Below are 55,007 nucleotides of genomic sequence, written 5' to 3'. Positions count from 1 at the left end.
CGCGCTGGATGTGGGCGCGTTCATGCAGGTCGACCATCCGCCGCGCCTCGGCGTCGAAGCGCTCCGCGAAGTCGCATGGCAAGACAATGCGCGGCCACAGCACGCCCATCACGGCGGGGCCGGCCTGACCGGCGCGCGCCTGACGCCGGAAGGCGACCTCCTGCTGGACGATGATCCCGGCGGCGACCAGAGCGCCGACCATCCAGGCGGCCAAGACGGTGATGGCGTGGGTCTCGCCCATCGGGGCCGCGGGCGCGCCGGCCTCCAAGGCCTCGGACAGACTGGGGAACAGGCTGGCGAGGACGGCCGCCGGGACCAGGATCCATAGCCGGTAAGCCAGGCGGGCGCCGATCCAGCTGCGGGCGGGGCCGCGCAGCAACAGCACCAGCAGCACCGCCGCCATGGCGGCGACCTGGGCGCGCAGCAGCATCAGGGCGAGGAGTTCAGCCACCATCTTCAAGACCCGCGATCAGCGTCTTCAATTGCTTGATCTCGTCGGCCGACAGCGCGCGATGCTGGGCGAAATGCGCCACCAGCGGCGTCAGCTGGCCGTCGAACAGCCGGTTCAGCAGGCCCTGGCTCTCGGCCTGCACATAGTCAGCGCGCTGGACGACGGGGGCGTAGCGGGCCCGGCCCTCGATGCGGTCGGAGCGGATCGCCTTGCGCTTCAGCAGGCGGTTGATCAGCGTCTTGACCGTCGCCTCGCCCCAACCCTGCGGCTCGGCGACCTCCGCCATGATCTCGTCCACCGTCAGCGGATGGCGGGACCACAGCGCGTCCATGATGCGGCTCTCGGCCTGGGTGATGTTCATGGCGCCTCGCATCTCAAGCGCTAACGATTACGCCTGTAACCTGGGCTGTCAAGCGGCGAACCTCGACCTGAGCGCCGCCTCACGCCACAGTGCGCGGCATGACCCGCCTGCTCGAACGCCTCACCCCCTGCGGCCCCATCCTCGATCCGAAGGCCGCCGAACGGGGGCACGAGGCGATTGGCAAGAAGGCCGGCGAGGCCATGCGCCTGGTCGAGGCCGCCTGGCCGGCCCTGGCGCCGGTGTTTTCCGCCTCGCCCTATCTGGCTGGCCTGGCGCGGCGGGACGGCCAGCGGCTGCCGGCGATCCTCGACAGCGATCCCGACGCGCGGCTCGCTCAGATCCTGGCCGCCGCCGAGACCGTGGCCGCCGAACCAGACTTCGAGACCGCCCGGCGGGTGTTGCGCGAACTGAAGGCCGAGCTTCACCTGCTGACGGCCCTGTGCGACCTGGGCGGGGTCTGGGACCTGGACGCGGTGACCGCCGCCCTGACCCGCTTCGCCGACGCGTCGCTGCACGCCAGCCTGGCCCAGGCCGCGCGGCTGGAGGTGGCGCGCGGCGCGTTGACCCATGTCGGTGAAGGCAAGGATGGCCCCATCCCCGGCCTGTTTTGCATCGCCATGGGCAAGCACGGGGCCTTCGAGCTCAACTATTCCAGCGATATCGACTTCTCGATCTTCTACGACCCCGACGCCCTGCCGGTCGCGCAGGGCGTCGAGCCGCAGGGCGTGGCCGTGCGCCTGACGCATCACCTGGGCCGGATGCTGGCCGAGCGCACCGCTGATGGCTACGTGTTCCGCATCGACCTGCGCCTGCGCCCCGACCCCTCCTCGACCCCGCCCGCCATGCCGATCGACGCGGCGCTGGAGTACTACGAGAGCGTCGGCCAGAACTGGGAGCGGGCGGCCCATATCAAGGCGCGGATCGCGGCCGGCGACATCGCCCGCGGCGAGGCGTTCCTGGCCGAACTTCAGCCGTTCATCTGGCGCAAGAACCTCGACTTCGCAGCCATCGCCGACATCCATTCGATCAAGCGTCAGATCCATGCCTACAAGGTCGACGACCGCCTGACCGCCAAGGGCGCGGACCTCAAGCTGGGGCGCGGCGGCATCCGCGAGATCGAGTTCTTCGTCCAGACCCAGCAGTTGATCCTCGGCGGTCGGCACGCGAACCTACGCAGCCCCCGCACCCTCGACGCCCTGGCCGCCCTGTCGGACGCGGGCCACGTGACGCGCCAGGACCGCGACTATCTCACCAAGGCCTATCGCGACCTGCGCGCCCTGGAGCACCGGGCGCAGATGCTGGCCGACGACCAGACCCACAAGCTTCCGGAGTCCGACACCGATCGCAAGCGGGTCGCGGCCCTATGGGGCCATGGCAATCTACGTAGCTTCGACGCCGTGGTCGGGCACCTGCTGAAGGGCGTCAACCGCCGCTACGGCGCGCTGTTCAAGGGCGAGGAAGAGCTGTCGTCGCGGTTCGGCAGCCTGGTGTTCACTGGCGTCGAGGATGACCCCGAGACCCTGGCCACCCTCAAGCGCATGGGGTTCGCCCGTCCCGAGCGCGTGGCCGCCACCATTCGTGGCTGGCATCACGGCCGCATCGCCGCCACCCGCACCGAACGGGGCCGCGAGCTGTTCACCCGCCTGGCGCCGCGCCTGCTGGACGCGGCCAACGCGACCGGCGCACCGGAAGACGCCTTCAACCGCTTCGCCGACTTCTTCGCGTCGCTGAGCTCCGGCGTGCAGATCCAGTCGCTGTTTCTGGCCCAACCACGGCTGTTCGAGCTGATTGTCGAGGTCATGGCCTTCGCCCCCCGCCTGGCCTCGACACTGGCGCGACGACCGACGGCTCTCGACGCCCTGCTCGACCCAGCCTTCTTCGGTCCCATGGAAATGCCGCGCGACCCGCCGTGGGATCCCGTCGATTTCGAAGGCGCGATGAACGCCGCGCGGCGCTTTTTCCGCGACCAGACCTTCCGCATCGGGGTGCGGGTGATCAGCGGCACGGCGGGCGCCCGCGACGCCGGCGCGGCCTTCGCCGACCTCGCCGACCTGATCGTGGGCGGCTTGGCCCCGGCGGCTCTCTGCGAAGTCGAGCGGTTGGGCGGGGCCTTCCTAGGCCAGGTGGCGGTGGTGGCCTTGGGCAAGGCGGGGTCGCGCGAGATGACCGCCAAGTCGGATCTCGACCTGATGACGCTCTACGCGGCCGACGGTTCCGCCGAGATGTCGGCGATCAAGGGCTGGGGCGCGGAAAGCTTCTACGCACGCTTCACCCAGCGCCTGGCCTCGGCCTTGTCGGCGCCGACCGGCGAGGGCACGCTCTACGAGGTGGATCTCAAGCTACGACCGTCAGGGACCAAGGGGCCTGTGGCGGTCAGCTTCGCGGCCTTCGAGGACTATTACGACCGCGAGGCCGAGACCTGGGAGCTGCTGGCCCTGACGCGGGCGCGGGTGGTCTGGGCCTCGTCGCCGGGCTTCCAGGCGCGGGCCGAGGGCGCGATCGCGGGGGCTCTGCGCCGCGCCCGCGATCGCAGGAACACCGCCGTCGATGTGCTGGAGATGCGCCAGTTGATGGAGGACGAGCGGCCCGGCAAGGGCGACTGGGACCTCAAGCTGACGCCCGGCGGCCTTGTCGATATCGAGTTCGCCGCCCAGTTCCTGCAACTCGTGCATGCGGCGGATGGAGGTCCGCTGGCGCAGAACACCGGCGAGGCGCTGGTGGCGCTGCAGGCGGCTGGACTTGGCGACAAGACCGCGATGGCGTCGCTGGAGGCGGCCTGGCGGCTGGAGCAGGACCTGTCGCAACTGCTGAAGGTGGCGTTGGAGGATGGGCACGATCCCGACACCGAACCCAAGGCGTTTCGGGCGCTTATGGCGCGGGCGGGCGGTGTTCGGGCGTTCGGGTCGCTGAAGGGCAAGCTGGCCAAGGCCAAGGCGGCGGCGCGGGCGGGGTTTGAAGCGGTGGTGAGATAGGTCCTCCCCCTCTGGGGGAGGGAGCTATATACGTGCTTGACCCAGTCATCGGATTGAGGGATAACGGTTGCAGCAGGAGCCGCCGCCGTGATCCAGAAATTCGACAACCTGATCCAGCTCTTCCGGGCCTTCCCGACTGAGCAATCGGCTATCGACCACCTGACGGCCTCGCGTTGGAAGAACGGCAAGTTCTGCCCGCTGTGCGGCAACGCGGACGAGACCAAGATCGGCACCCTGACTGGCACGAACACCCACAAGTGCTACACCTGCCGCAAGCGCTTCTCGATCAAGGTCGGCACGATCTTTCAAGATACCAAGCTGCCGCTCCGCACTTGGTACACGGCGATCTGGATGATCACGAACCACCCCAAGGGCATCGCCTCGACCACGCTGGCGACCGATCTTGGCATCACGCAGAAGTCGGCTTGGTTCGTTCTGCACCGCCTGCGTCACGCAGCTCGCACCGACAGCTTCAACGCCCCGCTGTCGGGCGATGTGGAAGTCGATGAGACCTATGTGGGCGGCAAGGAAAGCAACAAGCCCAAGAGCAAGCGCAAGGGCATCAACGGGACCGCAGGGAAGACTGCCGTCATCGGCGCTGTGGGCCGGGACGGCGATGTGGTCGCCCGCGTCGTCACCTCGACCAACACCGCCACGCTGGACGGCTTCGTCCATGAGGTCGTTTCGCCGGGAGCCACTTCGGTCTCGACCGACGAGCACGCGGGCTATCGCCACCTTGGCCGCACCTTCAACCATGGCGTTGTCCGTCACAGCGCTGGCCAGTACCGCAAGGGCGACTTCCACACGAACTCGATTGAAGGCGTCTGGTCGCAACTTAAGCGCCAGATCATCGGCGTTCATCACTGGGTGTCGCCAAAGCATCTGGACCGCTACGTTGGCGAAATGACCTTCCGCTATAACCGCCGCGACATCGCCAAGGGCCAACGCTTCGGCGCGTTGCTGGACGGCATCGAATGCCGCCTGACCTACAAGGCGCTGATCGCATGACCAGCAAGAAGACGGAACCGGCGCTATTTCTAGACATGGACTTTGGGGAGGCCTTGGCGCGCTACGCCCAGACCAAACCCGAAGAGGTCACGCCACCTCCGGGAGCGAAGAAGAAAGCGGCCCGGCCCGCTCCGAAGAACAAGCCGGGCCAGCCCGATTAGCAGCGGCGATGCGGCTTCGGGCGGCAATGTTCGCGGACGCGCTCGATACGCCCACGCTTGCTGATGCGGCGGTGTTCTTTCACCCGCACACGGTCGATCAGGCCCATGGGTTCCTCCATATTGGGCTTGTGAAAGGAACCGCGTCGTGAGATTCTTCGGGCTCTAACGAGAGGCCTTGGATCCCCGCAACGCGGTGATACTCGGACAGCGGCTCGCCCCCTGGCAGGGGTGAGCCGTTTCCGTTTCTGGGCCTCATCAATCCGTCATGTCGTCTCCTTCTCGCCGATCGAAGCGGCTGCACCAATTTTACCCCGAAGCGGGGCGGTGCAACGCACAACGAGAAGATCGCGGCGGCAAAAACCGCCGTCCACGGGTTTCTAATTCGCCGGTTAATTCGCCGGCTTGTTTCTATTTTTGGAGGGTTTTCCGACCCTTACCGGGTAATTCGCCAGTTTGATTGCGCTTCTGAGGGGGCGGCGAGTAACCGTGCGCGGGTGGAAGTGTTTGGAAGCAGCCTCGGCGATTTCGTCGTGCACCATGCCGGGGCGCGATGCGAGGTAGGTTTTTGCCCAGGCCTTAAGCTGGCCCTCGCTTACGCTCCTCTCGAGCGCGATGCTTGGGGTCTCCCGCCGCGACCCCGCCTCTGGCTCGGAGGGCGCTGCGATCAGCGCCTGAATTGTGCTGGCGCTCCGCACAATCAGACCACCCGACATAGCGTGAATACCAAAGGGCTCGAATCGCACGTCGAACAAGTTCACGACCAGCGAACCCATCCGGTCCCGAATGTGAACGTCCATGTCGCCAACATGCCAAAACTTAGACCACGTTTCGTCGATATGGCCGCCGGCCTTATCCCACCAGTTCGGATCGATCGTCACAATCTTTGCGGTCTTTTGTTCGCCCTGGCTTGACCAAGTCATTGCTGATGCTGCGGCGACCACAAGCCCACTTTTCGCCCGTCCCAGTATCGTTCTAACGGCCATCTCAGGCGCTAAATCAGGAAGCGCAACCAAGGCGGCGGCTGGAATGAGCCACGCTGAGAACTCTTCGACTGTGGGATTTTCGACATTCTCTTCCGCCATAGACGCCAAGCTCAGGCGCCGATGGATGAGAGTCAAGCTTTGTGGTCAAGCACGTATATAGATACCTCTGGGGGAGGTGTCGGCGAAGCCGACGGTGGGGGGAATGATCGGCCGACGGCCACGACCCGGACAGGGCGACCCAAAGCTCCCCCCACCGGCCTTCGGCCGCCTCCCCCACAGGGGGAGGAGCTTTTCGATGTAACCAAACCCCCTCCCAGCACGTATCTTCCTATGAAGACCCCGCCCGGAACCCCGCCATGCTGATCCGCAACGCCCCCGACCTGACCGACAACGACGTCACCGATCAGGGCCTCTACCTGCGCCGGCGGCAGTTCATCGCAGGCGCGGCGGGATTGGGTCTGGCGGGGGCGGGCGGCGCGGCGAACGCCCGGGGTCTGGCCTACAAGCCGGGCTTCTCGACCACCGAGGCGCGGACCCCCAAGAAAGACATCACCACCTACAACAACTTCTACGAATTTGGGGTCAACAAGGAGGACCCCGGCGAGAACGCCGGGTCCTTGAAGACCCGGCCGTGGACCGTGCGGGTCGACGGCGCCTGCGAGGCCCCGACGACCTTCGCCATCGACGACCTGATCAAGGGCCAGAAGCTCGAGGAGCGCATCTATCGCATGCGCTGCGTCGAGGGCTGGTCGATGGTCATCCCCTGGGTCGGCTTCCCGCTGAAGGACCTGATCGCGGCGGTCAAGCCGACCTCAAAGGCCAAGTTCGTGGCCTTCGAAACCCTGATGCGTCCCTCTGAAATGCCGGGCCAGAAATGGGACACCCTGCAGTGGCCCTATCGCGAGGGCCTGCGCATCGACGAGGCGACGCACCCGCTGGCCATCTTGGCCGTGGGCCTCTATGGCGACGTGTTGCCCAACCAGAACGGCGCGCCGCTGCGGCTGGTCGTCCCGTGGAAATATGGCTTCAAGGGCATCAAGTCGATCGTCAAGATCAGCCTGGTCGAGCGTATGCCGGCCACCGCCTGGAACGTGCTGGCCCCGCGCGAATACGGCTTCTATTCGAACGTCAATCCCGCTGTCGACCACCCTCGCTGGTCCCAGGCCACCGAGCGCCGGATCGGCGAGTTTCGCCGCCGCGAGACCTTGCCATTTAACGGTTATGGCCAGTACGTCGCCGACCTCTATCGCGGCATGGACCTGCGGAAGACCTTCTGATGGACGCGACGTTGAAGCGGGTCGCGGCCAAGAAGCGGCCCTCCAAGACCCGGGACAACCTCGTCTACGCCGCCGTCTGGCTGGCCTGTCTCGCGCCGCTGGTCTGGCTGGCCTGGCGGGGGTTCAGCGGCGACCTGGGGGCCAATCCGATCGAGACCCTGATCCGCCAGATCGGCGTCTGGGGCCTGCGCCTGTTGCTGGTCGGCCTGGCGGTGACGCCCGCCGCCCGGATACTGAAGAAGCCGCGCCTCGTACGCTTCCGGCGGACCATCGGCCTGTTCGCCTTCAGCTATATCTGCCTGCACCTGCTGACCTATATCGGCGTCGATCTCTATTTCGACTGGGGCCAGCTGTGGAAGGACATCCTCAAGCGGCCCTTCATCACCCTGGGCATGGGGGCTTTCACGCTGCTGATCCCGCTGGCGGTGACCTCGACCAACGGCATGATCCGCCGGCTGGGCCGGGCGACCTGGCAGAGGATCCACTGGCTGATCTACCTGATCGTGCCGCTGGGCGTGGCCCACTATTATCTGCTGGTGAAGGCCGACCATCGCCCGCCCCTGGCCTATGCGGCGATCCTGGCGGTGTTGATGGGGTGGCGGTTCTGGGATGCGTGGGGCAGGGGAAGACCTAGACTTGCCCCCACCTGACCGCTGCGCGGTCTGTCCGCCCCCATAGGGGGCGGAGCCTCGCGCTATTGGCGGCGGCTAAGCTCTTCCCCCTCTGGGGGAAGACGACCGCGAAGCGGTCCGTAGGGGGCAAGTGTCCGCCCCTACTTCGCCGCCGTCTTGGCATAGTCCTGCGCCTGCTTCATCACGCGCAGCACGTTGCCGCCCCAGATCGCCGCCAGGTCGGCGTCGGTATAGCCGGCCGCCTTCAGCCGGGCGGTGACCTTGGGCAGGTCAGCGACGTCCTCGAAGCCGACCACGCCGCCGCCGCCGTCCCAGTCGGCGCCGATGCCGACATACTCGGGACCGACCAGCTTGAGGGTGTGCAGCAGACTGCCCATGAAGTCCTCGAAGCTGGCGCGGATCGGCGGATACCTGGCGTCGATAACGGCCTTCTTCTTCAGAAACGCGACGATCTCGGCCTCGCTGGCCGTTTCGCTGTCGGGCGCCTTGCCGATCGCTTCGAACGCGGCCTTGCGCTCGGGGCTGGTGGGCGTGGCTTTCAGATAGACCGAGTTGATGCAGATCACCCCGCCGGCCTCAGCGATCTTCTTCAGGCGTACATCGTCCAGATTGCGCGGGTGGTCGAAGACCGCCTTGGCGCCCGAGTGCGAGGCGATGATCGGGACCTTTGACAGCAGCACCGCCTGATCGACCACGTCGTCCGAGGCGTGGCTGACGTCGATGACGATGCCCAGCCGGTTGGCCTCGGCCAGCCAGCGCAGGCCCAGCGGCGAGAAGCCATGCCAGATCGGCTTGTCGGTCGAGCTGTCGGCGAACTGGTTGTTCTTGAAGTGCACCGGCCCGGCCAGGCGCACGCCGGTGGCGTGGAAGGTTTGCATCAGGGTGAGGTCCTCACCCATCGGCCAGCTGTTCTCGATGCTCTGGAAGACGAATTTCTTGCCGGACTTGTTGATCCGCGCGGCGTCGTCGGCGGTGTAGGCCAGCTCGAACTTGTCGGCGTGGGCCGCGACCATCTCGCGGATCTCGGTGGCGCGGTTCAGGGCGAAGTCGCGAGCGCCGCGATAGCCCTCGGCGGTCAGGGCGCCTTGCGTGGTGTAGATCACGAAGAACCCGCCATCCAGGCCGCCCTCGTTCATGCGCGGCAGGTCCACCTCGGTGCCATCCATCGTCACCGCATGGCGATCGACCATGCTCCAGCCCTGGCGGGCGAAGTGCTCAGGGGTGTCGAGGTGGGTGTCGAGGATCAGGTAGCCCTCGTGGGCGGCGCGATCGGCCTTGGAAATGGGCGCGTCGGCGGCGTCGGCGGCGGGGGCGAGAAGGGCTACGGAGCCGAGCAGGGCGAGAAGCAGGCGGGACATTGGGGCTCCGAAACAGGTTGCTCGGCCACGCTCCGGGATTGGGGGGATGCGGTCAAGGTGTTCCTCCCCCTGTGGGGGAGGTGATCGCGCAGCGATCGGCGGGGGGAGTTTTGGGATTGGTCCAGGATGCGACCATCCGATCACTCCCCCCACCGTCGGCTGCGCCGACACCTCCCCCACAGGGGGAGGATTTTTAAAACAGCCCCAACGCCTTGAAGCTGGCCACGCCATCACGCCCGACGACCAGGTGGTCGTGGACATTGATCTTCAGTGCTCGCCCGGCCTCGACGATCTGCTTGGTCATCTCGATGTCAGGCCGCGACGGCGTGGGGTCGCCCGAGGGGTGGTTGTGCAGCAGGATGATGTTGGAGCTGGAAAGCTCCAGCGCCCGGCGCATCACCTCGCGCGGATAGACGGGGGCGTGATCGACCGTGCCATGGTTGAGAATCTCGTCGGCGATCAGTTGGTTCTTGTTGTCCAGGAACAGCACCCGAAACTGTTCGCGCGGCTCATTGGCCAGGGCGACGCGGACATAGCTTAGCAGCGCCGTCCAGGACGAGATCACCGGCCGCTTGGCGATCTTGTCGCGTCCGGCTCGCAAGGCGGCCTCATGCAAGAGCTTGATGTCGATCGCCGCGTTCTCGGCGATCCCCGGCACGGTCTTCAAGTCCTCGATCGAGGCGCTGATTGTCGCCCCGAACGAGCCGAACCGGGCCAATAGCGCCTTGGCCATCGGCTTGACGTCGCCGCGCGCAAGGGTGCGGAAGAGGTAGAGTTCCAGCAGTTCGTAGTCGGGCAGGGCGCCAAGGCCGCCGGCCTTGGCGCGTTCGCGCAGGCGCTCGCGGTGGCCAAGGGCGTGGCTGGGCTCCGGCCTGGTGGGCGCGGTGTCTTCGACCCCGGTCGCCTTCAGTGATCTGCCACTGACCATCTCGCCCTCGTCATGCGAGCAGCGAGTAGGGCAGATCAATTATCGGTTGTCGAGTGGCTAGGGGCTTACCCGCCCAGGATCGGCGGCTGGAACAGCCCGGTCGGCGAGCCGGTGAACACCTCGTAGCCATCCTTGGTCACGCCGATCGAGTGCTCGCATTGGGCCGACAGCGACTTGTCGCGGGTCACGGCCGTCCAGCCGTCGCCCAGCACCTTGACTGCGCTCTTGCCCAGATTGACCATCGGCTCGACGGTGAAGAACATGCCCGGCTTCAGCACCGCGCCCTGGCCGGGGCGGCCAAAGTGCAGGATGTTGGGCGAGTCGTGGAACACCTTGCCCAGGCCATGGCCGCAGAAGTCGCGCACCACCGAGCAGCGCTGCGCCTCGACATAGGACTGGATGGCGTAGCCGATGTCGCCCAAGGTCGCGCCCGGCTTCACGGCGGCCAGGCCACGGGCCATGCCCTCATAGGTGATCTCGACCAGGCGGCGGGCGCGCGGGCCCACTTCGCCCACCCCGTACATCCGCGAGGTGTCGCCGTGCCAGCCATCGACGATGACCGTAACGTCGATATTGACGATGTCGCCTTCGCGCAGCGCCCATTCGCCGGGGATGCCGTGGCAGACCACATGGTTGCGCGAGATGCAGACCGTCTTGGGATAGCCGCGATAGAACAGGCAGGCGGGCAGGGCGCCCTGGTCGAGGATGAATTCCCGGGCCAAGGTGTCCAGATAGTCCGACGGCACGCCTGGCGCGACGTGCGGGATCAGCATGTCCAGGCACTCGGCCGCCAGCTTGCCGGCCTTGCGCATGCCCTCGAAGTCGGAAGGCTTGTGCAGCTTGATGGCGCCGGTGCGGGTCTCGGCTTCGATCTCGGCCGTGTCGTCTAGGGTCATGGCGGCTTCGTCTCAAACGGCCGGTGCGTCCCGCCAGGGGATGCGCCGGGAAATGCGGATCTGCGTCGGGCTTATGTCGCAACCATAGCACAGAACTTCAACGCCCGCTGCCGCCGCGTCGTTCAGACCCTTGGCATAGACCGGATCCAGGTCCGCGCAAGCGGCGAAGCTGTCGCAGTCGGTGCGCTGGATGACGAACAGCTGCACGGCCCGCCCGCCCTTGGCGACCTCGGCGGCCAGGTCCTTCAGGTGCCTGGCGCTGCGGGCCGCCACGCAGTCGGGGAACTCGGCCAGGGTCCCACCACGACGGAAGTGGCAGTTCTTGACCTCCAGCCAGCACGACGGGCGATCCGGATGGGTCAGCAGGAAATCAACGCGGCTGGCCTCGCTGTATTTGACTTCTGGGCGGATCACGGCGTAGCCGGCCATCTCCGGGATGGTGTCGGCCGCCAGGGCTTCGGCGACCAGCTTGTTGGGGTTCATGGTGTTGACGCCCACCAGGCCGCGATCGGCCTCGACCAGCTGCAGCGTCCAGGCCAGCTTGCGCTTTGGGTCGCCTGACCACGACACCCAGCCGGCCAGGCCGGGATCCTTCAGTCCCAGCATCGCGCCCGGGTTGGGCACGTGCGCGGTGATCTCGCGGCCGTCGTCCAGCACCAAGTCGACGAAGAAGCGCTTGTAGCGCTCGACGATCACGCCGCGCGCCATCGGTTGCGGGAGAAGCATGGGAGCCTTAAGTCGGTCGGTGAAACATTCGAATGTAAGGGATCGAGACCATGACCACCACCCAAGCCAAGACTGGCGAGCGCGTGACGGCGGCGGTTCTGATCATCGGCGATGAGATCCTGTCGGGTCGAACGCAAGACGTGAACCTCAACGCCATCGCCAAGTACCTGGCCACCTATGGCGTCGATGTCTGCGAGGTGCGGGTGGTGCCCGATGTCGAGCAGGAGATCGTCGATGCGGTCAACGCCCTGCGCCATCGCTACGACTATGTGGTCACCACCGGCGGCATCGGCCCCACTCATGACGACATCACCGCCGATTCGGTGGCCAAGGCGTTCGGTGTCACCGCGCCCGAGCATCCCGAGATCATGGCCCTGCTGCGCGAGCGCTGGGGCGAGCCCAACGCCGCCCGCCGGCGCATGGCCCATGTGCCCGAGGGCGGGACCCTGGTGAAGAACCCCGTGCAGGGTCCGCCGGGCTTCCAGATCGGCAATGTCTTCGTGCTGGCCGGTGTGCCGGCCATCATGCGCGGCATGCTGAACGACGTTGGGCCGCGTCTGCGCACCGGGGCGGTGGTGATCAGCAAGACCGTCCGGGTCACCGGCACCGGCGAGGGCGCGATCGCCGCGCCGCTGGAGGCGGTGGCCAAGGCCCATCCGGACCTGTCGATCGGCAGTTATCCGTTTTTCGCGCCGCCCGATGTCTATGGCGCCAACCTGGTGATCCGGGGGCGCGACGAAGCGCTGGTTGATGCGGCGGTGGAAGACCTGGTTGCCGCGCTGGAGGGCGTGGGCGCGACGGGGATCGAACGTGTCGCGGGTTCGTAAGGGCGCTCGGGAGGCCTATTCCCACTCCGGCTCCACGACGGCCTTGTCCTCGCCCAGCAGGCTGGCGACCGTTGTCTGCAATCGCGGCGGCGGTCCGCACCAGCATCGAGGGGCTGACCCCGATTGGTTCCGCGCTCGTATTTCTGAACCTGCTGGAAGGTGAGGCCCAGGGTCTGGGCCAGGTCGTCCCGGCTGATCCTCAGGTGGCGGCGCTGAACCCGGATCCGGGTTGCGACAGCGACATCGATGGGGTCGGGACCAGGGGACCTATTCAAGGCCGTGTCCGATACGGGAACGTGAGGCTCAACCATCGGCGTGGCCCTCGGGGGCCGCAATGCATTCTTGCACCGTTCGGGATGGGGCGGGCGTTCGAGGCGGCCAGGGAAGACGGCGCGCGGCGCTGACTGGTGCGGGCGGCCGGGGTCGAACCGGCATGGGATTGCTCCCGACGGATTTTAAGTCCGGCGCGTCTACCAGTTTCGCCACGCCCGCACGGTCTCGCCTGAGCCCGTATAGGGGGAGGGGGCCGCGCCGCCAAGGGGGCGACCCTATCGCGGCGCCGCCGCCGTCATCACGTTGGAAAGGCGCCTGCGGCGGCACAGGGGAGCGTGGCGGCGCGGGGCAGTAGGGCCCGCCCCTCGCCAAGAGGAGCGTCAGCGCCTAAATGCTGCCGCTCCACAATCTTCGAGCCAGCCCGTGATCACCTTCGACAACGTTTCCAAAACCTATGCCGGCAACGGCCGCGCCGCGCTCAGCGGCGTGTCTCTGTCGGTCGCCCCTGGCGAGGTGTTCGGCGTGATCGGCGCTTCGGGGGCGGGCAAATCGACCCTGATCCGGCTGATCAATGGCCTGGAAACGCCGTCGAGTGGCCAGATCCTGGTCGATGGCGACGACGTGGCGGCCTTGGGCGTCGAGGGCCTGCGCGCCCTGCGTCGCCGGGTCGGCATGATCTTCCAGCATTTCAACCTGCTGTCGTCCAAGACCGTGGCCGGCAATGTCGCCTTTCCGCTGAAGCTGGCCGGACGGCCGGGCGCCGAGGTCAAGGCGCGCACCGCCGAATTGCTGGCGCGGGTGGGGCTGTCGGAGTTCGCCAACAAGTATCCCGCCCAGCTGTCGGGCGGCCAGAAGCAGCGGGTCGGCATCGCCAGGGCCCTGGCGACAGACCCGAAGGTGCTGCTGTGCGACGAGGCCACCAGCGCGCTGGATCCCGAAACCACCGAGCAGATCCTGGACCTGGTCTCCAACCTCAATCGCGAGCTCGGTCTCACCATCGTGCTGATCACCCACGAGATGGACGTCGTGCGCCGGGTCTGTGATCGGGTGGCGGTGCTTGAAGGCGGAGCGGTAGTGGAAAGCGGCCCCGTCGAGGCGGTGTTCCTGCATCCGGCCAGTCCCACGGCGCGGCGTTTCGTGAACGAGGCCGATGGAGTTGCGGCCCACGGCGCCCTGGTCGGTGGCCGCGTGGTGCGGCTGACCTTCCGCGGCGAGGCGACCTACAAGCCGATCCTGGGCCTGGTGGCCCGCGAGACCGGCGTCGACTATTCGATCCTTGGCGGCCGCATCCACCGCCTGCGCGACACGCCCTATGGTCAGCTGACCCTGGCCCTGACCGGGGGCGACGTCGAGGCGGCCATTGCCCGGTTCCAGGCCGACGGCGTCCGGGTTGATCTGCTGACGGAGGCCGGCCAATGAACGCCTTCCTCCAGAATATCGCCCTCTTCCAGAACGTGGATTGGTCCGAGATCGGCCAGGCCACGCTCGACACCCTGGCGATGCTGGGCGGGTCGATGGGGCTGACCGTGATCCTGGGTCTGCCCCTGGGGGTGATCCTGTTCCTGACGGGACCGGGCCAGATGCTGCGCAACCGCGCGGCTAACGGCGTGCTTTCGCTGGTGATCAACATCCTGCGCTCGGTGCCGTTCGTGATCCTGCTGATCGTGATGATCCCGCTGACCGTCGCCCTGGTCGGCACATCGCTGGGCGTGGCCGGGGCGATCCCGCCGCTGGTGGTCGGCGCCGCGCCGTTCTTCGCGCGCTTGGTCGAGACCGCCCTGCGCGAAGTGGACAAGGGCGTCATCGAGGCCAGCTTCGCCATGGGCGCCAAGCGTCGGCAGGTCGTGCTGGGGGCCTTGTTGCCCGAGGCCATGCCGGGCCTGATTGCCGCGGCGACGGTGACGGCCATCGCCCTGGTGTCCTACACCGCCATGGCCGGCGTGGTCGGGGCGGGCGGCTTGGGCGACCTGGCCATTCGCTTCGGCTATCAGCGTTTCCAGACCGACGTGATGGTGGTGACCGTGGTGCTGCTGCTGGTGCTGGTCCAGGCGCTGCAGATGGTCGGCGACGCGGTGGTGCGCCGGGTTTCGCACCGCTGATACGATTGGGGACAGGCCCACGGGCCTGTCCCCGTCCCGTGGATTGAAAGAGACGATGACCGAAGACGACATGCCCATCCTCACCGCCCCGCCGCCCGAGCACTGGGACGAGGCCTTCGCCCAGACCCTGGTCGGCAAGATCATGCTGGTGAATCTGACCCTCCTCGACGCCGAAGGCGAGCTTCAGGGCCGCGAGGCCTTCCATGGCGTGGTGATCACCGCCGACGCCGACGAGGGTCTGTTGCTCGACCTGCTGGGCCGGCAGGACGGCGACACCACGACCCTGCCGCCCCAGACCTCGAACATCACCGCCGCCGCGCCGGGGCTCTATCCGCTGGCCGACGGCGAGACGGTGGAAAACCCCGACTTCCTGTCAAGCTGGACGATCGCTGGGCCGGAAGAGCCGGCGAACGAGGAATAGGTCAGGCCTGGTCGAACGGGAACGGCAGCCGGCCCGCCTTGAAGATGATCACCGGGTTTTCATCGTAGTCCCCGAGTTCGACGTCGGCCGAGGCGGCGAAGGCCACCACGCCTTCGCGGATCGGAGCCAGGCGCTCGGCCTTGCGGCGGGCTTCCTCCGCGTCCTTGCAGCCCACCTGCTGCTCGGCTTTCAGGCCCTTGCCGCGGCCGGCCTTGTAGGCTTGGACGATGTAGACGGTTTCTTTGGCCATAGCTCTTCAGGCGCCCTGTTTGGCGGCGAGGTCAAGGCGGCGACCTCAACGATCCCCGACAATGATCCCCAACAAGAACCGAGACTCTAGGCCCTGGTTCAGGAAAACTGATTTCGCCATCCGCCTGCAACCGGGCAATAGCCTACCCGTCCAATCGCCTTAATGGAGCCGTTCATGGTCGCCCGCCGCGCCGCCCTTCTCAGCCTCGCCGCTCTTATGATCGCGGCCTGCTCGCGGCAGCCCGCGCCGAGCGCCGGCGATACTCTGACGGTGGCCGCCACGGCCGTGCCCCACGCCGAGGTGCTGGAATTCATCAAGCCCAAGCTGGCGGCCCAGGGCCTGAAGATCGAGATCAAGGTCTTCAACGACTATGTCCAGCCCAACACCCAGGTCGCCGAGAAGCGCATGGACGTCAGCTATTTCGAGACCCTGCCCTATCTGGAGACCTTCAACGCCGACAAGGGCACCAACCTCGTCCCGGTGATCGGCGTGCACATCGAGCCGATCGGCGCCTATTCGCGCAAGCACAAGACCATCGCCGACCTGCCGCAGGGCGCCACCGTGGCGATCCCCAATGACGCCAGCACCGAGGATCGGGCGCTGCGGCTGCTGGCCCGCAACAACGTCATCGGGCTGGACCTCGGCAAGAAGGGGCTGAGCCTGAAGGACATCGACAGCAATCCCAAGGGCCTGAAGTTCAAGGAACTGGAAGGCGCGACCCTGCCGCGCACGCTCAGCGAGGTCGATTTGGCGGTGATCAACACTAACTTCGCCCTCGACGCCAAGCTGGACCCGTCCAAGGACGCCCTGCTGATCGAGGACAAGAAAAGCCCCTATGTGAACTATCTGGTCGCCCGTCCGGACAACAAGGACGACCCGCGCGTCCAGAAGCTGGCCAAGGCCCTGACCACGCCCGAGGTCGCGGCGTTCATGGAGCAGCATTATCACGGCGCGGTGGTGCCAGCGTTCTAGGGCATTGTTCGAGCGAAGTGGTTTCGGTTCGCGTGAAGAAAAATGCGTCAAAACAGAAGATTAGAGCTCACGGCCTGACGCAGTCAGGTCGGGAAATGCTCTAGGCGCCGATGGCGGATGCGTATCCTCACGTCCTCGATTCAGCCGATCCTACGTCCCTAAGTAGATCGCTCGCTAGCGCCAGCTAAAATTTCACCGTACATATCAGGCTCACTCTTTGCGGAGCCGATCCCTTGCGACAACTGATGGCTCCCGACGATGCTCTGGCCGGCGGCGCCCGCGACCGGATCCTGGTGCTGGATGTCTGTTCATCCTCCGGCCTTGAGGACTGGTCGCCCGACCTGCAGAAGGCCAAGGTCTACGAACGCATCCTGCTGGACCTGATCCTGGGTCGTCTGGCGCCCGGCGGTCGGCTGGACGAGCAGTCGCTGGCCGCGCGCTACGATGCGGGCCTCGCCGGTGTGCGCGACGCCCTGGGCCGGCTGGCGCTGGAGGGGCTGGTGATCCGCCGGGCTCGCTCGGGCACCACGGTGGCGCCGCTTGACCTAGTTGAGCTGCGCCAGGGCTATGAGGCCAGGGCCCTGATCGAGCCGCACTGCGCTGGCCTGGCGGCCAAATACGCCAGCAAGGCCGAAGCCGCCGCCATCCGCGCGGCCTTCGACGGCGGCGAAGACGCGGCCCGCGCCCGCGACCTGCCGACCCTGGTGGCCATGGACCAACGCTTCCACGCCGCCGTCGCCCGGGCCGGCGGCAACATGGCCCTGGCCCGCATCCTGATCCCCTTGCAGCACAAGGCCGCGCGTTACTGGGTGTTTTCGTTCGGCGCGGCGACCGAGGCCGAGCTGATCGCCGACGTCCAGCAGCACCGCGACGTCGCCGACGTTATCGCCCTGGGCAATATCGACGGCGCCCGGTTGGCGATGATGCGCGTGCTCAACATCATGCCCGAGGCCGCTCGGCCGATGTTGGCGGGATAGCGGCGTCCAGGCGCGGACGCCTTTGCATTGGCCAATAGCGCCACCAGACAAGATCGTCTGAAATGTCAGATAATGTTTTGACGAACGTTGCGTAACCTCCCATCTCCTGGCCTTGCCGCCATTCCGGCGCCGTGGAGCCCACTCGATGCCAAGCCGCGTTCGCCTGTTCGTTACCGCCATGTCCATGGGCCTGATGACGGCGAGCCTGGGCAAGGCCCAGGACGCGAGCCCCCAGAACGCCGTCGATGAGGTGCTGGTCCTGGCCCGCGACAGGGCAGGCCTGCTGGAAAAGCAGCCCAGCACCACCGTTTTCGGCCTTGAAAAGCCGTTGCTGGAAACGCCTCGCTCGGCCAGCTTCGTCAGCGACACCATGCTCCAGCGGTTCGGCGTCGAGACGCTGGACGGCCTGACCGCCGTCTCGCCCGGGACCTACACCGCCAGCTTCTATGGCGTGCCCGGCGCGCTCAATATTCGCGGCACCTTGGCCGAGAACTATTTCCGCGGCTTCAAGCGGGTGGAGAACCGCGGGACCTATGCCACCCCGATCGGTGGCGCGGCGCAGATCGAGATCATGCGCGGCCCGCCCACGCCGCTCTACGGCGCGGGCAAGGTTGGCGGCATGCTGAACTTCATCCCCAAGTCGGCGCGTGACGAGGGCCGGTTCCTGACCGATCCCAGGGGCGAGCTCACGGCCACTGTTGGAGCCTACGACAAGAAGAACCTCACGGGCCAGATCGCCCTGCCGGTCAAGCTGGGCGCGGCCGATGGCGGGGTCTACGCCTATGGCGAGGTCGACGATTCAAAAAGCTTCTACCGGGGACTGCATCCCAAGCGGCAGTTGGCCGAGGTGTCGGCCGACTTCGACTTGGGCGGCGGGTGGAGCACGGCGTTCGGCGGCATGGTCTATCATTCGACCGGCGACGTGCAGACGCCCGGCTGGAACCGCCTGACCCAGGACCTGATCGACCACCAGACCTATGTCACCGGCCGCGACACCACCTTGGTCGACGCTGACGGCAACGGCCGGCTAACCCCGGGCGAGGTGGGCTTCTATCCGTTCGGCAGCGCGCTCTACATCGCTTATGGCGCCGTCCCCAAGAGTGACCCCAACCATACTCTGGACACAGGGGTGGGCACGACCAAGCTGTCGCCGCGCACCGTGCACATCAGCCCCGCAGACTTCTCCACGACCCGCACCAACACCCTCTATCTCGATCTGGCCAAGCGGTTCGACGACGGCGGCGTGCTGAAGCTGCAGCTGTTCTATGACGACCAGGAGAACAGGCGCTTTGTCTCGTACGGCTACCCGGCCTGGTTCGACAGCGCGGTGTGGGAGGCGCGGGCCAGCTACGCGTTCGAGCGCGACTTCGGAGCGGTGAGCACCCAGTCGATCGTCGGCGCCAGCTATCGCCGGTTCGAAGGACGGCGGCGCGAGAGCTTCAACAGCGGCATGATCGCCATCGACCGCCGCGACATCGCCTTCGGCGCGACGCCCACCGACATCATCGACAGCCCCTTCAGCACCGAACCGGCGGACGTCCAGGGCCTTCAATGGGAGAATGACAACAGCAGCACGTGGCGCCAGGCGGGCCTGTTCTTCACCAGCGACGTCAAGCTGGATCACCTGACCCTGACCCTGGGCGGCCGCTATGACGACTATGACGTCGCAGCCAACGATACCGGCTTCCTGCCCTTCACCGTGCCTGGCCGCCAGACCGACAGCCGAGGCAAGGCGACCTACAGCGCCAGCCTGACCTATCAGACTCCCATCGGCCTGATGCCCTATGTCAGCTACGCCAAGGCCTCGGCCCTGGAGGTCAGCCAGGCTGGAGACCTCGCCCCGGGCCTGGTCGCCGATGGGTCGTGGTTGTCGAGCGGCGACCTGGCCGAGGCTGGGGTGAAGGTCCAACTTCTGCACGGAACCCTGGTCGGTTCCCTGGCCGGCTATCGCCAAAACCGCACCCAGCTGTCGGGCCTGACGCCGATCGTCCAGAGCACACGGGCCAAGGGCGTCGAGGTGGAGGTGCGATGGCTGGCCTCAAACCATCTCAGCTTCACGGCGACCGGCAACGCCCAGCACACGACGGTCGAGGGACCCGACACCTCGTTCCAATATATTCCGGCCTATACGGCGGGCGTGCCCGGGGCGCAGGCCTATGGCGGCTCCTACGTGATCTGGTCGTTCGGCGGGCCAAGTGGCTTGCCGGGCCGGGCAGGGGACTATGACTACAGCCTGATCCCAAACTCGGTGGTCAGCCTCTACGCCGCCTATACCAGCGACGTTCACGACTGGGGCTCGGCAGGCGCCACCCTGGGCGTCACCCACGTGAGCAAGACCTCCGGCACGGTGCAGGACGCGGTGACCTATCCCGCCTACGCCGTTGTGAACGCCTCGGCCTATCTGTCGCATGGGCCCTACACGGCCGAACTCAATGTCGAGAACCTCTTCGACACGCTCTATTTCACCCCCGACGCCGACACCTATGCCAATCTTGGAGCCCTGCCCGGCAAGGGGCGGGAATGGCGCGTGACCTTGAAGCGGACGTTCTGATGACCGAGCTCACCTTCTCGCGGCTCTCCTCCCACTTCCGTCCCTGGCTGCTGGTCGCGGCGTTTAGCCTGCTGCTGTTCCTGATTACCGCGGCCACCTATTCGTCGCTGGGGATCGTCATCCCGGCCATGGTCCAGGAGCTGGGCTGGAGCTGGGAGCTGGCCTTCGCGGGCTTCTCGATCCTGGGCGTGTTCACGGGTCTGTCGTCCTGGCTGCCTGCCCTGCTGATCCGCAGGATCGGGGTGCGGGGAACGGTGCTGGCCGGCGTGGCGGTGATGGCCGGAGGCCTGGCCTGCCTGGCGAGGGTCCATGCCCTGCCGATCTATTTCCTCGGGACGGCGCTGTGTGGGATCGGCTTCCAGATGGCCGCCCTGATTCCCGGCACTCACGTGCTGTCGGCGATCTTCAAGCAGCGGGCCCTGCCGTTCGGGATCTACTTCACCTTCGGCGCCCTGGGCGGGGTGGCCGGGCCGCTGATGGTGGTCGCCATCCTGCGCGCGACCCATGACGACTGGCGGCTCTACTGGGCTCTGCAGGCGGCGCTGGTCGGGGTGGTCGGGCTGGTCTGCGCCGTCGCCGTGGGAGGGCCCCGCTGGCTGGAGCAAGCCGGCGCGGCGCTGGACACGGTGCTGGACGCCGAGGCCAGGGCCGGGACCCTTCCGGGCAAGGTCTACCACACCGGCCACGAATGGAGCGTCCGCGACGCCGTGCGCACGCCCCAGTTCCTGGTGCTGCTGGCGGCCTATTTCAGCCATTTGCTGGCCGGGATCACCGCCGCCAGCCTGACCCAGGCCCACCTCACAGGGCTGGGCGTGGCGGGGGGCGTGGCGGCGGGCATGCTGAGTCTTGAGGGCCTGATGCAGGTCGGCGCGCGGCTGGGCGGCGGGACCATTGGCGACCGGGTCGACCCGAAGTGGCTGCTGGTGTTCGCCCAGGGTCTGCTGGTGGTCGGCCTGCTCGCCCTGTCCCGAGCCGCGACGCCGCCGCTGCTGCTGCTCTATGCGGTGGGCGTCGGGGTGGGGTTTGGCCTGACCGTCCTGGCCGTCAGCCTGTTGCTGCTCAACTATTTTGGTCGGCGCAACAATGTCGAGCTGTTCTCCCTGACGTGCCTGGTGGGTGCGCTGTCGGCGGCAGGACCGGTGATCGGCGGCCATATGCGCGACCGTCTGGGAACCTTCGCCCCGACCTTCCAGCTATTCGCGGCGGTGACGGCGGTGGTGTTCGTGGCGGCGCTGTTCATGCGGCCGCCCAAGGGAATGCCCCAGGCCTGACGCATGAAAAAGGCCGCCTCGACTAGGTCGAGGCGGCCTCGTTCGTCAGGCTTGAAGCGTGGTTTAGAACGCGGCCTTCAAGGCGACGGTCAGGGCCGAGCCGTACAGGCTCTTGCCGAAGTCGTGGCTGTCGGTGTCCGAATAACGGATGTCGGCGGTCAGGTGATCGGTGATCGCGGCCGAGACGCCCAGGTTCCAGGTGACGTAGTTGTTGTCGACGCCCGAGAAGTATCCCTTGGCGTCAACCGTCTGGTAGCCCAGGGCGCCGCTGAGGGTCAGCTTTTCGCCGATCGGGGCGGAGCCGTTGGCTTCGACGTAGTAGGATTCGCCGCCCTTAGACGGGAATTCCGGCGAGTAGTAGAAGGCGGCGCCGAGGGTTGCGGGACCGGCGGCGATCGAGGCCGCGGCCTTGGTTTCGATGTAGCTGTACGAACCCGGGATGCCGTTCTTGTCCTTGCTATAGCCGTAGTAGATCACGCCGAGGTCCAGGCTGACTGGGCCGACCACCGGCTTCACGCCAGCATAGACATCGATTTCCGCGTCCGGGTTCGGCGTGCCGAAATCGACGTTCGAGGCCCAGACGCCAGCGTAGCCAATGCCGTAGGTGGCGTCGACGCCGCCAAAGACTTGGCCCTTGTTGTTGGTGTTGCTGATGCCGCGGAAGATGTAATCGCTGGCCACGCCGACGTTGGCGGACAGCTTCAGCTCTTCGGCCATGGCGGCGCCGCTCATGGCGACGGAGGCGGCGGCGGCGACCAGCGCGATTTTCAGAAATTTCATGTGTTCTATCCCCTTATCTGTTTTGCCGTACGAAGGGTTTTTTGGAGCCTTCGTCGTTCTTCGACGCCTGCAAGCGTATTTGAGCACAACGAGAGTTGTTGTCGGCAGCGCCCTTGTTGCAATCACGCTGTCTAAAGCGCCAGCACAAACGATGCGCATGGTGCAAAGTTTGGGCGCAGTGTGACGCTTTTGCTTCAGAAACGCCTTCGGGCGCCACAGTGTCGGGAATTTGTTTGTTTGCGCTTTACCTGCGGCATTAACGCATCGCTAGGCTCGCGCCGCCCAGGTGCAGGCCGGCGTCGACCAGCAGGGTTTCGCCGGTGACATGGCGCGAGGCGGGCGAGGCCAGGAACACCGCGGCGCCCGCGATGTCCTCGGCGGTCGACGCTACTTTCAAAGGCGTGGCGGCCGCAGATCGCTCTCGCAGCCGATCGACTCGGTCGTCGTCCATGACCTTTCCAAACCATGGCGTGTCGATGAAGCCAGGGCAGATCGCATTGACCCGGATGCGGGGCGCCAGCGCCCGAGCCAGCGACAGGGTCATGGTCGTCAGCGCGCCCTTGGAGGCGGCATAGGGCACCGAGGATCCGTTGCCGACCACGCCGGCGATCGAGGCCGTGTTGACCACCGCGCCCGGCTGCGGCGCGGCCTCCAGCAACGAGCGAGCCGCGCGCACCATCTGGAAGGCGCCCACCACGTTGACGGCGTAGAGATTCAGGAAGTCCTCGGCGTTCACCGCGTCGAGGTCGGCGTGGTTGGGCGCGAACTTGGTGATCCCGGCGTTGTTGAACAGGGCGTCGATGCGGCCCGTTCTGGCCGCCGCCTCGGCGATCTTGCGACAGTCGGTGTCCTGCGCCACGTCACCTTGAACCAGCACGGCCCTGCCGCCCTCAGCCGTGATCAGCCGCGCGGTCTCCTCGGCTTCCTGCGCACTACGGGCGAAATTGACGACGACCAAGGCCGCGCCGCGTCGCGCCGTTTCGACCGCGATGGCCCGGCCCAGGCCCGTGGAGGCGCCGGTCACCACCACCGTGAAACCGTCGAAATCGCGTCCGCTCATGGCTCGTCCTCTTCCCAACACCTGTTTGGCTCAGTGATAGCGACAGCGCGCGCGCTTGTCTCGCGCGGGCGTCGGGCCTAAATGCCGGCCATGACCGAACTTCATGTGACCCAGCTTGGCCAAGTGGTCGAGCCCGCCGCCAGCCCTGATCAGGCCGTCCTCGAGCGCGTACCCAATCCGCAGAACGACGTGACCTATCTGGCGCGTTTCGTGGTTCCGGAATTCACCTCACTATGTCCGGTGACCGGCCAGCCCGACTTCGCCCATCTGGTGATCGACTATGCGCCGGGTGACTGGTTGATCGAGAGCAAGTCGCTGAAGCTGTATCTGACCAGCTTCCGAAATCACGGGTCGTTCCACGAGGACTGTACGGTCAAGATCGGCCGCAAGATCGTCGAGATCGCCGCTCCGCGCTGGTTGCGCATCGGAGGCTACTGGTATCCGCGCGGCGGCATCCCCATCGACGTGTTCTGGCAGACGGGCCCGGCGCCGGAAGGCCTGTGGCTGCCCGACCAAGGCGTGGCGCCCTATCGCGGCCGGGGCTGATCGCACCGCCTGAATTGACGAAAGAGGGGCGCGTCCGGCTGGACGCGCCCCTCTTGTTGTTTCTGGCCTAACGCGCCGGCGGCGGGACGAGCGGCGGGCTCGACTGTCCCGGCTGCTGCGGCGGGCGCTGCGGTCCGAACAGCTTGCGGACGCTGATCCTGACCGTGCGGCCCAGTGGATCGCGGAAATCGTCCTGATAGGCCTGCGGCGTGAAGCCCAGGGCGTCGCGCACGCTCTGGCGGGTGTCGAACAGGTTCTGGGCCTGCAGTTGCACCCGCGTGCCCCGCAGCCACGGATGGGCCCGCAGCAGCTGGGGCTGCGACGACAGATCGGCGAACAGGTTGAGGCTGAAATTGGCCTGGTCGGAGAAGTATAGGTCCTGGTTGGCGGTCGCGCCGTTCAGGCGATAGCCGCTGCGCCAGCTGCCGTTCAGAAACGCGCCCATGCCGTTCTGGAAATAGCCGACCTGCAGCTGCACCTCGTGCTCGGGCCCTGAGCCCGACCCCCCGTTCAGGCGGTCGATGATCGGCAGGCCATCACGGATCTCGATCTCGTCCTTCAGTTTCCAGGTGTGGTAGAGCGAGACCTGCAGTCGGCCCTGGCCCGGACGCCCGCCGAAACGCCCGCTGCCGCCTCCGCCGCCGGGACCCCCAAAGGCGCCGCCCCCTGGGATGCGTCCGCCGCCGCCTTCCCCGCCGCCTGGAGGAGGCCCGCCGGCTCCGCCCAACGGCCCGCCGACGTTTGGCCGCGGCTTGCCGAAGGGCCGCGACAGGTTGAAGCCCCAGCGCAGGTCTCCGCGCTCGGAGCGGGCATAATTCACCGGCCGGGCATCGACCGCGATCAGCTTGCCGCTGGCGTCGCGGATCACGCGCTCAGGGAAGGCCGACCCTATGTCGGCGGTGATCGATGGGAAGTTGTTGATCGAGTCCTCGATCTTTGTGGCCGTGTAGTTGACGCTCACCGTCAGTTGGGTCTTGGCCGTCTTCTTCAGCGGCTTGAGGTTCACGCCCAGCTTCAACACCTGGCGGTTGTCGGCGTCGAGATTGGGATTGCCGCCTTCGATGCGGGTCGCCAGCACGGTCTGGCCGGTGCTGAAGTCGTAGATCGAGACGTTGGCGGTCGACAGGATCGGGTCGTTCAGCTGTGAGGCGGTCGGTGCGCCGTGCTCGTTGGTGTAGCTGACGATGAAGCTGATCGGATCGAACGGGGTCCAATTCGTGCCCGCGCCTAGCGTCGACAGGCCGCCGAAGTCCGACAACTGCTCATATTGAACATTGAGATTGGCCGACAGGCTGCCCAGCATGGGCAGGACGTCGCGCAGGCGATCGGCGATCGGCAGGGTCAGGCTGGCCTGCACATTGCCGGTGGTGCGCGAGATGTCGCGCTGCACCGCGACGCCGCCGAGGGTGCTGCGCGAATCCAGGGTCTGGGTGTCCGCCCCGACCTTGAAGGTGGTCTGCATGCCGCCCGCTGGAAGCTGCAGCAAATTGCCGATCAACACGCCTTCGGCATTGGCGGTGTTGGAGGTCGAGCGCGCCGTGTCGGGCGAGACCCGCGACAGCAGCTGATAGGGGATGTTGCCGAACGGATTGAGGTTGGGGTCGTTGGCCGCGACGCCGGCCGCGAACAGCGCCGCGTCCACGCCGCGGCCGTTCTGGGTCTCGCTGGTCGAATAGCCGTAGCCGGCGGTGGTGCTCCAGCGCCAGTCCTTGAGCCGGCCATTGGCCGCCGCGCCCAACGTCGCCTTCTGGGTGTCGACCTTGCGGGTCAGGGAGACGTAGTCGTCGACGAACCGGTAGAGCTGAACGGTCTCGGTGAAGGGCGAGTAGGGGTTGTCGCCCGGCGCCAGCACCCGGATGCCCGGCAGGCCCAGATAGCTGAGCGTGCTGGAATCGTCGAAGCCGCCCGTGAACGTCACCAGCGACGTCTTGCCCAGCGGCCGGGTCAGGGAGCCGCTCAGCGACGCCGTGGTGCTTCGGGGCGACAGGGTGCGCCAGGCGGTCAGGTCGTCGGTGGCGGGAAAGCCGGCCTTGGCGGCGAAATCGGCCACGCTGGGCGCGCCGGCGGCGGCCAAGGCAGGGACCTGGGCGACGGTGATCGGCCCGCCGACCAGGGCGGTCAAAGCCGGATCGATGGGCTGGCGCACGACGGTGACGGCGCCTGTCACCGGATCCACGACCTGGCGGTCGAGGCCGGTGATGTTGCCGGTTAAGTCATACGGCGAACCCGACGGCGCGCGTACGATGTCGCGCTCGGTCTCGAACAGCGGGGTGTCGTGGGTGAGCTTGCCGTTGAACAGCCAGCGCTGGTCGCCCTGAACGCGGAAGAACGTGCTCTGGACGTCGGTGCTGGTGCGGCCGCCCGCCGTCGGAAGCTTCACGCCGCCTTCGTTGGTAATGGCGCGGAAACGCCGGCGCAGCACAATGTTCACCACCCGCTGGTCGGCGCGGTAGCCATAGGTCAGCGACACTTCCTCGGGCAGGATCTCGAAGCGCTCGATGGCTTCGGGCGGAATGTCGCGGACCTCCTGGAAGCCCGAGATGCGCCGGCCGTTGATCAAAGTGATGGGTTGGCCGTCGCCGCGGCCCTGGCTGGTGCGCAGCTGAGGCTCCAGCGCCGCGAACAGTTCCGAGATGCTCCCCGCGCCATAGGCGCGGATCTGCGCCGGATTGAGCACCAGCTCCGGCTGGATCTTGCCCTCGACCTGGCCGCGCTTCTCGGCGGTGACCTGGACGGCCTCGACCTCGTACTCATCGGGATCGGCCGGCGCGGCGCGCGGGGGCGCGGTCTGCGCGGTGGGCGCGCCCTTGGGCGCGGGCGCGGGGTCTTGCGCGGCGTCCAGCGCGGCCGCCAGGCCCAGTATCATCAAGGAAAGTGTCATGAGCCCCGTCGGCCGGAATTGGAGGGTCGGCGATAAAACGCGCTGTCGTCTTCAAGCCTGGCCATAAGCCAAGGCTGTGTCGGACGGCAACTCAAGCGCGTTTAAAATCCCTTCAATGCAGAACTGTTACGCCAAAGTGTCTGAGTTGACGCATGGCCGCGCAGAGGGCCGCCCGTTGGGTGGGCCGTCGCCGGCTTTTCGCCTCAGTCGGCCGTCCAGTGGGTGGTGATCCTCGCGACGTCAGGTCGCGCGCGCTCCTGTGGCGGCTCGGTGACGGTGCCAAGATAAAGGTAGCCCGCCACCAACTCGCCCTGGCCAAGGCCGAGAATGTCGCGAGCCTCGGGATCGTAAGAGTACCAGTCGGTAATCCAGTTGGCGCCCCAGCCCAGGGCCTCGGCGGCCAACAGCATCTGATGACAGACGGCCGAGGCGCTCTGGCGCTGCTCCCATTCGGCGATGTCGCCAGGGATGTATCGCGAGACTACCGCCACGGCGACGGGCGGCCGGGTCAGCTTGCGCAGGGCGGCGTTGGCCTTGACCGGATTGGCCTGGCGGCCGGCCAAGGCGGTGATCTTGGCCGCGAAGGCGTCCTTGGCCTCGCCGCTCAGGATCACGAACCGCCAGGGCGCCAGCTTGCCGTGGTCGGGCACTCGCGCGGCCAGGCGCAGCAGGTCCATCAACTGGGCGCTATCGGGGCCGGGCGCGGCCAGGGTCATGGCCGAGGCCGAGCGGCGCTTGGCGAGGAAGCCCACCACGCCCGGATTGGCCTCGATCGGCAGCACGGCGCCAAATTGCGGCGCGGGGGGAACGGAACCAACCAAGACGGTCTCCACGATGCGTTATAGGTGGCACACCTATGGCCGAGCCCCGGCCACCACAAGTCGCGAGACCCCGATGGCCGACAAACCGTCCTGGCTGAAAACGCACGGCGAGCCGTGGGGCGTAAGCAGCCAGCAGATCGTCTATGACAATCCGTGGCTCACCCTGACCGAATATCAGGCCGTCGCCCCCACCGGGCGGCCGGCGCTGTACGGCAAGGTGTCGTTCAAGAACCGGGCGATCGGGATCGTGCCGCTGCACGCCGACGGCACAGTCACCCTGGTGGGCCAGAACCGCTTCCCGCGCGCCAACTACAGTTGGGAGATCCCCGAGGGCGGCGCGCCGCTGGACGAGAATCCGCTGGACGGCGCCAAGCGCGAACTGGCCGAGGAGGTGGGGCTGGTGGCGGCCGACTGGCGGCTCATCCTGTCGCTGGAACTGTCCAACTCGATCACCGACGAGCACGGCTTTGGCTATCTCGCCATGGATCTGAGTCTCACGGCCGCCGCGCCGGACGAGACCGAGGATCTGGCCGTCGCCCGCGTGCCTTTCCCCGAAGCCCTCGATGCTGCGGTCGCGGGACACATGCCGGACGCCTTGACGGTGGCTTTACTGCTTCGCGTGCACCATATGGCGGTGAAGGGCGAACTTCCCGCCAAGCTGACGCAGCTTGTCTTGGGCTAGCGACGTTCTTACAAGGACGGCGTGCGGACTAGAGCATTTCCTAAACAGATGCTCTAAAAGCCATGAGGCAAAAGGGAGATCCCGGTGGCCAAGCATCTTGAAGTCGTCGGGCACGACACGGCGCCCCCCGTCTGGGCGGCGTTGCGCAACCAAGCCGAACACGCCGCCAAGGCCGAGCCGGCCCTGGCCTCGCTGCTCAACGCGGTGATCCTCAGCCACGACAACCTGGCCGACGCCCTGACCTTCCAACTGGCGCGCAAGCTTGGCGATCAGGAGATGCGGGCCATGACCGCCCGCGAATTCGCCGCCGAGGCGTTCCACAGTGACCCGGCGCTGGTGACGGCCGCCGAGGCCGACCTCGTCGCCGTGTTCGAGCGCGACCCGGCCTGCAAGGGTTATGTCCAGCCTTTCCTGTTCTTCAAGGGCTTCCTGGCCCTCCAGACCCACCGCGTGTCGCACTGGCTGTGGAGCGAGGGGCGCGAGACCCTGGCCTTCTATCTGCAGAGCCGGGCCAGCGAGGTCTTTCAGGTCGATATCAATCCCGCCGCCCGCATCGGCCAGGGCGTGTTCATCGACCACGGCACTGGCATCGTCATCGGCGAGACCGCAGTGGTCGGCGACGACGTCTCGATGCTGCACGGGGTGACCCTGGGCGGCACCGGCGCCGACCGCGGCGACCGCCACCCCAAGATCGGCAAGGGCGTGCTGCTGGGCGCGGGAGCCAAGGTGCTGGGCAACATCACAATCGGCGACTACGCCAAGATCGCCTCGGGTTCGGTGGTGCTCAAGCCCGTGCCGCCGCACTGCACGGCCGCCGGCGTCCCGGCCCGCATCGTCAACTGCCCGACCTGCGAAGAGCCAGCCCGGACGATGGATCACACCCTGGCCGACATGGTCTACGACTACGTGATCTAGAGGTCGCGCCAAAGCCAAAGAGAAAGGGCCGCTCCTACGGGAGCGGCCCTTTTTGTTTTCCAATGTGCGCGGGCGAGCGCCTAGAGCATTTTTCGAGCGAAGTGGTTCCGGTTCGCGTGAAGAAAAATGCGTCAAAACAGAAAGATTAGAGCTCACGGCATGACGCAGTCAGGTCGGGAAATGCTCTAATAGACCACTCCGCCGACGCCGCCATCGAGGCTGAGGCTCAAGCCCTGGCTCGACTGTTCGCGCACGGTTTCTTCGCGGTAGGCGGTGTATTTCTCGGTGGTCAGGATGGTCAGCACCTTCACCCCGGCGCCGTAGCGGCGCAACAGCGAGCGCTCGTTGCAGTCGCGGGCCGGGCGTTGCGGACGGCAGCTCATGGCGCCCCCACGGCCATCGGGGCCGCCGGCCAGGCCGGAGCCGCCACCAGCGCCGCCGCCGCCGTAATAGAGCGCTTCGCTCTTGCCGCAGACAAAGGTCTCGCCGCCGAAATTGCTCTGGCTGAAGCCTTCATAGGCCCCGATCACGTACTGCATGCGCGAGCCGGCGATACAGCGGTAAAGCTCGCCCTCATAGCCGCTGTCGATGTCGCGATCAGGGGTGACCTGCGAGGCGGGGTGGGGGATGTCCTTGTCGTCCAGGCAGACGGCGCGGATGACCACGCGCTTGAACTTGGTGCGGGTGGCCTCATACGAGGCGCGACGACGGGCTTCGCCGCCTTCGACATTCAATCCCTGGATGTAGCCGGTGGAGACCGGGCCAGAATAGTAGCCGCCGTGCGTGCCGCCGCCGTAATAGACGGTCGAGCCGGCCGAGGCCCCGGCGCTAGCGCCGGCGCCAGAGCCGGCGTTCGAGGTGGACGTGGCGCTGCTGGTCGCCGAGGCGTTGGCGTTGACCACCACCGAGCCGCTGACGTGGATATTGACGCCCGGCACATATACATTGTGCCCGTTATTGCCGCAGGTGTTGCAGTTCGAGGGCGGGGTGGGCGGACGTGGCGGGGCCGGCGGCGGGGCGCAGCAAGGCGGCGGCGGCGGCGCACAGCCGCCGCACTGAGCGGAGGCGGGGCCGCTGAGCAAGAGCGCTCCCAAGCCGCCGGCAAGTCCAGCGGCCAGGCTGATCCACAGCTTGGGCAAGGTCATTTTCGGCGCCCGCATAGGCCTCTTCCCTTCACAACTCATCAGCGTCGTGCACGGCCATTAGCCATGCAAGAACCACGCCATGGTCGTCATTCCATCGGCAAACTGTCCCAGGACGATACGGTCCGGGGGCTGGCCCGATTTTCCTTGCAAGCCCGATGCGGTCGAAAAGGACCGCGAGCGAGCCGCGAGGGGAACGACGATGTTCCATCCAAGCACGGAACGATTGATAGACTATTGGCGTAGCAAGGCCGTTAACGAGGCCGTGCCGACCCGCGCCAGCGTACATCCCGGTGATTTCCTCGATCTGCTGCCACAGGTGTTTATCTTGGGCCGCGACGGCAAAGGTCGTTTTCCGGTGCGGCTGGCGGGGGGCTTCGTCACCGACCTGCACGCCCGCGACCTGCGCGGCGAGGACGCTCTGGGCTTCTGGGCTCTGTCACATCGGTTGGAAATCAAGTCAGCCTTGGAGGTCGCGCGCCGTCGGGGCGAGCCGATGGTGGTCACAGCGGACATCCGGGCTGTCGGGGTTCCGTCGGTCGGGATGGAGGTTCTGTTCGCGCCGATGACCGGGGTCGACGGCCAGGTCGACCGGTTTCTGGGACTTTACCAGCCCATCGCCATGATCCAGCGCTTGATGGGCCGGCCTGCCTCGGAGCTGGGCGTGCGCGAAATTCGCAGCCTCGGTCCAGCCAATGAGGAAGCGCCGCGTTTGCGGCTGGCGACGCTGCACGGGCGTCGGATCGCCTGACGACATTCAACAGAGCTTTTCCGTCCGGGGGGGCGGAAAGGACGACGCGAGACAGGGGACGCGTCGGACGGTGGGGAGGGGGCGCCAGGGGGCGACCTCTCCTCATCAGGGTTTCTAGGCCCCCGCCGGGTTCAACCCCTCAATCACCTCTGCCGGCAGCACCAGCCGCGCCGCGCCCATCAGTTCGGTCAGTTGCTCCACGCTGGTGGCGCTGGCGATCGGGGCGGTGATCGACGGGTGGGCCATGATCCAGGCCAGGGCGACCTGAGCCTGGGAGGCGCCCACCGTCTTGGCGGCCTGGTCGAGGGCGGCAAGCACGCGCTGGCCCTTGTCGTTGAGGTATTGCCTGACCGTCCGCCCCCGCGCCTTGCCTTCGAGATCGGCCTCGCTGCGGTATTTTCCAGTCAGGAATCCGGCGGCTAGGCCGTAATAGGGGATAACGCCAATCCCTTCCTGGCCAGTCAGAGCCTCCAGCGCGCCCTGGACCTCGCTGCGGTCATAGAGGTTGAACTTCGGCTGGATGGTCTCGTAGCGCGCCACGCCTTGGTCGGCCGAGACCTTCAACGACTGCGCCAGGCGCTCGGGCGTGAAGTTCGAGGCGCCGATGGCCCGGACCTTGCCGGCCTGGATCAGCCGGTCGTAGGCCTCCAACGTCTCGTCGATCGGCGTGGCCTGATCGTCCTGATGCGATTGGTAGAGGTCGATATGGTCGGTCTGCAGGCGCGTCAGCGAACCCTCGACTGCCGAGACGATATTGGCCGCAGACAGGCCCGGCTGGGCTGGCCACATGGCCACCTTGGTTAGGATCAGCACGTCGTCGCGCTTGCTCCGGCCCTTCAGCCAGCGACCGATCACGCTTTCGGACTCGCCGCCCGGGTGGCCGGGGACCCAGGCCGAATAGACATCGGCGGTGTCGACCGCGTTGAAGCCGCCGTCGATGAAGGCGTCCAGCAGGCGGTGCGAGGTCGCCTCGTCCGCCGTCCAACCGAAGACATTGCCGCCGAACACCAGCGGCGCGATGGACAGGCCGGAGCGGCCGAGGGGGCGGTGGTTCATGGGGCGGGGTCCTTCGCTTGGATTGGCTGAGAGAAGCAAAGAGCGCGGCCCGACGCGCCTAGGCCGCCACCGCCCGCCCATCCTCGAACACCGGCACGTCCACCGGCGCCGCCAGGGCCTTGCCGCGCAGCAAGTCCGACGCCCGCTCGGCGATCATGATGGTAGGGGCGTTGGTGTTGCCGCCGATCAGGGTCGGCATGACCGAGGCGTCGATGACCCGCAGGCCGGCGATCCCTTGCACCCGCAGCTGATCATCGACCACGGCCAGCGGATCGCCCGCCGCGCCCATCCGGCAGGTGCCGACAGGATGGTAGATGGTCTCGGACTTGGCGCGGATCCAGGCGTCGAGGTCGGCGTCGGTCTTGATGTCTGCGCCCGGCGAATACTCGCTTTCGCGATAGGGGTCGAAAGCCGCCTGAGCGACCACGTCGCGGGCGATCCTGACGCCCTCGCGGATGGCCCGGCGGTCTTCCTCGGTCGCCAGGTAATTGCCCAGGATGGTCGGATCGTCGAACGGGTCGGCCGAGCGCAGGCCCACCTTGCCTCGGCTTTCCGGGCGCAGCTGGCAGACGTGCAGGGTGAAGCCGTCCTTCTCGACCTGGGTCTTGCCGTGGTCTTGCATGATGGCCAGCACGCCGTGGATTTGAAGGTCGGGCCGGTCCAGGTCGGGCCGCGACTTCAGGAAGGCGCCGCTCTCCAGGAACTGCTGACGGCCCAGTCCCTTGCCCAGCAGCATGTAGGACAGGCCGGTGCCCAGCTTCCTCAAGCCCTTGTTGGCCGAATAGGCGGTGGTCAGGTTCTTTGTGGTCCAGGACAGGCAGACGTCCAGATGGTCCTGCAGGTTGGCGCCGACCCCCTTGCTCTCCTGGACGACCGCGATCCCGTGGGCCTTGAGGTCCTCCGGATCGCCGATGCCCGACAGTTGCAGGATGTGCGGCGACTGCACGGCGCCGGCGCTGAGCAGCACCTCGGCTTCGGCATGGGCCGTGACCTTATCGCCGCTGGCTCCGACGACATATTCCACCCCGATCGCCCGACCCTTCTCGACCAAAATCCGCGTCGTGCGGGCCTCGGTCACGCAGGTCAGGTTTGGACGGGTCATGACCGGGGTCAGATAGGCGGCCGCCGCGCTCCAGCGTTGGCCGTCGCGGATGGTCAGGTCGTAGGGGCCGAAACCCTCCTGCCGGTAGCCGTTGAAGTCCTTGGTCACCGCATGGCCCGCCTGGCGACCGGCCTCGACCAGGGCGGTGTAGAACGGGCTCTTGGACTCGCCGCGCGACACGTGCAGGGGACCGGCCTCGCCATGATAGGCGTCGCCGCCGCCGTGGTGGGTTTCGCTTCGCTTGAAATAGGGCAGGACCTCGGCATAGGACCAGCCGGCCAGGCCCATCTGCCGCCACTGGTCATAGTCGCGCGCATGGCCGCGAATATAGACCATGCCGTTGATCGCCGAGCTGCCGCCCAGGCCCTTACCGCGGGGCCACCACAGCTTGCGGTCATTAAGGTGTGGCTCTTCCTCGGTCCAGAAGCCCCAGTTCTGGTCGCCCTTGGCCTTGATCAGCTCACCCACCCCGGCCGGCATCTTGACCAGGAGCGATGTGTTCTTGCCGCCGGCTTCCAGCAACAGGACCTTGATATTGGGGTCTTCCGTCAACCGCGCGGCCAGGACGCAGCCGGCCGAGCCGGCGCCGATGATGACGTAGTCGTAGCGCGTGCTGGTCATGGCCCGACATCGCCTCCCTGGTTTGTTATCGTTGTTAAGCCAGAGAGTGATCCGGGTTTTGGCGGCGGGCAAGAGGGTTTGGCGGGTGTCGTAGCGGCATCATGTCCTCCTCCTGTGGGGGAGGTGTCGGCGAAGCCGACGGAGGGGGGAATGATCGGCAGACTGCCGTACCCTCGATTCGCAACCCTAAAACTCCCCCACCGATCGCTTTGCGATCGCCTCCACACAGGGGGAGGATTTAGGCCACCACCCTCAACCCCGCGCGATACCGCTTCCAATTCTCCACATAGTGCAGCGCCGAGGCCTGCAGGATCATCGCCTGATGCTCGGAGACCTCGCGCGCCACCTTGCCGGGCGCGCCCATCACGACAGCGTTGTCCGGGATCTCCTTGCCTTCGGTGATCAGGGCGCCGGCCCCGATCAGGCAGTTCCTGCCGATCCTGGCGCCGTTGAGGATGATCGAGCCGATGCCGATCAGCGAGCCATCGCCGATCGTGCAGCCGTGCAACATCACCATGTGGCCGATGGTCACATTGGCGCCGATGGTCAGCGGAGCGCCGCTGTCGGTATGCAGTACTGAGCCGTCTTGAACATTGCTGTTCTTACCGATCGTGATCGGATCATTGTCGCCGCGAACTATTGCCCCCCACCAGACGCTCGAATTCCTGTGCAGGATGACGTTTCCCATCACGGCGGCATTGGGCGCGATCCAATATTCGCCTTCCGGGGGAAGCTGGGGAACTGCGGCGCCCAAGGAATAGACAGTCATCCGTACACCCCGTGTTTTAAAAGCGAGCAAGGCCTTAACGGCTCGTAAACCATGTGAGCCCCATTGTATTTGTGCGATTCGAAGGGGAACACTCCTACATCGGGAATCATTCTTCTTCGTAACCGGTCGTGGTTCGATCATCGACCATGGCATCCCGACGACGGAGACCTTGAGTGTCGGTTTTGGGGTTTGGGCGTACAGATCCGCCTTCGGGGCCCAGCTCCGAACCGTCCGGCCGCGCTCGCGCCTCCGTCTATCTCCTCCCCATCTGCCCTAAGGACGACGCCATTCGGCTTCGTCCTTTTTTCATGCCTGAATGGAGGCTTTCATGACCAAGCGAGCTCTCAAGCGGACCGTGCGCGAAGGCGCTAACGACGCTGGCCACTACGATGACGGCAAGGTGCGCCGCCTGCCGGTGGAGCATCGCGGCGGCTGGTCGCCCTTGAGCGGCCCAGATCAGGAGGAGCGCGACCAAAGTTATCTCAAAACGATCAAACCCAAATCGCCGGGCCAAGCCAGCCTGATGGAGGCGATCGATGACAAGAATTTGATCATGGCCCTCGGTCCGGCCGGCACCGGCAAGACCTATATCGCCATCGCCAAGGCCGTCGAAGCGCTGGAAGCCGGCAAGGTCGGCCGCATCGTGCTGTCGCGCCCCGCCGTTGAGGCCGGCGAGTCGCTGGGCTACTTGCCGGGCGACATGGAAGAGAAGCTGGCACCCTATCTGCGCCCGCTCTACGACGCCATGAGCGACAGGCTTTCGGTCAAGCGGATGCGGTCGCTGATGGCCGAGGGGGCGATCGAGATCGCGCCAGTCGGCTTCATGCGCGGCCGTACCCTGAACAACGCCTTCGTGGTGATCGACGAGGCCCAGAACTGCACCTACATGCAGCTGAAGATGCTGCTGACCCGCCTAGGCTGGAACTCGACCATGGTGGTGACGGGCGACCCGAACCAGTCCGACCTGTTGCCCGGCATCTCCGGCCTGGGCGACGTGGCCGAGAAGTTCGAGGCGCTCGAGAACATCGCGGTGGTCCGTCTGGCCGACCGCGACATCGTCCGCCACCCGCTGGTCGCGGAGATGCTAGGCGTTCTCTGACCATTCGACACGGCTAGGAGCGGGTCCCGTAATACGGGCCCGCTCTTTTTGCCTCACCTCTACGAATCCGCGAGGATTTCGGTTGCGGTCGCCCTTGGCGAGTTACATGCTGCTAGAGGTTGAGGCGGCGTTCGGAGCTGGGATCGCCGCCGTGATCAGATGCCGGTTTTGAACACTTGGATGGAGATCCCAGATGACCTTCTCGAGAACCGCCGCGATCGCTGCCGCCATGGTCGCTGTCGGCGGGCCCGCCATGGCTCAGCAGACCCCGGCCCCACGGCCCATTCCCATTGTCGTGCCGCAGAGCGGCGTGGGCAATATGAGCGAGTTCTACTTTGAGAACGAGCGGCGGACGGCCATCGCCAGGGCCCACGCCGGCAAGGTGCAATGGGAGCGAGCGACGCAGGTCGCCGGCCTGATCAACGCCAACCGCTGCAAGGACGCCTACCTGCTGGCCGCCGGCGAGAACGACCAAGTGCTGGCAAAGCGGGTCTACGAGGTTTGCACCGCTACGCCGTCGCCCTTGGATTAGTCGGTCCCAAAACCGGGGATCGAGATCCGCTCGCGTCGCCGGCCTTCCGGGACATTCACGCAAGGGAGACATCGGCGATGAGAGCGGCGAGAATCGCGCTGACCAAAGCGGCTACGCTCAGCATGAGCGGACCGGTCATGGCGCAATCCGTGCGGCTTTACAGCCTGAGGTCTGTCGTCTCTCCGGGAAACCACCACGACCAATCCGACAACGTAAGCTGGACCGGCGAACTGAAGAGCATCGGGGTAGCGCGCCCGACGCCAATGCGGTTCGCCCGCGCGCGCAAGGCTGCCGTCTTGATCAACGCCAGTCGTTGCTCGGACGCCTATCAACTGGCGGTGAGGGCCAAGGACGACAAGCTGGCGTCAACGCATCAAAGACCTCTTCGCTCTGCGGTCATAAACGTCCGTTAAAACGCGAAATTGCGGAACATGACTTGAGTATGATGCGGTCGGACGTGCAAGGTCGGCCTCCTTAACGATTTCGGGACCCTTGCATGTCGTCCGACGCCACCACGACTCCTCGTTCGGAGTTCACCGTTCGAGGGGTCCTTCTCGGGATCGCCATCACTGTCGTCTTCACCGCCGCCCAGGTCTATCTGGGACTGAAGGTCGGGCTGACCTTCGCCACCTCGATCCCGGCGGCCGTGATCTCGATGGCGCTGCTGCGGGCCTTCAAGACCGCGACGATCCAGGAAAACAACATCGTCCAGACCATCGCTTCGGCGGCGGGAACGCTGTCGTCGGTGATCTTCGTGTTGCCGGGCCTGCTGATGATCGGCTGGTGGAGCCACGTGCCATTCCTGACCACCTTCGGCGCGTGCCTGGTCGGCGGCATCCTGGGCGTGATGTACACCATACCCCTGCGCCGGGCTCTGGTGACCAATTCCGACCTGCCCTACCCCGAGGGCGTCGCCGCCGCCGAGGTGCTGAAGGTCGGCACCGGCTCGCGCGAAGGCGCCGCCGAGGGGGTGTTTGGCCTGATCGCCGTGGTGCTGGGCACCATCGCCTCGGCCCTGTTCGCGGCCCTGGCCGCCGCCAAGATCTTCGCCGCCGAGGTCGCAGGCTACTTCAAGGCCGGGGCCGGCGCGACCGGCCTGGGCGCTTCCAGCTCACTGGCCCTGATGGGCGCGGGACACCTGATGGGCATCACCGTCGGCGTGGCGATGTTCGCCGGCCTCGCTATCGCCTGGGGCGTTCTGGTCCCGGTCATGACCACCCTGCACCCGATGCCGGACGTCTCGGTCGCCAAGCACGCCCTCACGGTCTGGAAGACCGAGGTGCGGTTCATGGGCGCGGGCGTCATCGGCGCCGCCGCCATCTGGACCTTGGGCAAGCTGGCCGTGCCGATCTGGTCGGGCCTGATGTCAGCCTTCGAGGCCAACAAGGCCCGCAAGGTCGGCGGCGTGATCCCGCGGACCGAGCAGGATATCCCGATCGGCATCGTCGGCGTGGTGTCCCTGGCCCTGCTGGCTCCTGCCGGCTGGTTCCTGGCCCACTTCCTGACCGGCGGCCCGATCACCAGCATTGCGACCCCGCTGGTCGCCATCGGCGTCGGCTATGTGCTGATCGCCGGCCTGCTGGCCGCCGCCGTCTGCGGCTACATGGCCGGCCTGATCGGCTCGTCCAACAGCCCGGTCTCTGGCATAGCCATCCTAACCGTGCTGGGCGCCTCGCTGATGGTCGGCGTGGTCGGCCGAGGCGTCATCGGTCCCGATGTCGCCAAGGCCTTGGTCGCCTACGCCCTCTATGTCACCACCATGGTGCTGGCCGTGGCCGTGGTGGCCAACGACAACCTGCAGGACCTGAAGACCGGACAGCTAGTCGACGCCACGCCGTGGAAACAGCAGGTGGCCCTGATCATCGGCGTCGTCGCCGGCGCGATCGTCATCCCCTTCGTGCTGGAACTGCTGAACCGTTCGAACGGCTTCTCCGGCGCGGCCAACCTGGCCACCGTGGCTGGGGCCAAGCCGCTGGACGCCCCCCAGGCCACCCTGATCTCGACCCTGGCCAAGGGCGTGATCGGCGGGGATCTGAACTGGACCCTGCTGGGCGTCGGGGCGCTGATCGGCCTGGCCCTGGTGGCCGTCGACCTGATCCTGCGCAAGTCTAGCCAGGAGCGCCTCAGCCTGCCGCCCCTGGGCGTGGGCCTGGCCATCTACCTGCCCAGCGCCGTCACCGCGCCGGTCGTGGTCGGGGCCTTGGCCGGCTGGATCTACGACAAGATCGTCGGCAAGGACCGCATGGCCGCACCCGCCAAGCGCCTGGGCATCCTGATCGCCTCGGGCTTCATCGTCGGCGAGAGCCTGTTCAACGTCGCCCTGGCCGGCCTGATCGTCACCACCAACAAGCCCGGCCCGTTGGAAGTCCCCTTCGCGCCCTCCGAGCACGTGGGCATGATCCTCGCCCTGGTCGCCGCCGCGGTGGTCGTCATGGGGTTGTATGGCTGGGCGCGCAGATCGGCCAACAAGATCGCCGACGTCTGATCGCGGCCGCCGAGTGGAAGACCGGGACCCGGAGGGCGAGCGCCTTCCGGACCCCTTTTTGTTGAGACTGGACCCAGCACCGTCAGGATCTGCTCGCACCGAAACCGAAACCCCAGCGCCTGATACAAGGCGATCGCGCCGGCGTTGTCGGCGTAGCTGTGCAGGAACGGCGTCTCGCCGCGCGCCTGGATCGCGCCAGCCACCTGCAGCATCAGCCGCGCCGCATAGCCGCGTCCGCGAAAGTCCGGATGGGTGCAGACGCCGCTGACTTCGGTGAAGCCGTCGGGGCGCATTCGCTCGCCGGCCATGGCCGCCAGGCGGCCGTCGATCTTGACCCCGACGAAATCGCCCAACTGGTGGGTGCGGCGGAAGAACGGCCCCGGCTTGGTCAGGGTGGCCAGGGCCAGCATCTCCGGCCCGTCGGCCTCGGTCAGCGGCTCGATCGCGAAGGTCACCGGCTTTGGCGCGGCCAAGCTGTCAGCGGTCATCTGCCAGCACAGGGCGCGTTTGATGACCGCCGTGTCCGGGACCGGTGGCGGATCGAACCGTTCGAACAGCCCGACCTCGCCATGGGCGCGGACCAGCCGCTGCAGGGCGGCCAGGCTGCCCGGCCTGTTGTCTGCCGTCGCCGCGAACAGGCCATAGTCGGGGTCGACGCGCAGGGCGGGACCATCGACGATGGCGTGCTCGGCCTGGCGTCCGGTGAAGGCCGACCAGACGGGGCGGTCGAGGGGATGGCTCCTCACGCCCTTCGCCGCCGACACCAGACCCTGCCTGTCACGGATACTAGCCTTCCAGGTCTTCCGCCAGGATCGCCATCTCGAACATGAACGAGCCGTCCTCGTCCTCGTCCTGGAAGACGACGCCAATGAATTCGCCGGCCACTTCGACCTCGGCGGAGTCCTTCTGCTTGGGGCGAGCCTTGAGCGCGATGTGGGGGTTGCCGAAGGTGCGCTTCAGATGGCCTTCGAGCTTGGCGATGGTGGCGGCGTCCATGACGGCTCCTGGTCTCGTTGGGGCGCCGGGGCGCGGGGGATCGGCGGAAACTAAAGGGCGTCAGGGCAAAGTGTAAGGGGGTTTGCGCCTTTAGCTGGCCTGGCCTGTTGAGAACCCGGCGGCGCGGGGGTCGCCGCGCCCTCGGCCGACAGCCAGTCGCGGAAGCGGCGGGCGGGCTTGGTGGCCTTGCCCTTGGGTGTGAGGGCGCACACCTCGGCTCGGCCGGGGATCAGCCCGATCGGCGCCACCAGCCGCCCACTGGCCAGATCGCTCCCGGCGAAGGCCCAAGGCCCCATCGCCACGCCAAGGCCGGCGGCGGCGGCTTCCAGCATGTAGAAATAGTGGTCGAATTCGCGGTTCACCGCCGCCGGCCCCAAAGTCATGCCCGACGCGGCTTCCCATTCCGACCAGCTTTCGAAAAAGCTGCGGGTGTGCAGGCGGGCAGGGCGGCCAGGGACGCCAGGTCCGGCGCCTGGGCGGCCAGGGCGGGCGAAACCACCGGCCCGACATAGTGCTTGAGGAACGGCGTGACGTCGGCGTCGGGCGAGGGCGGGGCCTCGGGCAGCCGCATGCGGATGGCCAGGTCGACGCCGTCGGCGCGGAAGTCGAAGGGGCCGTTGGACTCCACGATCCGCACCGGGATGTGGCGTAGGCGGCTACGAAGCCTGGCAGGCGCGGGATCAACCACTTCATCGCGAAGGTCGGCAGGCAGGAGACCACCAGGGCGCGGTCGGCGGCTGGCGGCGGCCGGGGAATCGCCGCGTCGATCTGGTCGAAGGCCGCCGTCAAGGCCTGGGCCAGCGTCACCCCGGTCGAGGTCAGCACCAGCTTGGTGCGCGGGCCTTCGGTCAGGGCGGCGCCCAGATGGTCCTCAAGCTGGCGGATCTGACGGCTGATCGCGCCATGGGTGACGCACAGCTCGTCGGCGGCCAGGGTCATGCGGCCACACCGCGCGAAGGCCTCGAAAGCGCGCAGGGCGTTGAGCGGCGGCAGCGATCGGGCGGTCATGTGACGAAACCTCACAGATGGCCGCTGATAAGTCGTTATTCGGCGCGGCGCAACGCGCGGATAAGGCGGGCATGACAAAGCCCGCTCCCCACCGCGCCATCCTCGCCCAATGGCTGGCCGTCGCGGCGGTTTGGGGCTTGGCGGGTTATGGGGTTTTGGCGGGGAAGCCGGCGAGCGGACAGGCTGATCGGGTTCACCTGATCGCCTGCCGGTAAATTCACAGTCCGTCTCCCCTGCGAAGGCCGGGGCCCAGATGGAATGACTTTGAGGCGGGTTCCGGGAATGCCGCGCGCCTCCAATCAGCCCCGCGCCTTGGGATCTGGGTCATGGCCTTCGCCGGGAAAACGGATTTGGAGTTACTTCCCCTCCGGCTTGACCACCATCGTCCACGACTTGTCGTCGCCCAGGAAATCCTTGGCCGCCTTCTGCACGTCAGCCACCGACACCCGTTGCAGGCCGGAGATCACCGAGCGGGTCGAGTCCAGCAGGCGCGGATCGGCCTGGGCGCCCGACAGCACGCCGAGCCAGTATTCGTTGGTCTCGCGAGCTTTTTCGATCTGGTCGATGCGCGGCTTTTTGGCCCGGTCCAGCTCGTCGTCGGAGACCGCCTTGTCGCGCAGGTCGGCGGCGATCTGGCGGATGCTGGCGATGACGCCGTCGATCTTCTCGGGCGGAACCTCGACGCTGACGGCCAGATAGCCCCAGTGGTCGAAGACCACGCTGGCGGTGGCCGAGGCCGAGGGCGAGTAGGTGGCCCCCTGCTTCTCGCGCAGTTCGTCGGTCAGCCGTAGTTGCATCACCTGGGCCAGCAGCTGGGTGTTGCGGGCCCGCTGCAGGTTGGCGAACAGGTCGTCAGTCTTCCAAGCCATGAACAGCTGGGCCTGGTCGGCGCGGCCCTTGTGGGTGCGGACGATCGGCGTAGCCGAGGGAGCGGGGAAGGGGGACTGGTCGGCCGTGGCGGCGGCTGGCGTGTCGGTGCGGGCCGGCAGGGCGCCGAAGGTCTGGGCCACCGCAGCGACGGCCTTGTCCACCGTGATGTCGCCGACGATCACCACCTCGATGGCGTCGGTGGTCAGCGGCCCCGCGATGGCGGTCTTCAGTTGGTCGATCGCGCTGCCGGCGATCTCGGCCCGCGAGGGGAAGGTCCAGCGCCGGTCGCCGCCGCGCAGCAGGCCGCCCAGGTCTCGGCCCATTACGCCGCCCGCCGTGCCCTCCATCTGGTCGTGGATGGTGCCGTAATAGGTCTTCATCCGGGTGAAGGCCTCGGGACGCCAGCCGCCGTCGATGGCGTAGGCGGCCAGCACCTGCAGCTCGGTGTCCAGGTCCTCGGGGCGGGTGCGGCCCGACAGGCTGAAGGCGTCGTCCTCGACCCCCAGGCCGGCGTTCCACACCTTGCCGTTCAACACCCTGTCCATGTCCTGGGCCGAGATCTGCTTGAGACCGCCCTCGATATAGGCCGAGCCGGCCCATAGCGGGTTCTGGACCGTGGTCGGCAGGTCCAGCAGGCCGTGGCCGATGCGGGCCTTCACCAGGATCTGGTCGTCGCGGAACTTGGTCGGTTTGACAGTCAGGCGCACGCCGTTGGCGAAGCGCACGAAGACGGTGTCGAGATCGGTCACGTCCTTCTGCTCGGCGACCTTGCCCACGGCGCCAAAGCTGGCATAGGGCCAGACGGTGTTGCTGGGCGCGGGGGGCGCTGCGACGGCGCTCGTCTGGCTGTCGGCATAGGCGGCGGTCACCGTTCCCTCGCCGCCGTCGATGGCGGTCGGTGTTGGTATGGTGATCAGCGGGCCGGAGCCGGTGAAGGCGGCCTTCAGCTTGGCCGAGACCTTGTCGGCGGTCAGGCCCTTGGTGGCCTCTTCGAACACCACCAGGTTCTGCGACGGGCTGGTGGGGATTTCCTTGTCGCCCAGGCTGTTGACGATCGCCCCGGCCAGGGCCGTGGTGCGCTGGGTGGCTTGGCCAGCGGCGGCGGCCACGAAGCCGGCGCGCATGGCGGCGATCTCGCGGTCCAGCTCGTCCTGGCGCACGCCGTACTTCACGACGCGGCGCTGTTCCTGGTCGATGGCGGCCAGCGCTTCCTTCCAGCGGCCCGGCTGGGCGGTGGCGGCCAGGCTGGTGACCTGGGCGGCTTGGTACTGGTCGTTCTGCATCGCTACCCCGACAATGAACGGCGGGGCGTCATTGCGGCTGAGGTCCTGCAGGCGCCGGTTCAGCGCAGCGAAGCCTAGGGCCTTGACCAGCTCATCGGCGTCCTTGGCCCTGGTTTCCAGCTCCAAGTCGGGCGGATTGATCCAGGCCAGTTGCACCGACAGCGCCGCGCCGGGCTCGACCAGCACCTTGGCGGTCAGGCCGCGCTTGGCCACGGGGCCGACGTCAGGCCGGACGCCCGCCGGACCTTGCGGCGTCCAATCGCCGAACCGGGCCTTGATCTTGGCCTCCATGGCGTCGACGTCGAAGTCGCCCACCGCCACGACCACCGCGTTCTCGGGCCGGTACCAGGCCTCGTAGAAGTCGCGGATGCGTTGGGCAGGGGCGGCGCGCAGGATCTCGGTCTTGCCGATCGGCAGACGCAGCGGCGGCCGCTGGCCCTCCATCTGGAACGAGAAGCCGTTGGTGAAGACGCGATAGGACGGGCTGTCGCGGGTGCGTTCCTCCGACAGCACCACGCCACGCTCGCGATCGACGGCGTCGGGGGCGATAGTCAGGGCGCCGGCCGCCTCGCGCAGCAGCATCATGGCGCTATCGACCGTATCGTCGTCGGTTTTGGGCAGGTCGAGCTGATAGCTGGTCTCGCCGATGCCGGTCTGGGCGTTGGTGTCGGCGCCGAACGACAGGCCGTGGCGCTCGAGGATCTTGACCATGTCGCCTTCCGGCACGTTCTTGCTGCCATTGAACGCCATGTGTTCGAGGAAGTGGGCCAGGCCCTGCTGCTCGTCGGTCTCGTCGATCGAGCCGGCGTCGAACCACAGGCGCAGGGCGGCCTGACCGGGCGGGGTGGCGTTCTTCTGGATCGCGTAGCGCATGCCGTTGCTCAGCACGCCAAAGCGGATGCGCGGGTCGGGCGCGACGTCGGACACCGCCTGCGGCCACTGGCCCGGCTTGACCGAAGCCAGGGTGGGAGCGGTCGAGGCGCCTAGCGCCGCGACCGGCGTTTTGGATGACTTGGCGGGCGTCGCCCTATCGGCGGGGCGGTCGCCGAGGGGCTTCGAAGGGGAAAGGGTCGCGCAGGCGGCGAGGCTGAGCCCGGCGGAGACAACAAGCGCCAGGCGCGGAACGCGGATCATGAGCGACCTTGGAAGTAGAGCGATGACATAGCGGCACCTTGGCCGCAGCCCGTGGCGCAAGCAAGGCGTCGGCGCCACCCTGTCTCCCTCCATCGTTTCGCGCGTGCGACATTAGGTCCCTGTGAATGCACGCCGAATGCCGCAATTGATGCGTTAATGGAGTGCTCTGTTTGGAAGCCCCTCGATGTCGCCGTCGCCCCGACCGTCCGCGCCCGCCTGCCTGCCGTTCGACACAGCGAGCTTCGAGCGCCTGCGCCGGCCGGTCTGGGTGTTCGACGACTTGCGCAAGCGCAAGGTCTACGCCAACCCTGCCGCCGTGACCCTGTGGGGGGCGGTCGACCTCGACGCCCTGCTGGCGCGTGACTTTTCCGACCAGTCGCCGGCGGTGCGCACACGGATGGAGACCATCCACCAGAAGATCGCCCGGGGCGAGGCGGTCACCGAGCACTGGACCTTCTATCCCCTGGGCGTTCCGACCTCGGTCTCGGCCACGATCTCGGCCATCACCCTGGCCGACGGCAGCGAGGCGATGCTGTTCGAGGCGACCTCGCTGGCGATCAGCCCCGACGAGCAGCGCGCTGCCGAGGCGCTGCGACACACGCCGGTGCTGGTCGGGCTCTTCGACGGCAAGGGCCGGCGCCTGTTCGCCAATCCCAGCCGCATGGCCTGCTTTCCTGATCAAAAAGTCTTCCACCAGGCCTTCGCCGATCCTGCCGAGGCCGAGCGCATCTGGGGCGAGGCCTTGGCCGGTGAAATCACCGTGCCGGCCTGTCGCGTCGTGACCTCGGCCGGCGAGCAGTGGCACGGGCTGACCGCGCGCCGCGCCGTCGATCCGGTGACCGGCGCGGTCGGGGTGCTGGTCAACCAGATCGACACGAGCGACCAGGTCGAAACCGCACGCGAACTGGCGCAGGCCCGAAGCCGCGCCGAGGCCGCCGCCCACGCCCAGGAGGAATTCCTGGCCAATATGAGTCACGAGTTGCGCACGCCCCTGACCAGCGTCATCGGCTTCGCGGGCCTGCTGCGCGCCACGCCGCTGGACGCCGGCCAGACCCGCCATCTCGACCGCATCGACGCCGCCGGCCAGGCGTTGATGTCGACGCTGAACGACGTGCTGGACCTATCGAAGCTGGAGGCCGGCGGCGTCGAGCTGGATTCGCGCCCGTTCGCCTTGGAACCGCTGCTGGACCAGGCGCTGGGGATCATCGAGGCCCAGGCCTCGGCCAAGAGCCTGAGCCTGACCAAGCGGATTGACGCCGACGTGGCGGCCTTCGTGGTCGGTGATCCCGAGCGCTTGCGCCAGATTCTGCTCAACCTGCTGGGCAATGCTGTCAAGTTCACGAGGGACGGCGGCGTAACCCTGTCGGCGCGCCGCCTCGGGCCAGACGCGGATGGCGCGGCCCGGATCGAGTTCTCGGTCACGGACACCGGCATCGGCCTGGCGCCCGACATGATCGATCACGTGTTCGATCGCTTCATCCAGGCCGACGCCTCGGTCACCCGGCGGTTCGGCGGTACGGGGCTCGGCCTGTCGATCACCAAACGGCTGGCCGAGGCCATGGGCGGCGAGGTCGGGGTCAAGAGCGACCTCGGAGCGGGTTCGCGGTTCTGGTGCGTCCTGCCGCTGCCCGTGGCATCGGCGCCGGAAACCGCGCCGATCTCGCCAGCCACCGTCCCGACCGCTGGGGCGCGGGTGCTGCTGGCCGACGACAATGAGGCCAATCGAGAATTGGTCAGCGCGATCCTGTGTTCGGTGGGCCATCAGGTCGATTTGGCGACCAATGGCGTCGAGGTGGTCGCGGCGGCGGCGCGCGGCGGCTACGACCTCGTGCTGATGGACGTGCAGATGCCGATCCAGGACGGCGTCAGCGCCACCCGCGCCATCCGCGCCCTACAGGGCTCCGCCGCCCGTGTGCCGATCATCGCGCTGAGCGCCAATGTCCTGGCGGGGCAGATCGAGACTTACCGCGCCGCCGGCATGGACGACCATGTCGGCAAGCCGATCGCGGTGGGAGAGTTGCTGGAGAAGGTGGCGCGATGGGGTGGGACGAGACGGGGGTAGGGTCCTCGTCGCGGCGGCCCCTTCCCGGCCGAGCCTTGCGCGGTCCCAGCGGGCGCGAGGCCCGATAGCTCAGGCGCGTTCGACCGCTCCTTGCATGCCGAAAATCCGAGCGCTATACACTGAACCATATGGTTCACTATTCAACATCTCGCCTCGACGCCTCGTTCGCCGCCCTCTCGGACATCACCCGACGTGGCGTTCTCGAGCAGCTCGGCCGTTCGGACGCCTCGATCACGGAGCTCGCCGACAGGTTCCACATGACCCTCACGGGCATGAGGAAGCATGTCGGCGTCCTGGAGCATGCGGGGTTCGTCACGACGGAGAAGGTCGGACGCGTGCGGACCTGCAAGCTCGGCCTACGCGGGCTCGAGGCTGAGGCGGCATGGATCGAAAGCTACCGTCAAGTCTGGGCCTCACGCTTCGACACGTTGGACAGGGTTGTCGAGGATTTGAAACTCAGGGAGAAACGCGATGAGTAACCGCACGACGATCGAACGGAAGTCCGAGCGCGAGCTCGTTGTCACGCGTATCTTCAACGGCCCGGCGCGCATCGTGTACGAGGCGTGGACCAAGCCCGAGTTGATGAAGCTGTGGTGGGCTCCCAAATCGTCGGGCGCGCCTCTGCTGTCCTGCGAAATGGATGTCCGCGTCGGGGGTCAGTACCGTCTCGAGTTTGGCCAGGACGCCGCATCGTCCTTCGCGTTCTTCGGCAAATACCTTGAGGTGACGCCGCCCTCGCGCTTGGTCTGGACCAATGACGAAAGCCAGGACGCCGCCGTCACCACGGTGACCTCCGAGGAAAGGGAGGGCCAGACGCTGTTGGTCCTGCACGAGCTCTATCCGTCGAAGGAAGCGCTCGACGAGGCCTTCGTCGGGATGGCAGACGGGATGCCCGAGCAGTTCGAGCAGTTGGACACCTTGCTGGCCACCTTGAGCGAGAGCGCGTGACGGTCAGGAGTTCTCCGGCTGGATTGGCCGCGCCTTAGCGGTTGAACAGGGCAGGCTGGGCGAACCGGCTTCCGGCTAGGCCTTCAAAGGACCGCCTACCGGACGCGAGCGGAAAACAATGGCGCGGAGCGCTCGGCTTCGTCGAAACGGTGTTGAACACACAATTGCCGGACGATGTCCGCCGCTCCGCGACCCTTTTTCACACCTTCAGCGGCAACCCGCATGAAGTCCTACCCCATGGGGTAGGACCTTGAACAGCGGCCCCAAACACGTTCACATGCCCCAGCTCCACCGTCCCAAAGGACCCGTCCGTGACCGAAGCCTTGATCGTCCGTGGCTTGGACAAGACCTTCGCCAAGCCGGCGGTGATGGACCTGGACCTGACGGTCCACGCCGGCGAGCTCTACGCCCTGCTGGGGCCAAACGGCGCGGGCAAGACCACCACCCTGCGGATGGTCGCGGGCCTGACCAAGCCCGACAAGGGCGAGATCAGCATCTTCGGCGTCGACGCCAAGGCCGACCCGGCTGGCGCCAAGGCGATCACCGCCTGGGCGCCCGACGAGGCGATGATCTATGACAAGCTGACGCCGCTGGAATATCTGGAGTTCGTGGCCGGCCTGTGGAACGTCGAACCCAAGGCCGCCAAGGCTCGGGCCGAGGCGCTGCTCTCCAAGCTGGGCCTGGAGTCCGAGGCGCGGCGGCGCTGCGAGGGCTTTTCGCGCGGCATGAAGCAGAAGGTGGCCCTGGCCGGCGCCCTGATCCATGATCCCAAACTGCTGATCCTCGACGAGCCCCTGACCGGCCTCGACGCCGCCGCCGCCCGCCTGGTCAAGGACATGCTGCAGGAGCGCGTCGACGCCGGCGGCACGGTGATCCTCACCACCCACATTCTCGAGGTCGCCGAGCGCATGGCCGACCGCATCGGCATCATCGCCGGCGGCCGTCTGCTGGCCGAGGGCACGCTGGACGCCCTGCGCGCCCAGGTCGGCGGGATGGGGGCGGGCGGCGGCAAGGACGGCTCCACCCTGGAGGACGTGTTCCTGCAGCTTACAGCGACCCCCGCCCCCGTATCTGGCGAGGCCGTGGCGTGAACCTGGCGGCGCCGGGTTCGATCCTCTGGCTGCTGGCCCACGAGATGCGTCTCTACTGGCGAAGTTTCCGGGGCGGGCGGGCCGGCAAGGGCGCGCGGGGCCTGATCGGCCTGACGATCGTCGGCGCCATGATGATCGCCGGCGGCGTGCTCATCGCCCTGGGGCTGCACGGCCACGACATCCCGATCAACCCGCTGTCGGTCAGCATCGCCGCCCTGGCCAGCGCGGTGATCTTCACCCTGATGCTGTCCCAGACCCTCAGCGCGTCGAGCGAGGCGCTGTACGACCGGGGTGATCTGGACCTGCTGTTCTCCTCGCCGATCGGGCCGGCCAAGGTGCTGCTGGTGCGGGCGCTAGGCGTGGCGACGGGGGTGGCGACGATCTTCCTGATGGTCGCCACGCCCCTGCTGCTGCCGACCGTGCTGTATGGACATCCCGGCTGGATCGGCCTGTTCGGCGTGCTGGCGGCCCTGGCCCTGGCGGCGACGGCGGCCGGGCTGGTGCTGGCCATGGCGCTGTTCGCCCTGATCGGCCCGCGCCGCACCCGCACCGTGGCTCAGGTGATGGCGGCCCTGGTCGGCGCGGGCTTCTTCCTGGTCAGCCAGGCGCGATCCATCCTGGGGCAGCAGGCCAGCAGCAGTGTCTATGCCGACATCATGCAACGCAGCCAGGAAGGCCGGCTCAATCCGCCGCCCTTCGCCGACCTGCCGCTGCGGGCCATGTTGGGCCAGCCCCTGCCGCTGCTGGTCATGCTGGGCGGCGCTGCGGCGCTGTTCATCCTGTCCGCCCGGGCCCTGGGACGCCGCTTCTCGGACGCCGCCGCCGCCGCCCAGGGCGCGACGACAAGCGCCCCCGCCAAGGTTGGCAAGGGTCGCGCCCGGGCCTTCTCCGGCGGGGTTTTTCTGGCCACCCTGCGCAAGGAGCTGCTGCTGATCGGACGCGACGCGGCCCTGCTGTCGCAGGTGCTGCTGCGGGTGCTCTATCTGATCCCCACCGCCCTGGTGCTCAGCCGCAACGCCTCGCACGGGACGGGCGCGGCCCTGGCCGGCGGGGCGGGGGTGGTGGTCTTCCTGGCCGGTCAGGTCGCGGGCAGCCTGGCCTGGATCACCGTGTCGGCCGAGGAGGCGCCGGACCTGCTGTCGGTCTCGCCGGCCAGGATCGCCACCTTGCGCCGCGCCAAACTGGCGGCGGCCTGGCTCCCGGTGGCGCTGCTTCTGGCCCTGCCGATCGCCGTGCTGGCCTGGTTCGCGCCGCTCGCCGCCATCTGGACCACCCTGGGCGCGGCCTTGGCGGCCTGGAGCAGCGGCCTGATCAATGTCTGGCGCCAACGACCGGGCAAACGCTCGGAGTTCAAGCGTCGGGGCGGGGCGTCGTGGGTGGCGACCCTGGCCGAGATGCTGGTCTCGGCCCTGTTGGCCGGCGCCACCGGCGTCGCCGTGGCGGGCTTCGCGGTCTGGGGCCTGATCCCCTTGGCCTTGGCCGGCCTGGTGCTGCTGAGCCTGCGCCGCAGCGACGCCCAGATCGCCAAGGCCTTGCGATTAAGGTAAAGCTCCAATTAGGGTTTTACCCGATTGCACGACATTCCGCGCCGGCTAGGGTCGGTGTCGGGTCGGGGTTATCGAGGGGTTTGGGTTCACCGCGCCATGACCGCAGCACAGCTTGCCCTTCATCGGAACGACCGCCGGGAGTCAAAGGCCCTGGTCGTGGTGATCAGCGTGTTGCAACTGGCGCTCGTGGTGCTGGCCTGGCTGTTGGCCGTGGTTCCGGTGGCGTTGCTGGCCTTGGGCGTGATGACCGCGAAGGCCGTGCGCGCGGCGTTTCGACCTTCCACCCCGACCGCCAGGGCGCCCTCAGGGGTTCACGTCGCGACATCGCCTCTAAACGCCCCTCGCCGGGATGAGAGGATCAGAAAGGCTAAGATTCAACCTCAAGCCAGCGCCCCAAGCTCGCCCGCCTAACCCTCGAGCCCCGCCTCGATCCGGCAGACGACGCCGCCGGGTTGGAAGTCGATATGGGCCTCGCCCGACAGTTCCGCCGCCAGGCCGCGTTCGATCAACCGGGACCCAAAACCTCTGCGGGTGGGCGACGAAACGGGCGGGCCGCCCGATTCGGTCCAGGTCAGCACCAGCCGCGCTACGCCGGACGCCGCCTCGGGCTTTGACGTCACCGACCAGGCGATCCGCACATGGCCGGCCACGGTCGAAAGCGCCCCATACTTGACGGCGTTGGTGGCCAGCTCGTGCAAGGCCATCGACAGCGACAGCGCCATGCGCGGCGACAGCCGGACCGGTGGTCCGGTGAACGCAAAGCGGCCCGGCGCCCCGTGCAGGGCCTGCAGCCCGGTCAACAGGTCCGACAATTCCGCGCCCTCCCAATTTTCACGGGTCAGCAGATCATGGGCCTCGGCCAGGGCGACGATCCGGGCCGAGAAGGCCTCCTGGGCCTGGGGTAGCGAGCGGGCGGCGTGGAAGGTCTGGCCGGCGATGGCCTGGATCGTGGCCAGCGAATTCTTCACCCGATGGTTCAGCTCGTTGACCAGCAGCCGCAGGTGCAGCTCGGCCTTCTTGCGCTCGGTCACGTCGGAGGCGACGCCGACGAAGCGCACGCACTGGCCGTCGCGGAAAAAGGCGCGGCCAAAGGCCTCGATCCAGCGAAGGGCGCCGTCCGTGCCGCGGAAAATCCGGTATTCCTGGTTGAAGACGTGGTCGCTGGCGCGACCGGCCGGGTCGATTGCGATTTGAATCCCGTCTCGAAGCCTTGGATAATCGTCGGGATGGACCAGCCGGGCCACGGTCTCCGTGGTCGCTTTCTCGTCCTCGGTCAGGCCGAAAATCTCGCGACATCTGGGGTCCCAATAGCGCGCTCCGGTCGCGGGATTATGATCCCAGCGGCCAAGGCCGGCGGCCTCGACGGCGATCCGCAGGTCGGCTTCGGTGGCCTCCAGGGCCGCCTCGATCCGCTTGCGCTCGGTGATATCGACCATCACCCCGCGATGGCGCACCGCCCAGCCCTTCGTGTCGCGCTCGACTCGGCCCCGGGTCTGGACCCAGCGGATCGAACCGTCGGCATGGCGCAGCCGGTACTCCTCCAGGAAGTCGGCGGTGGTGCTCACATGGGTGCGCCCCGACTTCAGCAGCCGCTCGAAATCGTCGGGATGCAGGGCCTGCGAAAACTCCGACAGCGGCGCGCCTTCGGCGGCGCGTTCGGGCGACACGCCGTGAAAGGCCGCGTAGCGGGCGTTGGCATAGACCCGGTCGGCGACGATATCCCAGTCCCAGGTGCCCACGCCGCTGGCCGCATCGAGCGCCAGTTGATAGCGCTCCTCGCTGGCGCGAAGGGCCTGCTCGGCCTGTACTCGCCGGGTGGTCTCCGACAGGGCGATCAGGACGCCGCCCACGCCGCTGGCCGCTTCCGGGTCGGGCAGGGGCGTGAGACGTATGGTGAAATAGCCTTGGGTGACCGTTCCGTCGGCATGGACGGTCGGCAGCAGCAGGTCCTCAATGAGGTCGCCGCCGCTCACCCCGTCCAGCATCGCCCGCTCGGGGGCCTCGGCGTCGGCCGCCGAGGTCGGCGGGGCCTGGGCGAAGGTCTTGCCCAGCGTCTTTGGGTGACGCTCGCCAAGCATTGGGGCATAGGCGTCGTTATAGATCAGCACCAGGTCCCGGCCCCAGCGCAGGGCGGTGGGGAACTTGCTGGCCACGACCAAGGCGACAGCGAAGGTCAGGCTGGGCGACCAGCCGCCGCGCGGACCAAGCGGCGTGGCCGCCCAGTCGACAGCCTCAATCCGTGCGTCCATACCGCCGAGCCGCCGCGCGGCGATCGCTCCGCCCTGGTCACGGGTGTCCGCCATGCCCGTGTTCCTTCCCGACCGTGTCTTCAACGGTCAAAGAACAGACCTCATCAAAGGCGGGGTTTCAAGCGTCGCGGGAAGCCACTGGGATTCTTACCCAAAGAAACGCCGGCCGTTTCCATCCCTTGGGACGGAAACGGCCGGCGTTTCATCTAGGCGCCGTCTGGAGCTGACGCTTAGTCGATCGGATTCCAGCGTTGGTCAGCGGCGCCGTTGGCCCGCTTGGGGCCGCGGAAGTCACCGGCCGGCTTGGCCGCAGCGGGCGCGCCCTGAGCCTGACCGCCATTGCGGCCACGATTCTGGCCGCCGGGCTTGCCCTGGCCGCCGGCATTGGCGCCAGCGCCACCGGGACGACCGCCACGGTTACGTTGCTTTCGCAGTTCCGACGGCACGTTGTTGCGCGGGTCGGCGCGGCGTGGATCGACGTACTTTTCCGGCGGCGCCAGCTTGTCGGCCACGGCCGCGGCGGCCGCCAGATTCTTGTCGTTGCGACGGTCGAAGGTCGGGATCACCTGGCGGGTGGCCTTCTGGATGTCCTTCAGCAGGTTGCGTTCGTCATCGGCGCAGAAGCTGATGGCGATGCCTTCCTTGCCCTTGCGGGCGGTCCGGCCGATGCGGTGGACATAGGATTCCGGCACATTGGGCAGTTCGTAGTTGAAGACGTGGCTGACGTCGTTGACGTCAATGCCGCGGGCGGCGATGTCGGTGGCGATCATCGCCTTGACGTGGCCGGCCTTGAACGAGGCGAGAGCCCGTTCGCGCTGGCCCTGGGTCTTGTCGCCGTGGATGGCCGCGGCTTCGATGCCGCTGGCGACCAGGTACTTGGCCACGCGGTCGGCGCCGCGCTTGGTGCGGGTAAAGACGATGGCCCGCTCAACGGCCTTGTCGGCCAGCAGCTCGGCCAGCAGGGGGCGCTTGCGCTGGGCCTCGATGTAGATCAGCGACTGGTTGATGCGCTCGACCGTGGTGGCCGACGGAGTGATCGCGACCTGGGCCGGGTTCTTCAACAACTCGCCGGCCAGCTTGCCGATTTCGTTGGGCATGGTGGCCGAGAAGAACAGGTTCTGGCGTTCCTTGGGCAGTTGGCTGGCGATCTTGCGGATCGGCACCACGAAGCCCAGGTCCAGCATCTGGTCAGCTTCGTCGAGCACGAAGATCTCGACGCCATTCAGGTGGGCGGACTTTTCGCCCAGGTGGTCCATCAGGCGGCCCGGAGTGGCCACGACCACGTCGACGCCGGCCGCCAGGGCCTTCATCTGCGGGCCGTACTTCACGCCGCCAAAGATGGTGGCGACGGTCAGGCCCATGTGCTTGCCGTAGTCGCGGAAGCTCTCGGCGATCTGGGTCGCCAGTTCGCGGGTCGGGGAGAGGACCAGGCAGCGAAAGCCACGGCGCGGGGCCGGCTTACGGTCCTCGGCCAGTCGGTGCAGGATCGGCAGGGCGAAGGCGGCGGTCTTGCCGGTGCCGGTCTGGGCGATGCCCAGCAGGTCGCGGCCGCTCAGGACCAGCGGGATGGCCTGTTCCTGAATGGGGGTGGGCTGGGTGTAGCCCTTCTCGGTCAGCGCCTTCAGGAGGGGCTTGGCAAGGCCGAGATCGGTGAATTGCGTCAAGGTTGGATGCTTTCGTGCAGCCACAGAGACGGCGCATGCGATCCTCGCACGGCTCGCCTGGCGGCGGGTCGGTGGGGAGCGCCCCGCGTGACACGGGCGGTCTGATGGAAGCGTTCAGGGTGCTCGACAGGGCGGACCAGAAAGGTCCCTCACGCGGCTGGAGCACCGATAGCGCCAGACGGCGCACGCCCTAGATCGTTTATTGCAGGTGCGAAGTCAAGGGCGGGCAAGGGTGTGCGCGATTTGGCGCAGTGCGTCCTTCGAGGCTTGGCTGCGCCTCGCACCTTAGGATGAGCAATTCAGCAACAACTTCCCTCATCCTGAGGCGCCCGCGCAGCGGGCCTCGAAGGACGGACGGCGTCAGACCTCGAAGTACCGCTCCACCTGCGCCGCCCAGCCATAGGTGGCGCTGTTCAACTGGTCGCGGTCATAGGCCGGGGCTTCCTTGAAGCGGTCCTTGGCGATGTCGAGGACATAGGCTTCGGCCTTTTCGTCATAGGTGAGCAGGCGCCAGGGCAGGGGATGATACTTGCCGCCGGCCGCGAACAGGCCCGAAGGCTCGATCGCCACATAGCGGCCGATGCCGGCGTCGCGGTCGATATAGATCTCGCGGATCACACCAATCTTGTGGCCTCCGACGTCATTGACCTTCGTGCCGATCAGGGCGGCGCTCTTCACCAGGCGATCGTCGACGCTCATGGGGTTCTCCTCGTTCTGGGACAACCAACGCGGCCGCGTCGATGACAGTTGCCAAGCGGCGTGACCCGTTCGACTAAGGCGTCATGATCCAGTCCTCCCCCAAGCCCATCGTTCTCGTCGCCGCCGCCGCCCTGATCGACGTCGATGGGCGGGTGCTGATCTGCCAGCGGCCGCAGGGCAAGGCGCTGGCCGGGCTTTGGGAGTTTCCGGGCGGCAAGGTCGAGCCGGGCGAGACGCCCGAGCAATGCCTGATCCGCGAACTCGACGAGGAACTGGGAATCCAGGTGGCCCAGGCCTGTCTGGCGCCGTTCGTTTTCGCCTCCCACGATTACGAGTCCTTTCACCTCCTCATGCCACTCTACCTGCTGCGGCGCTGGGACGGACTTGTCACCGCCCAGGAGCATGAGGCGCTGAAATGGGTGAAGCCCGACAGGCTCGCGGACTATCGGATGCCGCCGGCCGACCTGCCGCTGATCGCCTGGCTGCGCGATCTGCTCTAAGCCGTTTCTGGCGCGACGAGCGCGGCGCCACGGCCATCGAATACGGCATGATCGTCGCCCTGATCGCCGTCGCCCTGATCGGCATCCTTGGCGCCCTGTCGGGCACCATCAAGACCACCTTCACCAAGGTGAACACCCTGCTGGCGACCAGCAACGCGGCGAAGTAGGCGGTTTTGCGCCAAGCTCAGCTTGGGTCCCCTCAGTTCACAAACGAAGTGCAACACTCTCTGACCGAGGTGTTGCGATGGGACAAGCCTATGATCACCTCACGCTCGAGGAGCGGTGTGAGCTTGCCCGGCGTCGTGAAGCGGGTGAGACGA

52 protein-coding genes, 1 tRNA gene and 2 pseudogenes (1 of these 55 running past the window's edge) are annotated in these 55,007 nt (G+C 67.1%); 28 read left to right on the top strand and 27 right to left on the bottom strand.

All coding sequences use genetic code 11. The annotated features are described in order from the left end of the window. Together ACP696_RS18085 and ACP696_RS18080 are read right to left on the bottom strand one after the other, a co-directional pair. Positions 1 to 454, bottom strand: the 5' portion of a protein-coding gene (locus ACP696_RS18085) for a M56 family metallopeptidase (RefSeq protein ID WP_426044128.1). 440 nt of this gene lie to the left of the window's left edge; only the first 454 of its 894 coding nucleotides appear in the window; it begins with the start codon at positions 452 to 454; its stop codon lies off the left edge, out of view. Then, positions 444 to 812: a BlaI/MecI/CopY family transcriptional regulator gene (locus ACP696_RS18080; RefSeq protein WP_426014856.1), complete on the bottom strand. Its 369-nt coding sequence runs from the start codon at positions 810 to 812 to the stop codon at positions 444 to 446. Before ACP696_RS18080 ends, ACP696_RS18085 begins: the two co-directional genes overlap by 11 nt. A 98-nt stretch (positions 813 to 910) precedes the next feature. On the opposite strand from ACP696_RS18080, the gene ACP696_RS18075 reads away from it, so the two are divergent. The 3 genes from ACP696_RS18075 to ACP696_RS18065 all read left to right on the top strand — a co-directional run bounded on the left by ACP696_RS18075 (position 911) and on the right by ACP696_RS18065 (position 4,953). After that, on the top strand, positions 911 to 3,784 hold the full coding sequence (locus tag ACP696_RS18075; protein WP_426014854.1) for a bifunctional [glutamine synthetase] adenylyltransferase/[glutamine synthetase]-adenylyl-L-tyrosine phosphorylase: 2,874 nt from the start codon (positions 911 to 913) through the stop codon (positions 3,782 to 3,784). 87 nt (positions 3,785 to 3,871) lie between these two features. After that, a complete protein-coding gene (locus ACP696_RS18070) occupies positions 3,872 to 4,792 on the top strand; it encodes an IS1595 family transposase (protein WP_426044127.1) in 921 nt (306 codons plus the stop codon). Then, positions 4,789 to 4,953, top strand: a complete 165-nt coding sequence (locus ACP696_RS18065) for a hypothetical protein (RefSeq protein WP_426014851.1) — start codon at positions 4,789 to 4,791, stop codon at positions 4,951 to 4,953. Before ACP696_RS18070 ends, ACP696_RS18065 begins: the two co-directional genes overlap by 4 nt. Positions 4,954 to 5,342: 389 nt before the next feature. On the opposite strand, the gene ACP696_RS18060 is transcribed toward ACP696_RS18065, so the two are convergent. After that, positions 5,343 to 6,035, bottom strand: coding sequence for a hypothetical protein (locus ACP696_RS18060; RefSeq protein ID WP_426044126.1), 693 nt, complete (start codon positions 6,033 to 6,035; stop codon positions 5,343 to 5,345). A 257-nt stretch (positions 6,036 to 6,292) separates the two neighbouring features. Here ACP696_RS18060 and msrP point away from each other — a divergent pair, with 257 nt between their 5' ends. Together msrP and msrQ are read left to right on the top strand one after the other, a co-directional pair. Beyond that, positions 6,293 to 7,213 (top strand): protein-methionine-sulfoxide reductase catalytic subunit MsrP, encoded by a 921-nt coding sequence (gene msrP / locus ACP696_RS18055; protein WP_426014848.1) that lies wholly within the window; start codon positions 6,293 to 6,295, stop codon positions 7,211 to 7,213. Next, positions 7,213 to 7,863 (top strand): protein-methionine-sulfoxide reductase heme-binding subunit MsrQ, encoded by a 651-nt coding sequence (msrQ, locus tag ACP696_RS18050; protein WP_426014846.1) that lies wholly within the window; start codon positions 7,213 to 7,215, stop codon positions 7,861 to 7,863. The genes msrP and msrQ overlap by 1 nt, the downstream gene beginning before the upstream one ends. Before the next feature lie 122 nt (positions 7,864 to 7,985). Here msrQ and ACP696_RS18045 read toward each other — a convergent pair whose 3' ends face one another. From ACP696_RS18045 to sfsA, 4 genes are all read right to left on the bottom strand, one after another. After that, a complete protein-coding gene (locus tag ACP696_RS18045) occupies positions 7,986 to 9,203 on the bottom strand; it encodes a dipeptidase (protein ID WP_426014844.1) in 1,218 nt (405 codons plus the stop codon). Between the two features lie 193 nt (positions 9,204 to 9,396). Next, entirely contained in the window at positions 9,397 to 10,131 is a 735-nt protein-coding gene (gene radC / locus ACP696_RS18040) for a RadC family protein (protein WP_426044125.1), read from the bottom strand. A 65-nt stretch (positions 10,132 to 10,196) separates the two neighbouring features. Next, positions 10,197 to 11,027 carry a type I methionyl aminopeptidase gene (map, locus tag ACP696_RS18035; RefSeq protein WP_426044124.1) on the bottom strand — a complete coding sequence of 277 codons (831 nt, stop codon included), beginning with the start codon at positions 11,025 to 11,027 and terminating at the stop codon, positions 10,197 to 10,199. Positions 11,028 to 11,039: 12 nt separating this feature from the next. Continuing rightward, positions 11,040 to 11,753 carry a DNA/RNA nuclease SfsA gene (sfsA, locus tag ACP696_RS18030; protein WP_426044123.1) on the bottom strand — a complete coding sequence of 238 codons (714 nt, stop codon included), beginning with the start codon at positions 11,751 to 11,753 and terminating at the stop codon, positions 11,040 to 11,042. Positions 11,754 to 11,803: 50 nt separating this feature from the next. Between sfsA and ACP696_RS18025 the strand changes: the two genes are divergently transcribed. Next, complete coding sequence (locus ACP696_RS18025; protein ID WP_426044122.1) at positions 11,804 to 12,580, top strand: competence/damage-inducible protein A; 777 nt, start codon at positions 11,804 to 11,806, stop codon at positions 12,578 to 12,580. 405 nt (positions 12,581 to 12,985) lie between these two features. On the opposite strand, the gene ACP696_RS18020 is transcribed toward ACP696_RS18025, so the two are convergent. Then, a tRNA-Leu gene (locus tag ACP696_RS18020) sits at positions 12,986 to 13,072 on the bottom strand. A 204-nt stretch (positions 13,073 to 13,276) separates the two neighbouring features. On the opposite strand from ACP696_RS18020, the gene ACP696_RS18015 reads away from it, so the two are divergent. Genes ACP696_RS18015 through ACP696_RS18005 form a run of 3 tightly spaced genes read left to right on the top strand, consistent with a single transcriptional unit; the run spans position 13,277 to position 15,373 of the window. Beyond that, positions 13,277 to 14,272: a methionine ABC transporter ATP-binding protein gene (locus ACP696_RS18015; RefSeq protein WP_426014834.1), complete on the top strand. Its 996-nt coding sequence runs from the start codon at positions 13,277 to 13,279 to the stop codon at positions 14,270 to 14,272. Beyond that, positions 14,269 to 14,952 carry a methionine ABC transporter permease gene (locus ACP696_RS18010; RefSeq protein WP_426014832.1) on the top strand — a complete coding sequence of 228 codons (684 nt, stop codon included), beginning with the start codon at positions 14,269 to 14,271 and terminating at the stop codon, positions 14,950 to 14,952. Before ACP696_RS18015 ends, ACP696_RS18010 begins: the two co-directional genes overlap by 4 nt. A 55-nt stretch (positions 14,953 to 15,007) precedes the next feature. Further along, complete coding sequence (locus tag ACP696_RS18005) at positions 15,008 to 15,373, top strand: hypothetical protein (RefSeq protein WP_426014830.1); 366 nt, start codon at positions 15,008 to 15,010, stop codon at positions 15,371 to 15,373. A gap of 1 nt (position 15,374) precedes the next feature. Here the strand turns inward: ACP696_RS18005 and ACP696_RS18000 are convergent, their stop codons facing one another. Further along, complete coding sequence (locus tag ACP696_RS18000; protein WP_426014828.1) at positions 15,375 to 15,623, bottom strand: hypothetical protein; 249 nt, start codon at positions 15,621 to 15,623, stop codon at positions 15,375 to 15,377. Positions 15,624 to 15,785: 162 nt separating this feature from the next. On the opposite strand from ACP696_RS18000, the gene ACP696_RS17995 reads away from it, so the two are divergent. The 4 genes from ACP696_RS17995 to ACP696_RS17980 all read left to right on the top strand — a co-directional run bounded on the left by ACP696_RS17995 (position 15,786) and on the right by ACP696_RS17980 (position 21,394). Further along, entirely contained in the window at positions 15,786 to 16,595 is an 810-nt protein-coding gene (locus ACP696_RS17995; RefSeq protein WP_426014825.1) for a MetQ/NlpA family ABC transporter substrate-binding protein, read from the top strand. Between the two features lie 245 nt (positions 16,596 to 16,840). Beyond that, entirely contained in the window at positions 16,841 to 17,572 is a 732-nt protein-coding gene (locus tag ACP696_RS17990; protein ID WP_426014962.1) for a GntR family transcriptional regulator, read from the top strand. Between the two features lie 145 nt (positions 17,573 to 17,717). Beyond that, positions 17,718 to 20,123 (top strand): TonB-dependent siderophore receptor, encoded by a 2,406-nt coding sequence (locus tag ACP696_RS17985; protein ID WP_426044121.1) that lies wholly within the window; start codon positions 17,718 to 17,720, stop codon positions 20,121 to 20,123. Further along, positions 20,123 to 21,394, top strand: coding sequence for a CynX/NimT family MFS transporter (locus tag ACP696_RS17980; RefSeq protein ID WP_426044120.1), 1,272 nt, complete (start codon positions 20,123 to 20,125; stop codon positions 21,392 to 21,394). The genes ACP696_RS17985 and ACP696_RS17980 overlap by 1 nt, the downstream gene beginning before the upstream one ends. A 63-nt stretch (positions 21,395 to 21,457) precedes the next feature. Here ACP696_RS17980 and ACP696_RS17975 read toward each other — a convergent pair whose 3' ends face one another. Then, a complete protein-coding gene (locus ACP696_RS17975; protein WP_426014818.1) occupies positions 21,458 to 22,174 on the bottom strand; it encodes a TorF family putative porin in 717 nt (238 codons plus the stop codon). A gap of 256 nt (positions 22,175 to 22,430) precedes the next feature. After that, a complete protein-coding gene (locus ACP696_RS17970; RefSeq protein ID WP_426014817.1) occupies positions 22,431 to 23,255 on the bottom strand; it encodes an SDR family NAD(P)-dependent oxidoreductase in 825 nt (274 codons plus the stop codon). 69 nt (positions 23,256 to 23,324) lie between these two features. On the opposite strand from ACP696_RS17970, the gene queF reads away from it, so the two are divergent. Beyond that, positions 23,325 to 23,780 carry a preQ(1) synthase gene (gene queF, locus ACP696_RS17965; protein WP_426014815.1) on the top strand — a complete coding sequence of 152 codons (456 nt, stop codon included), beginning with the start codon at positions 23,325 to 23,327 and terminating at the stop codon, positions 23,778 to 23,780. A gap of 67 nt (positions 23,781 to 23,847) precedes the next feature. Here the strand turns inward: queF and ACP696_RS17960 are convergent, their stop codons facing one another. Further along, a complete protein-coding gene (locus ACP696_RS17960; protein WP_426014813.1) occupies positions 23,848 to 26,661 on the bottom strand; it encodes a Plug domain-containing protein in 2,814 nt (937 codons plus the stop codon). 203 nt (positions 26,662 to 26,864) lie between these two features. Continuing rightward, complete coding sequence (locus ACP696_RS17955) at positions 26,865 to 27,482, bottom strand: nitroreductase family protein (protein WP_426014812.1); 618 nt, start codon at positions 27,480 to 27,482, stop codon at positions 26,865 to 26,867. A 73-nt stretch (positions 27,483 to 27,555) separates the two neighbouring features. Between ACP696_RS17955 and ACP696_RS17950 the strand changes: the two genes are divergently transcribed. Then, complete coding sequence (locus ACP696_RS17950; RefSeq protein ID WP_426014810.1) at positions 27,556 to 28,164, top strand: NUDIX domain-containing protein; 609 nt, start codon at positions 27,556 to 27,558, stop codon at positions 28,162 to 28,164. Positions 28,165 to 28,248: 84 nt separating this feature from the next. After that, on the top strand, positions 28,249 to 29,079 hold the full coding sequence (gene cysE, locus ACP696_RS17945; protein WP_426014809.1) for a serine O-acetyltransferase: 831 nt from the start codon (positions 28,249 to 28,251) through the stop codon (positions 29,077 to 29,079). 185 nt (positions 29,080 to 29,264) lie between these two features. Here the strand turns inward: cysE and ACP696_RS17940 are convergent, their stop codons facing one another. Further along, positions 29,265 to 30,239 (bottom strand): hypothetical protein, encoded by a 975-nt coding sequence (locus ACP696_RS17940; protein ID WP_426014806.1) that lies wholly within the window; start codon positions 30,237 to 30,239, stop codon positions 29,265 to 29,267. 184 nt (positions 30,240 to 30,423) lie between these two features. Between ACP696_RS17940 and ACP696_RS17935 the strand changes: the two genes are divergently transcribed. Further along, positions 30,424 to 30,972, top strand: coding sequence for a PAS domain-containing protein (locus ACP696_RS17935; protein WP_426014804.1), 549 nt, complete (start codon positions 30,424 to 30,426; stop codon positions 30,970 to 30,972). A gap of 114 nt (positions 30,973 to 31,086) precedes the next feature. Here the strand turns inward: ACP696_RS17935 and ACP696_RS17930 are convergent, their stop codons facing one another. From ACP696_RS17930 to ACP696_RS17920, 3 genes are all read right to left on the bottom strand, one after another. After that, positions 31,087 to 32,028 carry an aldo/keto reductase gene (locus ACP696_RS17930; protein ID WP_426044119.1) on the bottom strand — a complete coding sequence of 314 codons (942 nt, stop codon included), beginning with the start codon at positions 32,026 to 32,028 and terminating at the stop codon, positions 31,087 to 31,089. A gap of 58 nt (positions 32,029 to 32,086) precedes the next feature. Beyond that, a complete protein-coding gene (locus ACP696_RS17925) occupies positions 32,087 to 33,751 on the bottom strand; it encodes a choline dehydrogenase (protein ID WP_426014800.1) in 1,665 nt (554 codons plus the stop codon). 238 nt (positions 33,752 to 33,989) lie between these two features. Continuing rightward, positions 33,990 to 34,520, bottom strand: a complete 531-nt coding sequence (locus ACP696_RS17920) for a gamma carbonic anhydrase family protein (protein WP_426044118.1) — start codon at positions 34,518 to 34,520, stop codon at positions 33,990 to 33,992. 316 nt (positions 34,521 to 34,836) lie between these two features. Between ACP696_RS17920 and ACP696_RS17915 the strand changes: the two genes are divergently transcribed. The 3 genes from ACP696_RS17915 (at position 34,837) to ACP696_RS17905 (ending at position 38,636) form a co-directional block, all read left to right on the top strand. Then, on the top strand, positions 34,837 to 35,619 hold the full coding sequence (locus ACP696_RS17915; RefSeq protein WP_426014796.1) for a PhoH family protein: 783 nt from the start codon (positions 34,837 to 34,839) through the stop codon (positions 35,617 to 35,619). Positions 35,620 to 35,812: 193 nt separating this feature from the next. Next, entirely contained in the window at positions 35,813 to 36,151 is a 339-nt protein-coding gene (locus tag ACP696_RS17910; protein WP_426044117.1) for a hypothetical protein, read from the top strand. A 496-nt stretch (positions 36,152 to 36,647) separates the two neighbouring features. Next, the gene (locus tag ACP696_RS17905) at positions 36,648 to 38,636 is read left to right on the top strand and encodes an OPT family oligopeptide transporter (RefSeq protein WP_426044116.1); all 1,989 of its coding nucleotides are present in this window, start codon (positions 36,648 to 36,650) and stop codon (positions 38,634 to 38,636) included. Positions 38,637 to 38,746: 110 nt separating this feature from the next. Here ACP696_RS17905 and ACP696_RS17900 read toward each other — a convergent pair. From ACP696_RS17900 to ACP696_RS17880, 5 genes and pseudogenes are all read right to left on the bottom strand, one after another. Further along, positions 38,747 to 39,046 (bottom strand): annotated as a pseudogene (locus tag ACP696_RS17900) (GNAT family N-acetyltransferase); the annotation flags it as partial. 376 nt (positions 39,047 to 39,422) lie between these two features. Continuing rightward, positions 39,423 to 39,632 carry a DUF3126 family protein gene (locus ACP696_RS17895; protein WP_426014792.1) on the bottom strand — a complete coding sequence of 70 codons (210 nt, stop codon included), beginning with the start codon at positions 39,630 to 39,632 and terminating at the stop codon, positions 39,423 to 39,425. Between the two features lie 50 nt (positions 39,633 to 39,682). After that, positions 39,683 to 40,015, bottom strand: coding sequence for a LysR substrate-binding domain-containing protein (locus ACP696_RS17890; RefSeq protein WP_426014790.1), 333 nt, complete (start codon positions 40,013 to 40,015; stop codon positions 39,683 to 39,685). Next, a complete protein-coding gene (locus ACP696_RS17885; protein WP_426044115.1) occupies positions 40,012 to 40,320 on the bottom strand; it encodes a hypothetical protein in 309 nt (102 codons plus the stop codon). The genes ACP696_RS17890 and ACP696_RS17885 overlap by 4 nt, the downstream gene beginning before the upstream one ends. 179 nt (positions 40,321 to 40,499) lie before the next feature. Continuing rightward, a pseudogene (locus ACP696_RS17880) lies at positions 40,500 to 40,571 on the bottom strand (LysR family transcriptional regulator); the annotation flags it as partial. A gap of 140 nt (positions 40,572 to 40,711) precedes the next feature. Between ACP696_RS17880 and ACP696_RS17875 the strand changes: the two are divergent. Further along, positions 40,712 to 40,855 carry a hypothetical protein gene (locus tag ACP696_RS17875; protein WP_426014786.1) on the top strand — a complete coding sequence of 48 codons (144 nt, stop codon included), beginning with the start codon at positions 40,712 to 40,714 and terminating at the stop codon, positions 40,853 to 40,855. A 141-nt stretch (positions 40,856 to 40,996) separates the two neighbouring features. Here the strand turns inward: ACP696_RS17875 and ACP696_RS17870 are convergent, their stop codons facing one another. Continuing rightward, positions 40,997 to 43,927 (bottom strand): M16 family metallopeptidase, encoded by a 2,931-nt coding sequence (locus ACP696_RS17870; protein WP_426044114.1) that lies wholly within the window; start codon positions 43,925 to 43,927, stop codon positions 40,997 to 40,999. Between the two features lie 184 nt (positions 43,928 to 44,111). On the opposite strand from ACP696_RS17870, the gene ACP696_RS17865 reads away from it, so the two are divergent. The 5 genes from ACP696_RS17865 to ACP696_RS17845 all read left to right on the top strand — a co-directional run bounded on the left by ACP696_RS17865 (position 44,112) and on the right by ACP696_RS17845 (position 49,575). Continuing rightward, a complete protein-coding gene (locus ACP696_RS17865) occupies positions 44,112 to 45,989 on the top strand; it encodes an ATP-binding protein (protein ID WP_426014782.1) in 1,878 nt (625 codons plus the stop codon). 128 nt (positions 45,990 to 46,117) lie between these two features. Continuing rightward, on the top strand, positions 46,118 to 46,468 hold the full coding sequence (locus tag ACP696_RS17860) for an ArsR/SmtB family transcription factor (protein WP_426044113.1): 351 nt from the start codon (positions 46,118 to 46,120) through the stop codon (positions 46,466 to 46,468). Then, the gene (locus ACP696_RS17855) at positions 46,461 to 46,937 is read left to right on the top strand and encodes an SRPBCC family protein (protein WP_426044112.1); all 477 of its coding nucleotides are present in this window, start codon (positions 46,461 to 46,463) and stop codon (positions 46,935 to 46,937) included. The genes ACP696_RS17860 and ACP696_RS17855 overlap by 8 nt, the downstream gene beginning before the upstream one ends. 368 nt (positions 46,938 to 47,305) lie before the next feature. Then, positions 47,306 to 48,028 (top strand): ABC transporter ATP-binding protein, encoded by a 723-nt coding sequence (locus ACP696_RS17850; RefSeq protein ID WP_426014960.1) that lies wholly within the window; start codon positions 47,306 to 47,308, stop codon positions 48,026 to 48,028. After that, a complete protein-coding gene (locus ACP696_RS17845; RefSeq protein ID WP_426014776.1) occupies positions 48,025 to 49,575 on the top strand; it encodes a hypothetical protein in 1,551 nt (516 codons plus the stop codon). The genes ACP696_RS17850 and ACP696_RS17845 overlap by 4 nt, the downstream gene beginning before the upstream one ends. A 119-nt stretch (positions 49,576 to 49,694) precedes the next feature. Here ACP696_RS17845 and ACP696_RS17840 read toward each other — a convergent pair whose 3' ends face one another. From ACP696_RS17840 to ACP696_RS17825, 4 genes are all read right to left on the bottom strand, one after another. Further along, complete coding sequence (locus ACP696_RS17840; protein ID WP_426014773.1) at positions 49,695 to 49,859, bottom strand: hypothetical protein; 165 nt, start codon at positions 49,857 to 49,859, stop codon at positions 49,695 to 49,697. A 123-nt stretch (positions 49,860 to 49,982) separates the two neighbouring features. Then, positions 49,983 to 51,878 carry a PAS domain-containing protein gene (locus ACP696_RS17835; protein ID WP_426014770.1) on the bottom strand — a complete coding sequence of 632 codons (1,896 nt, stop codon included), beginning with the start codon at positions 51,876 to 51,878 and terminating at the stop codon, positions 49,983 to 49,985. Between the two features lie 176 nt (positions 51,879 to 52,054). Then, on the bottom strand, positions 52,055 to 53,488 hold the full coding sequence (locus ACP696_RS17830) for a DEAD/DEAH box helicase (RefSeq protein WP_426014768.1): 1,434 nt from the start codon (positions 53,486 to 53,488) through the stop codon (positions 52,055 to 52,057). Positions 53,489 to 53,848: 360 nt separating this feature from the next. Next, the gene (locus tag ACP696_RS17825) at positions 53,849 to 54,187 is read right to left on the bottom strand and encodes a PRC-barrel domain-containing protein (protein WP_426014766.1); all 339 of its coding nucleotides are present in this window, start codon (positions 54,185 to 54,187) and stop codon (positions 53,849 to 53,851) included. Positions 54,188 to 54,270: 83 nt separating this feature from the next. Between ACP696_RS17825 and mutT the strand changes: the two genes are divergently transcribed. After that, positions 54,271 to 54,687, top strand: a complete 417-nt coding sequence (gene mutT / locus ACP696_RS17820; protein WP_426014764.1) for an 8-oxo-dGTP diphosphatase MutT — start codon at positions 54,271 to 54,273, stop codon at positions 54,685 to 54,687. Next, the gene (locus ACP696_RS17815) at positions 54,603 to 54,854 is read left to right on the top strand and encodes a Flp family type IVb pilin (RefSeq protein WP_426014762.1); all 252 of its coding nucleotides are present in this window, start codon (positions 54,603 to 54,605) and stop codon (positions 54,852 to 54,854) included. The genes mutT and ACP696_RS17815 overlap by 85 nt, the downstream gene beginning before the upstream one ends. The last annotated feature ends 153 nt before the right edge of the window (positions 54,855 to 55,007 follow it).

Source organism: Caulobacter sp. DWR3-1-2 (assembly GCF_049896225.1).
Taxonomy (GTDB): Bacteria; Pseudomonadota; Alphaproteobacteria; order Caulobacterales; family Caulobacteraceae; genus Caulobacter.
Note: the sequence above shows the minus strand (reverse complement) of the source record. Positions and strands in the feature narration are given on the sequence as shown.

What these genes read in the sequence shown, in the direction of transcription:
- map (WP_426044124.1), bottom strand. Translation starts at nt 11,027, where the DNA reads ATGACCCTAGACGACACGGCCGAGATCGAAGCCGAGACCCGCACCGGC.
- ACP696_RS17930 (WP_426044119.1), bottom strand. Translation starts at nt 32,028, where the DNA reads ATGAACCACCGCCCCCTCGGCCGCTCCGGCCTGTCCATCGCGCCGCTG.
- ACP696_RS17920 (WP_426044118.1), bottom strand. Translation starts at nt 34,520, where the DNA reads ATGACTGTCTATTCCTTGGGCGCCGCAGTTCCCCAGCTTCCCCCGGAA.
- ACP696_RS17815 (WP_426014762.1), top strand. Translation starts at nt 54,603, where the DNA reads ATGGGTGAAGCCCGACAGGCTCGCGGACTATCGGATGCCGCCGGCCGA.
- ACP696_RS17985 (WP_426044121.1), top strand. Translation starts at nt 17,718, where the DNA reads ATGCCAAGCCGCGTTCGCCTGTTCGTTACCGCCATGTCCATGGGCCTG.
- ACP696_RS17870 (WP_426044114.1), bottom strand. Translation starts at nt 43,927, where the DNA reads ATGATCCGCGTTCCGCGCCTGGCGCTTGTTGTCTCCGCCGGGCTCAGC.
- ACP696_RS17940 (WP_426014806.1), bottom strand. Translation starts at nt 30,239, where the DNA reads ATGCGGGCGCCGAAAATGACCTTGCCCAAGCTGTGGATCAGCCTGGCC.
- msrQ (WP_426014846.1), top strand. Translation starts at nt 7,213, where the DNA reads ATGGACGCGACGTTGAAGCGGGTCGCGGCCAAGAAGCGGCCCTCCAAG.
- msrP (WP_426014848.1), top strand. Translation starts at nt 6,293, where the DNA reads ATGCTGATCCGCAACGCCCCCGACCTGACCGACAACGACGTCACCGAT.
- ACP696_RS17835 (WP_426014770.1), bottom strand. Translation starts at nt 51,878, where the DNA reads ATGGCGGACACCCGTGACCAGGGCGGAGCGATCGCCGCGCGGCGGCTC.
- ACP696_RS18060 (WP_426044126.1), bottom strand. Translation starts at nt 6,035, where the DNA reads ATGGCGGAAGAGAATGTCGAAAATCCCACAGTCGAAGAGTTCTCAGCG.
- radC (WP_426044125.1), bottom strand. Translation starts at nt 10,131, where the DNA reads ATGGTCAGTGGCAGATCACTGAAGGCGACCGGGGTCGAAGACACCGCG.
- queF (WP_426014815.1), top strand. Translation starts at nt 23,325, where the DNA reads ATGACCGAACTTCATGTGACCCAGCTTGGCCAAGTGGTCGAGCCCGCC.
- ACP696_RS17915 (WP_426014796.1), top strand. Translation starts at nt 34,837, where the DNA reads ATGGAGGCTTTCATGACCAAGCGAGCTCTCAAGCGGACCGTGCGCGAA.
- ACP696_RS18065 (WP_426014851.1), top strand. Translation starts at nt 4,789, where the DNA reads ATGACCAGCAAGAAGACGGAACCGGCGCTATTTCTAGACATGGACTTT.
- ACP696_RS17875 (WP_426014786.1), top strand. Translation starts at nt 40,712, where the DNA reads ATGACAAAGCCCGCTCCCCACCGCGCCATCCTCGCCCAATGGCTGGCC.
- ACP696_RS17995 (WP_426014825.1), top strand. Translation starts at nt 15,786, where the DNA reads ATGGAGCCGTTCATGGTCGCCCGCCGCGCCGCCCTTCTCAGCCTCGCC.
- ACP696_RS18080 (WP_426014856.1), bottom strand. Translation starts at nt 812, where the DNA reads ATGAACATCACCCAGGCCGAGAGCCGCATCATGGACGCGCTGTGGTCC.
- ACP696_RS17960 (WP_426014813.1), bottom strand. Translation starts at nt 26,661, where the DNA reads ATGACACTTTCCTTGATGATACTGGGCCTGGCGGCCGCGCTGGACGCC.
- sfsA (WP_426044123.1), bottom strand. Translation starts at nt 11,753, where the DNA reads ATGCTTCTCCCGCAACCGATGGCGCGCGGCGTGATCGTCGAGCGCTAC.
- ACP696_RS17905 (WP_426044116.1), top strand. Translation starts at nt 36,648, where the DNA reads ATGTCGTCCGACGCCACCACGACTCCTCGTTCGGAGTTCACCGTTCGA.
- ACP696_RS18000 (WP_426014828.1), bottom strand. Translation starts at nt 15,623, where the DNA reads ATGGCCAAAGAAACCGTCTACATCGTCCAAGCCTACAAGGCCGGCCGC.
- ACP696_RS17980 (WP_426044120.1), top strand. Translation starts at nt 20,123, where the DNA reads ATGACCGAGCTCACCTTCTCGCGGCTCTCCTCCCACTTCCGTCCCTGG.
- ACP696_RS17855 (WP_426044112.1), top strand. Translation starts at nt 46,461, where the DNA reads ATGAGTAACCGCACGACGATCGAACGGAAGTCCGAGCGCGAGCTCGTT.
- ACP696_RS17990 (WP_426014962.1), top strand. Translation starts at nt 16,841, where the DNA reads ATGGCTCCCGACGATGCTCTGGCCGGCGGCGCCCGCGACCGGATCCTG.
- ACP696_RS17950 (WP_426014810.1), top strand. Translation starts at nt 27,556, where the DNA reads ATGGCCGACAAACCGTCCTGGCTGAAAACGCACGGCGAGCCGTGGGGC.
- ACP696_RS17925 (WP_426014800.1), bottom strand. Translation starts at nt 33,751, where the DNA reads ATGACCAGCACGCGCTACGACTACGTCATCATCGGCGCCGGCTCGGCC.
- ACP696_RS18025 (WP_426044122.1), top strand. Translation starts at nt 11,804, where the DNA reads ATGACCACCACCCAAGCCAAGACTGGCGAGCGCGTGACGGCGGCGGTT.
- ACP696_RS17825 (WP_426014766.1), bottom strand. Translation starts at nt 54,187, where the DNA reads ATGAGCGTCGACGATCGCCTGGTGAAGAGCGCCGCCCTGATCGGCACG.
- ACP696_RS17910 (WP_426044117.1), top strand. Translation starts at nt 35,813, where the DNA reads ATGACCTTCTCGAGAACCGCCGCGATCGCTGCCGCCATGGTCGCTGTC.
- ACP696_RS18005 (WP_426014830.1), top strand. Translation starts at nt 15,008, where the DNA reads ATGACCGAAGACGACATGCCCATCCTCACCGCCCCGCCGCCCGAGCAC.
- ACP696_RS17935 (WP_426014804.1), top strand. Translation starts at nt 30,424, where the DNA reads ATGTTCCATCCAAGCACGGAACGATTGATAGACTATTGGCGTAGCAAG.
- ACP696_RS17850 (WP_426014960.1), top strand. Translation starts at nt 47,306, where the DNA reads ATGGACCTGGACCTGACGGTCCACGCCGGCGAGCTCTACGCCCTGCTG.
- ACP696_RS17890 (WP_426014790.1), bottom strand. Translation starts at nt 40,015, where the DNA reads ATGACTTTGGGGCCGGCGGCGGTGAACCGCGAATTCGACCACTATTTC.
- ACP696_RS17865 (WP_426014782.1), top strand. Translation starts at nt 44,112, where the DNA reads ATGTCGCCGTCGCCCCGACCGTCCGCGCCCGCCTGCCTGCCGTTCGAC.
- ACP696_RS18075 (WP_426014854.1), top strand. Translation starts at nt 911, where the DNA reads ATGACCCGCCTGCTCGAACGCCTCACCCCCTGCGGCCCCATCCTCGAT.
- ACP696_RS17860 (WP_426044113.1), top strand. Translation starts at nt 46,118, where the DNA reads ATGGTTCACTATTCAACATCTCGCCTCGACGCCTCGTTCGCCGCCCTC.
- ACP696_RS18010 (WP_426014832.1), top strand. Translation starts at nt 14,269, where the DNA reads ATGAACGCCTTCCTCCAGAATATCGCCCTCTTCCAGAACGTGGATTGG.
- ACP696_RS17895 (WP_426014792.1), bottom strand. Translation starts at nt 39,632, where the DNA reads ATGGACGCCGCCACCATCGCCAAGCTCGAAGGCCATCTGAAGCGCACC.
- mutT (WP_426014764.1), top strand. Translation starts at nt 54,271, where the DNA reads ATGATCCAGTCCTCCCCCAAGCCCATCGTTCTCGTCGCCGCCGCCGCC.
- ACP696_RS17975 (WP_426014818.1), bottom strand. Translation starts at nt 22,174, where the DNA reads ATGAAATTTCTGAAAATCGCGCTGGTCGCCGCCGCCGCCTCCGTCGCC.
- ACP696_RS18045 (WP_426014844.1), bottom strand. Translation starts at nt 9,203, where the DNA reads ATGTCCCGCCTGCTTCTCGCCCTGCTCGGCTCCGTAGCCCTTCTCGCC.